Here is a 57,067-nt window from a genome sequence, read left to right on the forward strand (position 1 = left end):
CTCTCCTGGCCGAAGGAGTGAGTACACCCGCACAGGCCCTTCGCCGGATGAGTATTGCGGACCTTTCCCTCAAACTGAGCCAAGGGGTTAGCGACGCGCCCGCTTTGATCCTTTACGGAGCGTTGGCAGATGGGTGACGAAGTCCCGCTTCATCTCGCACAATTATCCATGGGGGAGGCGCGCGGCGCCATGCCAAAGCCACCGTAAAAGAGTGACCCAAGCGCGGCGTGGCAAATCCATACTTCAAAATGCCGCATCCAGACTTGCCCACCTTGGGAATCAATGTAAACGTGAGGTGACGATGGTGGCCCCGAAAGGGGTCTGAAAAGGGAACCGGGTGTAAATCCCGGACTGCCCCCGCAACTGTGACCGGTGAGCGGCCCGGCGAAAACCACTGGCGCAACATGCGTCGGGAAGGTCCGGCCCCGCAGCGACCCGGCAGTCAGGAGACCTGCCATCGCCAAAACGAAACGCGCCGGAACACCGGCCATGAATGCTGCCGGGGTGGTGGCGAGGAGACAAAAAGATGCATATCGAACCGGGTGTCGTGGACGGCGCAAAGATGGTGCTGGCCTACGGGACTGCAGCTGCAACAGCGGGCTACACATTGAAACTTGCGGCAGACGACCTGAAGTCCCATGCCCTTCCGTCACTTGTGGTGCGCAGTGTATTGGCCACCGTCGGCGGTTTCATCTTCTTCGAAATCCTGCCCCATTTTGCCGTGGGCATATCCGAAGTGCACTTTATCCTCGGCACCACGCTGTTCCTGCTGCTCGGCCCCGCCGCTGCAGCCCTTGGGCTTGCGGCTGGCCTTTTGATCCAAGGGACTGTTTTCGCGCCTTCGGACATGCCGATGTTCTTTGTGAACGTCACCACGCTTCTGTTCCCGCTCTTTGCCATTCACGCACTGGCCAAACGGATTGTGCCGGATGCCACAGCCTACGTCGATTTGAGCTATGCCCAAGTCCTTAAAATGTCAGCCATTTATCAAGGTGGTGTTGTGGCATGGGTCGCGTTCTGGGCGATCTACGGTCAGGGTGTTGGCGCCGAAAATATGCAATCCGTGCTGACATTCGGAGCAGCGTACATGCTGGTTATCCTGATCGAACCACTGGCTGACCTCGCCGTTCTGGGCGCCGCAAAGACCATCCGGGACCGCAAGACCGGCCCACTGTTCACGCAACGCCTGTTCAACGCAGCCTGAACGCGCACCTGAAACGAACCAAAGGGCTGCGCCATCCGCGCGGCCCTTTTTCGTGAGTGAGAACCATGATCGAGCTACACCTGATTGGCATCGGCACCGGCAATCCGGATCACCTGACGGGTGAGGCCCGCCGCGCCATAGCACAGGCTGATCTGTTTCTGGTGCCGCACAAACCGGGCAAATCCGATCTTGCCGATCTGCGCACCAGCGTCATCGACAGCGTGCGCGATGACGCCGTGGTTGCCCTGTTTGATATGCCGGTCCGCGATGACACGCTGCCCTATCTGACCCGTGTGGACGCGTGGCACAACGAGATCGCGCAGGTCTGGGCCAACGCAATGGCTACCCATCCTGACTCCAAGGGCGTTGCCCTCCTGGTGTGGGGTGATCCATCTTTATATGACAGCACGCTGCGCATCGCCGCCCGGCTCGATCCCGCACCAAAGCTGCACGTGGTGGCAGGGATCACGTCTGTTCAGGCGCTCACTGCGGCACACGCCATCCCTCTCAATACGCTCAACGCGCCTGTCACGATCTCGACAGGCAGACGCCTGCGAGATCACGGCTGGCCAGCGGACTGCGAAACACTGATCGTAATGTTGGACGGCGATTGCACGTTTCAGACCTTGGACGGCACATCCTTTGACATCTGGTGGGGCGCGTACCTTGGCATGCCAGAACAAATCCTTGCCCACGGACGGCTTGGCGATGTCAGTGCGCATATCATCGCCAAACGTGCAGAAGCGCGTTCCGCCCATGGCTGGATCATGGACACCTACCTGCTCCGCCGACGCGCCTAAAAATTAGGCAAGACGCCAAGCCACTGGTCGCACTGCGAACGTGGGGCTGGCCCTATGACACACAGAATGCTCTTATCCGGGCATCTGCTGGCGGACTGACCCTCGAATGACTGCACATATGACCCTGCCTACTCACGTGCCCGCGCAACCGCGGGCCATTGGGTCAGTGCGGCTGTCGACCAAAACACATGCGGGCCATTCGGTGCTGGATGGACTTTATCAAAAAGGGGCGGCCAAAGCCGTCTTTCCGCGCGCGAATGTCGGCCTTACAGCGGTACTCTTGAACACATCCGGAGGCGTCACAGGCGGTGATCGGTTTTGCTACGAAGCCGAGGCTGGCCCGGGCACTCACCTGACCCTTACCACCCAAGCCTGCGAACGGGCTTATCGCGCACAGGATGGGGAAACCGGGCGGGTCAGCACCACATTGCGAGTCGCGGATGGGGCGAGCCTTTGGTGGCTTCCGCAGGAAACGCTTGTCTTTGACGGTTGCGCACTGGAACGACGGCTTGCGTGCGATATCGTAGGGACAGGTCGAGCCTTGATCGTCGAGCCGATTTGTCTTGGCCGCCTTGCAATGGGCGAGGCGCAGGTGCACGGCCACATCTCAGACCGGATCAGCATCACGCGCGACGGTGCGCCGCTTGTCGAAGATGCCTGGTGCCTGAGCGGTGATATCACAGCGCAAATGGCGCAAAGCCCCACGGGTGGTGGGGCGGCGGCAATGGTCTCTCTTACATACATTGCACCCGACGCCGAAGCACGGCTGGACCCGGTTCGCGCCCATCTTCCAACGACCGGCGGGGCAAGCCTGCTGGCTGATGATGCGCTTGTGCTCCGTCTTCTCGCGTCTTCGGGATACGCCTTGCGCGCCTCACTTCTGCCTATTCTTGACCAACTGACGGGCGGTGAAATGCCGCTCTGCTGGAGACTATAAAACATGCAACTCACCCCGCGTGAAAAAGACAAACTGCTCATATCCATGGCCGCCGAAGTGGCGCGCAAGCGCCTTGCGCGCGGCGTGAAGCTTAACCACCCGGAGGCGATTGCACTGATCACCGACGCCGTGGTTGAGGGCGCGCGCGACGGCCATTCGGTCGCGCATATGATGGAAGCGGGCGCGCAGGTCATAACCCGCGATCAATGCATGGCAGGCGTGCCCGAGATGATCCACGACGTGCAGGTCGAAGCCACCTTTCCCGACGGGACCAAGCTTGTCACCGTCCACAACCCCATTCGCTAGGAGGATGCGCTCATGATCCCCGGAGAAGTCTTTCCCGCCGATGGCAGCATCGAACTCAACAGTAGCTCGGAGGCAATAACGTTGCATGTGGCCAACACCGGCGACCGGCCTGTGCAAGTCGGGTCGCACTACCACTTTGGAGAGGCCAACGCCGCGTTGGATTTCGATCGTGATGCCGCACGTGGTATGCGTCTGGACATTGCCGCCGGAACGGCGGTGCGGTTCGAGCCGGGACAGGAACGTGATGTACAGCTGATCCCGCTGGGCGGAGGACGAATAGTATACGGGTTTAATCAACAGGTGATGGGCGATCTTTGAGCAGGGCAAACTTTTTGAAAGGAACAGATGATGTGTGACGTATGTGTGATGAACGCGGTCAAAGACCGGATGCTGTCGCGACGCGACTTCTTCAAGACCACTGCCGCCGTCGGTGCCGCAGCCACGGTTGGTATAGCCGCAGCCCCCGCTGCTATGGCCGCCGGACACGGCGGCGTGGTCGACATGACCCACAAGCTCAGCCCTGACTTTCCTACGTTCTTCGGAGTGCCTGGCATCTCGATGGAACAGCAGTTCAACTTTGCCGAACATGGGTTCAACTTGATGAACCTGACGATCAACGAGCACACGGCCACCCATATTGATGCACCCCTGCACTTTTCGGCGGACGGGACATCGGTTGATGAAGTCCCTGTGTCGGACCTCGTCATTCCTTTGTGTGTGATCGACATCGCAGCCAAGGCGGCAGAGAACCCAGATGCGCAAGTGACACCGGATGACCTGAAGGCGTGGATCGCCGCCAATGGCGATATCCCGGACAAAGCCTGCATTGCGATGCACTCAGGCTGGGCGGCAAAATCGGGCGATGCGGCGGCCTATGTCGGCAACGACGCAGATAACGTCAAACACTTCCCTGGCTTCCACATCGAAGCGACACAGATGCTGCTAGAGGAGACCACCGCCGCGGCGATAGCCGTCGACACACTATCGCTGGATCATGGTCCCTCTCCCGATTTCGTGACGCACTACGCTTGGTTACCAGCGGGTCGCTACGGGATTGAGAACCTTGCTGGCTTGGAGAATGTGCCAGCCGCAGGGGCCACGCTGGTTGTGGGCGCGCCCAACCATGTGGGTGGCACCGGCGGCCCTGCGCGCATCTTTGCGATGGTGTGACGTTGGCGAACTTAAAAATGATTGAGGTGATCCAAAATTGACCCCGGAAACTCCAATCCCAAAAGCACGCCCACAAGACAGGTGGGCGTGCGGCCATCCACTGCGGATCAGTTTCTGCGTCGAGGCCTCCCTTTGCCCAGGTCTTCGTCCCCCGCTTCGTAACAAATCCAAACGGCTGAAAGTGCACGCGCACTTTGAAGTCGAAAATCTCTAAAAACCGAGCGTTTTTAATCGCGTAACATCAAGGATTTAGAATGCCCACATCCATCTCCCGCCGCGACTATGCTGCCATGTTCGGCCCCACTGTGGGCGACAAAGTGCGCCTTGCGGACACCGACCTGATCATTGAGGTCGAACGCGACCTAACGGCCGAAGGTGCAGGCGCAGCTTCGACCGGGGGCAGCGGTGACAACGCCATGCTCTATGGCGAAGAGGTCAAGTTTGGTGGCGGCAAAGTCATCCGGGACGGCATGGGGCAATCCCAAGTCACCCGCGCTGAAGGCGCAGTTGACACCGTTATCACCAACGCGCTGATCGTGGACCATACCGGCGTCTTCAAGGCCGATGTTGGCCTAAAGGACGGGCGCATCGCAGGCATCGGCAAGGCAGGAAACCCGGACACTCAGCCGGGCGTGAACATCATCATCGGTCCAGGCACCGAGGCCATCGCGGGCGAAGGCAAGATCTTGACCGCTGGCGGGTTTGATTCACACATCCACTTCATTTGCCCTCAGCAGATCGAGGACGCCCTGCATTCCGGCCTCACCACGATGCTCGGCGGCGGCACAGGCCCCGCGCACGGCACGCTGGCAACGACCGTGACACCCGGACCCTGGCATTTAGGGCGTATGTTGCAGGCAGCTGATGCGTTCCCGATGAACCTCGCCTTTGCAGGCAAGGGCAATGCGTCCCTCCCTGCTGCTTTGGAAGAACAGATCAAAGGCGGCGCGTGCTCGCTGAAACTGCACGAAGACTGGGGCACCACCCCTGCGGCGATCGACTGCTGCCTGTCTGTCGCTGACGCCATGGACGTGCAAGTTATGATCCACACTGACACGCTGAACGAAAGCGGCTTTGTTGAAAATACAGTCGCAGCAATGAAGGGCCGCACCATTCACGCTTTCCACACCGAAGGTGCAGGTGGTGGACACGCGCCCGACATTATCAAAATTTGTGGTGAAGAGCATGTACTCCCCTCTTCCACCAACCCCACACGCCCCTTCACCGTGAACACCCTCGAAGAACACCTCGACATGCTGATGGTCTGTCACCACCTCGACAAATCGATCCCGGAGGACGTGGCCTTTGCCGAAAGCCGGATCCGGCGCGAGACCATTGCCGCCGAAGACATCCTGCACGACATGGGCGCGTTTTCGATCATCGCAAGCGACAGTCAGGCCATGGGTCGCGTCGGCGAGGTGCTGATCCGCACATGGCAAACAGCAGACAAGATGAAGAAACAGCGCGGACGCCTGCCCGAAGAAACCGGCGAGAACGACAATTTCCGCGTGCGCCGCTACATCGCCAAGTACACGATCAACCCCGCGATTGCGCATGGGATCAGCCACGAGATTGGGTCCATCGAAGTCGGAAAGCGGGCCGATCTGTGCCTTTGGAACACCGCATTCTTTGGTGTGAAGCCTGAGATGGTCCTACTTGGTGGCACCATCGCCTGCGCGCAGATGGGCGACCCCAACGCGTCTATCCCGACGCCGCAACCGGTCTACACCCGGCCCATGTTTGGCGCTTATGGGCGCAGCGTAGAACGCTCGGCGGTAACGTTTGTCTCGGCTGCGGCCCAAGCCGAAGGAATCGGGGCAAGCTTGGGTTTGCACAAGGACACCGTCGCGGTGCAGAACACCCGCCAGATCGGCAAGAAAGACCTCAAGCTGAACGATGCCACGCCACATGTGGAGGTGCATCCGGAGACATACGAAGTGCGCGCGGACGGTGAGCTTCTGACTTGCGAGCCCGCCGAAGTGCTGCCAATGGCGCAGCGGTATTTCTTGTTCTAGGCCCCCGCATGACGCCCAAACCAAGCTGCTCCCGACCGCCCCCAGGGCGGGGGCTACACAAATACACGCGGCCGGGGACCGCCCTTTGAACCGAATGACAATGTTGACCGCCCAAACCTACCACGCGCACACCCACGATGCGCCCATTGACCACGTAGAACTCACCTACGAGGACCGCTTTTTGCGGCGCAAGGTGCTGACACTGTCCTCCGGTTCACAACTTCTTGTGGACTTGGCCCACACGACTTCGCTGGATCATGGCGGTACCTTGATCACCACGGATGGGGGCGAAGTCCGTATCGATGCGGCACCTGAACCGCTGCTCGAAGTGACCGGAGAGGCCCTCCACCGCATCGCGTGGCACATCGGCAACCGCCACACCCCCTGCCAGATCGAAGCCACCCGCCTGCTGATCCAGCGCGATCACGTGATGGCCGATATGCTGAGCAAGATCGGGGCCACAACGCGCGATGTCGTTGAACCTTTCACCCCGGAAGGCGGCGCTTATGGGCATGGCCGCACGCACGGGCACGATCACAGTCATTCGCACACATGAGCGATCCGGCCCTCACCCTGATGCAGTGGCTGTCCCCCGCGTTTCCGGTTGGGGCATTCGCCTATAGCCATGGGCTGGAACAGGCCGTTGCGGACGGGCAGGTTACAGATGATGCCAGCTTGCAGAACTGGATTGCGGTTCTGATCTCGGAAGGCTCAGGCAAGGCAGATGCGGTGCTGCTGTCCGCGGCCTACCAATCAGACGCACCAGAACAAATCGACGCCACCGCCCGCGCCTTTGCCGCCAGCGCAGAACGATTGAAGGAGAGCGATTTGCAGGGCGCCGCCTTTTGCGACACCGCACGCGCGGTCTGGAATATCACTATCAGTGGTTTCACCTATCCCGTCGCGGTTGGCGCGGCGGCCAGCGCGATGGCTGTGCCGCTGGCCCAGACCATCCCGCTCTATCTGCACGCCTTTGCATCCAACCTTGTCGCCGCCGCGCAACGGCTCATGCCACTGGGCCAAACGGCTGGGCAAAGGGTGCTGGCAAATCTCGCCCCGATCATTGCGGCCACAGCCAGCAACGCACAGAAGGCGTCGGTTGACGATCTGTCGGCCACCAGCTTTGCTGCCGACATCGCCGCGATGCGCCATGAAACGCTGACACATAGGATCTTTCGCACATGACCCAACTCAATGGCCCCCTGCGGATCGGAATCGGCGGTCCCGTGGGCGCAGGTAAAACGACGCTCACGGCTGCGTTGGCAACCGCGCTCAAGGGACAGCACTCCATTGGAGTGATCACCAACGACATCTACACACAGGAAGACGCCGAGGAACTGATGCGACGCCAAATTCTGCCACAAGACCGGATCATTGGTGTGGAAACCGGGGGCTGTCCGCATACAGCGATCCGCGAAGATGCCTCGATCAACCTGGCGGCTGTGGCTCAGATGCAGGCGAGTCACCCAGACGTCGAAGCCATCCTGATCGAAAGCGGCGGTGACAACCTGAGTGCAACATTCTCACCAGAACTGGCAGACATCACACTTTATGTGATCGATGTCGCCGCAGGCGAAGAGATCCCGCGCAAGGGCGGACCTGCGATCACGCGATCCGATTTGCTGATCATCAACAAAACAGACCTTGCGCCCCATGTGGGTGCCTCGCTTGAGGTGATGGAGCGGGATGCCACGCGGATGCGGGCCGGGCGCCCCTTTGTCTTTGCCGCTCTCAGACATGGACAAGGGGTGGACGAGATCATCACTCAAATCCGCGCCTTGTCCGGTCTGGGCATGACCACAGTCTGACAAGACGCAGAAACGGCCGGAGTGTGTTGGTACAAACACTCCGACCGCTTCGCACCAAAGGTCACTCGTTACTTGCCTCCGGCTGTGGCGATCAGCCGACGACGACCTTGAAACGTTTGAAGGTCTTGAACAGGCTTTCGATGGTTTCGGTATTCAAAAAGCTGCCGGGGGCCGCGCTCTTCTGCAGAAGCTTGAAAATCGCCTTTGCAGTTGTTTTGTCGCCGGACATCCACGAATTGACCATGTCTTCGATGCGATTGCGCACTTTCGCATCCGGCTTTTCAAACCCGCACAATTTCAGCTTTGTGATATCAACTTTGAAGGCACCCGTTACGGTCAAACCCTTCTTGGTTTTAACCGCGTCAATGAACTCGGCAGGTGAGGCCGTCAGTTTGCTGCTACGGATCGCCACCTTGGCACAGGCGACGGCACCGCTCTTGTCGCCCTTGATCATACACACCATGACTCCGCGCAAGGCGGACATGTCGCTCACGTTCAGGCGGATAGAGATGTCATCGGCACTGCCGAACTTCTTTTCTGCGGCCGCGAGCAAACGTGTTGTGTGATGGCTTTTGAAGGCCGGACAGCTTTTGACATCAAAGAAATCGGACATGATTTCCTGTTCGATAAAGTTGCGGCAGTTCGCCTCAACGAGGTCCGCAATGCCTTGCCAAAGGCGCGGTTCGTGGTCGTTGCTTTGGATCAGATCTGTCGCCATTGCTTTGATGTGGTTGGGCAGATCGATACGGTTGGATGCGTTGGGGGCAATGTAGTCCGTGTAGACGACCGCCCGCTTGGGTGGATTGATCAGAAACTTGATCCGGTTTTTGACCTCATTTGATGAGTAGGTCTGCAGCATCATGCGGCTCAACTCACGATCGCCAAAAGCTCGGCCACGGTCGAAGGGTAGGTCAGTCCGTCAATTTTCTGGGGCATCTTTTCATCTCCATTTTCAGGGCGCGGCGTGCGCTGGGGTTACGGAAAGAAAACACGGAGGTCCCACGGATTATTCATTTTCAATTTAAACTTTTTTCTCAGCTGCTGGTTCTGGTCACTTCTTGCGCCGATACAGCGCGTGAAAAAAAGGCGCACCGAAGTGCGCCTTGCTTTGTCGCGAATTGTAAGGCGGAAGTGTCCTCCGCAACGTGTTTTTTAGAACTCGACGACCGCCCGGATCGATTTGCCCTCGTGCATCAGGTCAAAGCCGTGGTTGATCTCATCCAGTGACAATTTGTGTGTGATCATCGGATCGATCTCGATCTTGCCGTCCATGTACCAGTCCACGATTTTGGGCACATCAGTGCGCCCCTTGGCGCCGCCAAAGGCCGTGCCGCGCCAGACGCGTCCGGTGACCAGCTGGAATGGACGGGTCGAGATTTCCGCGCCCGCCGGGGCGACCCCGATGATGATGCTTTCGCCCCAACCCTTGTGGGCGCACTCAAGTGCGTCGCGCATCACCTTGGTGTTGCCTGTGGCGTCAAAGGAATAATCCGCACCGCCCTTGGTCAGTTCCACAAGGTATCCCACCAAATCGCCGTCCACCGCTGTGGGATTGACGAAGTCGGTCATACCAAAATACTTGCCGACCTCGGCCTTGTCGTCGTTCAGGTCCACACCGACAATCTGGTCCGCACCGGCAAGGCGCAGGCCCTGGATCACGTTCAACCCGATGCCGCCCAGACCAAAAACCACGCAGCGTGCGCCGATCTCGACTTTGGCGGTATTGATCACCGCTCCGATGCCCGTGGTCACGCCGCAGCCGATATAGCAAATCTTGTCGAATGGCGCGTCCTTGCGCACCTTGGCCAGGGCGATTTCGGGCACGACGGTGTGGTTGGCGAAGGTGGAACAGCCCATGTAGTGGTGGATCGGTGTACCATCAAGCATCGAAAAACGTGTGGTGCCGTCCGGCAGCAGACCCTGCCCTTGGGTGATCCGGATTTTCTGGCACAGGTTGGTTTTGCCAGAGAGACAGTATTCGCATTCGCGGCATTCCGGCGTGTAAAGCGGGATGACATGATCACCAACCTCAAGAGTGGTAACCCCCTCGCCCACCTCCAGAACGACGCCTGCTCCTTCGTGACCCAGAATAGCCGGAAATATCCCTTCTGGGTCATCACCGGATCGGGTGAATTCATCCGTATGGCACAGGCCGGTGGCCTTGATCTCTATCAGCACTTCGCCTTTGCGGGGGCCATCCAGGTTGACCTCCATGATCTCAAGAGGCTTGCCGGCTTCGACGGCGACTGCGGCGCGGGTTTTCATCATGGTCCAAATCTCCTCACGTATTTGCGCCCACAAGGCCCGCCAAACACCGTTCTGTCAATGGCGCGAGTGTAGGCAGGAAAGGCAGATCGGCCCTTCGGGGAGGATTTTTTAGAAACAGAGAAGTGAGACCTGTCCGGTGCGTTCTCGTCAGGACGTCGGTTTTTTGTGCAGGATGGCCGACAGAACGCGCATAAGTTCTGCCTGCGGGTCATCCGCGGCCCCGTCGCTGCGCCACGCCACGTGGTGATCCGGGCGGATCAACACGCAACCCGCATCCGTCACTTCCCGCGCCCGCGCCCAGTCCCCGGTGTGATCCACAAGCGACTGGCGCGGTCCGATCACGTGGGCCGCCATCTTGATCCCAAGTGCGTCGGCAACGGCGACAGCGGCATCTGCCCATTCCATACCACTTAGCCCGGTCAGCAAGGCAAACCCGCCCTTGGTCAGATCTAGTGTCGAGTGTTTCGCTCCGTGCACATCATAAAGCCAGACATGCGGGATGCGCGCGCCGGGCCAAGTGGTCGGTTGGTAGTGCAATTCTTGGTCCTCTGCGAAGGCGGGTTCGACTGTCCCGTCGCTGACCACAGCGTCCGAGCGATAGCGCTGGTTCATCTCGACCCCGTGCGCGTCGAACTCGTACTTCTTGAAGGCAATGGCCTCGCGCAATGCGGCGCGCTGTTTCTCGGCATCTGGCGTACTGTCGCAGCGTTTTTCCATATTCGCCTGCATAACATCCGGGTCCGTATGTCCAATCAGGCCAAGCGCTTCGAAGATCGGGCCAAATTCGCCGATGGACTGGTTGGCGCGCGTCACGATTTGCTTGGCGATCGGCGCGCGTTCGACGTTGTAGGTGTCGAGCAGGCCCGCACCCGCCTGCCCCTTCAGCACGGCTGCGATTTTCCAAGCCAGATTGAACGCATCCTGGATCGACGTGTTCGACCCCAGGCCGTTGCTGGGCGGGTGGCGGTGCGCCGCATCCCCCATGATGAACACCCGCCCCTTGGACATTTCGGTGGCGTAGGCGTCATTGACCGTCCAATAGCTAATCGACTGCATCTCGATCTCAAGCTCCGAGTCACCCACCAGATCACGGATGATCTTCTTGGCCTCTTCATCGGTCAATTCGGGGCGCTCACCATCGATGTCATAGCCCCAGATCGCCATCCATTCATTCCAGGGGCGGATCATGCGCACAACGCCCATGCCGATGCCGCCCACGTTGGATCCCGGCTGCATAACCCAATAAAGGACCGACGGGCGGTGCGCGACATGTGCAGTCAGGTCCGCTTTGAACAGAAGGTTAATTGAGCCTGCGACACCCATTTTGCCTTCAATTGGGACACCAATGTGTTCGGCAACCAGTGAGTTGCCGCCATCGGCCCCCACGAGGTATTTCGAACGCACGGTAAAGGTCTTGCCCGTCAACCGGTCGAGGATCGTTGTCGTCACACCTTCGGCGTCAGCTTCATGGGTTTGGTACTCGCAGGACATTCGCGCCTGTGTGCCCCGCGCGCAGGCCGTCTTGAACAGGAGTGGTTCCATGAACGTTTGCGGCAGATCGTTCATTTTGCTTGGCGAACTCAACTGATGCTCGGCACGGCTGTTAGGATGGGTGCCCCATGTCTGGATACGCCCCAGTTCCTCGCCTGTCAGGCTTTCGCAGAACACATTGGTGCCCATGAGATCCTGTTCGGTTGCATGCATGTAGGCCTCAGCTTCGACCTCGGGGCCAAGATCCCGCAACACTTCCATGGTGCGTTGGTTCGTAATGTGCGCGCGGGGGCTGTTGGCCAGCCAACGATAGCGGTTCACAGCCATGTTCTCGATCCCATATGAGGACAGTAGTGCTGCGCAAGCCGAACCCGCGGGTCCGGTGCCAATGATCAGCACATCGGTGGTCATATCTGCCATGGTGCGTTACCCTCCCAAGGATATTCCTTCATGCGGCGGCACACCCTCCCAAGCGGCCAGCCTCGGTATTTGACATCACTTTGAACAATTTGGGGAGAGAAAAGTAAGACACCTCAATGACTTTGTTGCCACCCGTCGTCACTCCGTTCTGTTTATGGCAAAACAGCCCAAGCCATCACCAGATAGGTCCATTGGTGCAAAGCCTGATCCACACCAAAAGCACGCCAGTATCCGGCCTGATCCGGGCCATGGCCTGAGCGATCCGACCACACGCCCTTGGCCCAATCGATATGAAAATGCACAGCCCATTCGATCGCTGAAACGGTCAGAGCCAGCCCAAAAGGCACTCCCATAAGGACGAATGCGATCAGCGACCCAGCACCGTGAATGCCCGCGTGGTAAAAGCGCCCAACGTGCATGTATCGACCTCGGTCGCGCAACATAAGAGCGGTTTGCAGGTAGAAATCCGCAAACAGATGCTTGGCCTGCAGCAAGAACAGCAGCCCTAATACAAAATAAACAGGATCACTCAAGGACGCACCTTTACGGATTTCACTGCCCCCTATCCTAGGATGGCAATCCGCTCTGGGCAATCCACCTCGCGCATGTGTTCAATATCGTGCCACAAAGCATTGATTTAAGGACCCGCGCGCGCTTAGATTAGATGCAGGCGCAGGGCGTCAATATTGCGCAAGGTCAAAGCTATCGAATCCTCCATTTTTGCCTTTATCTGGAAGTATTCCAAACGCGATCAGCTGATCTTATTGATGGTCACGCTGTCCCTTTTTCCTTTGCTCTATCTCACGTTGGAGCTGCCCAAGCAGATCATCAATGATGCGATCGGGTCGGGTTCTTCGACGATCACAGCCTTCGGCATGGAGTTTTCTCAGATCAACTACCTGTTGGTACTCTGTGGCGGGTTTTTGCTGGCAGTTACCGCCCATGGGCTGATGAAAATGCGGATTAACACCATGAAGGGCGTGTTGGCAGAACGGTTGCTACGTCGCTTTCGCTATACGCTGATCGCCCGCATACTGCGCTTTCCCCAACCTTACTTTGAGCGCACGAGCCAAGGTGAGTTGGTCAGTATGGTCACCGCCGAGAGCGAACCTATGGGCGGACTGATGGGGGATGCCGTGGCACAGCCTGTCTTGCAGGCGGGCCAGATGCTGACCATTCTTGGCTTTCTGTTCCTGCAATCAGTAGCTTTTGGCCTTGCGGCCTGCGCGCTGATCCCTTTGCAGGCTTGGCTGATCCCGAAACTACAGCGCCAAATCAACCTTCTGAACAAGAAACGGGTGATACAGGTCCGCGCATTGGCGGCAGAGATTGGTGAAGGGGCAGTCGGCGCCTCGACTCTACGCGTGAACGGCGGCTGGCGCTATCGGATGGCAATGATCGGCGATCGGCTCGGGCGACTGTTTGAGATCCGGTTCCAGATCTACCAGAAGAAATTCTTCATGAAGTTCCTCAATAACTTCATCACGCAACTCACCCCATTCTTTTTCTTTTCCATCGGCGGTTACCTCGTCATTCAGGGGCAGGTCACCATTGGGGCGTTGGTCGCCGCTTTGGCCGCCTACAAAGACCTGTCTTCTCCTTGGAAAGAGCTGCTGGCCTACTACAACCAGTCTGCCGACATGTCCCTGCGCTGGGAAACGATCACAGAACGCTTTGCCCCCGACGACATGGTGGATGAGGCCTTGTTTTATGGCCCCGCTCCTGAGGCCCCGCGCCTAACGGGTGACATCGTTTTGGATCAGGTGACCGTGCGGGACGGCGACGGCAACCCGGTGCTAGAGGACATATCGATCACGCTGCCCGCCAGGGGCCTGATTGGCGTCAGCGCAGAGAACGACGAAGACCGACGCGCGCTTGCAGAGGTGCTGACGCGAGAAACTTTGCCCACCAGTGGCACGGTCACGCTGTCCGGGCAAAACATCACGGCCTTGCATCAAGCTACTATTTCAAAACGGATCGGCCACGCCAGTTCACGGCCCATCCTGTTTCAGGGCAGCTATGGGCAGAACGTGATGATGCCAATGCGCGCGGCGCCACTGGAGCCGGGAGATGACACAGAATTCGCCCGCGAGGCTGTGCGCGCAGGCAACTCCCCCGACATGCTCAAGGCTCATTGGGTCGACCCGACCCTTGCCGGGGTCGACGACAGAGATCAGTTGCGCGCTTGGTGGTATACTTTGATCGATGGATCGGGCAGTGGCGAGGTACTGACACGGCGCACGTTGGATCAGGCATGTGACGCCGAAAAACACCAGGCTCTGACGACCGCCCTGATCGACTTGCGCCCCAAAGTCGCGGCAGCGATTGAGGATGCGGGTCTGTCAAACTTTGTTCACCGGTTTGACAGAGAGGCGTATAACCCCGCGCTCCCAATTGCGGAAAACCTGCTTTTTGCCACTCCATGCGAGACGATCACACCCGAAATTATCGAAGCAAAGCTCGAATTCCTGCGCCTGCTCCACGCACTCGAACTGGCCGGCAATCTCGAACAACTGGCCCGTAACATCATCGAAATGCTGCGTCAGATCTTTGGCGCCAATGGTACCGACCACCCCCTGTTTCGCAAGGTCGGGCTGGACGTCGAGGTCTATGAGGCCGCCCTTGATCTTGTGAACCGCAAACCGCCCGGATCAGAGATCACGGATGGTGACTTGGCGCTGCTGCTTAGCGTGCCCTCGGCGGTGACCGCTGAACAGGTTGGCCAATCCTTTCCTGAAGAGATCAAAGGCCGCATTCTGGCCATGCGCGCCCAGCACGGGGACACGCTGCGAGAGCAGATGGATGACCTTTTTGTCCCGATCGACGAAGGGTCATATGTCTTTGGGCTGACCGTTCTGGAAAATGTGTTGTTTGGCAAAGTGGCCGAAGGGGCCGGGACAAGGGGCGAAGAGTTGCGGCGCATCGTGGTTCAGGTCCTCGCGGACGAAGGCATCAGTCCGCTGGTGCTTGAACTGGTATTTGACGTGCCGATCGCCCTCGGCGGGGCCAACCTTCCGGCTCTTTTCGCCGAACCGCTGTCGATTAGCCGCGCCACGATCAAACGGCCTGATCTGTTGATCCTCGACAAGGTGATGTCCAGCTATGACCCCGAAACGCGCGAGGCGCTGATTGCCAATTTGCGTAAACTGCTTCCAGAGTCGATCATCGTCTTCCTAGATGACGCCTTTGAGGACGAAGGCGTTTTTGATCTGCAATTTGAAGTACAGCAAGGGCGTCTCGTCGGTGCCGAAGGGGCTAGGGTCGAGGCCGACAGCGAAGTGGGCGCAGACCTCGCGCGCAAGTTGGAAGCTCTGAGCCGCACACCCCTTTTTGCAGGACTGAAACGCAAACAGCTGCGACTGTTGGCGTTCGGGGCGCGCTGGTACAAGGCCATCCCCGGTGAATACGTGTTCCGCAAACACGACGATCCCACCGACGGCGCCTATATGATTATCGAAGGGGAAGCGGACCTGCTTCTGCCGCGCCCAGGTGGCGAGGATCAACTGATCGCCACGGTCGGAGCCGGAGCGCTGGTGGGAGAACTGGGCCTGATCCGGCGCGAACCCCGTGCGCTAGACATGCGCGCCCGTACCCCACTGTCCTGCCTGCGCATCAGCGAAGAAGATTTCATGGCCGTTGTCGAAAACGATGCTGCCACTGCCTTCCGCTTGCTGCAGGTGGTGGCGGGTTATATCAAAACGTGACCGCCAGAACACAACACAGCACAGATCTTGTCCAAAATAACGTGTTAAACGCTGGTGCCCGAGGCGCACATTTGGCATTCATTGACCAAAGCCGCCCAAGATAATGCGGTGAGGTGTTGTTTTATGATCGGAACCATCCGACGTGCTCTTGTTTGCGTTGTTATCGCAACTTGTGCGGCATCCACTGCGGTCGCGCTTGAAGTGACAATCAACGCTCCGGAAGAAGTGGCCGATGACTTGCGGATCGGCTCGCTTGCCGCATCCCTTGTGGACGGTACAGACACGGGCGAGCCTGCCAGCGGCATTGAAGTGCTTAGTGCGGCGCAGGCCGACTATAGCCGGTTGATCGGCGTTCTCTATGAGAAAGGGTATTTTGCCCCCACGATCAGCATTCAGGTGGATGGCCGCGAGGTGTCGTCACTGTCTGCCGTGGCCGCGCCACCCACCATCCCACGCGTTGTGATTACGGTTGACCCAGGCTCTCAGTTCACCTTTGGCAATGTCTCGATTACGCCCCAGGCCCCGACGTCTGAACCTGTGCCCGGACTGATGCCGGGAGATACAGCACGGATCTCTACACTGCGCGCTGGAACAGCTGCTCAGATTGAAGGCTGGCGGCATGCCGGCCACGCGAAAGCCGCTGTGTCCGATCAGAAGATTACGGCGCGCCACCCAGAAAAGACGTTGAGTGCGGCGGTCACGCTTGATCCAGGCCCGCGCCTGCGGTTTGGGAAATTGATCATCGAAAGCGAAAGCGCGGTGCGCGAAGAGCGCATTCGCGAAATAATGGGCTGGGAAAGCGGTGAGGTTTTTGACCCGGAACACATCGACGATGTCCGAGACCGGATGCGCCGCACCGGAACTTTTGCTGCGGTCACGCTGACCGAGGCCGAAGAACCCAATCCCGATGGCACCTTGGATGTCACAGCGACCATCTCGGACCAACTGCCGCGGCGCTACAGTTTCGGGGCCGAATTCAGCACGCTGGATGGCGTCAGCGTCAGTGCACTTTGGCTTCATCGCAACATTTTTGGCGGCGCTGAACGCTTGCAAATCGACGGCGAGATCTCGGGGGCTGGAGGACAAACAGGCGGCGAGGACTACCGCCTGACGGCTCTTCTTTCGCGCCCTGCAACGTTCCGTACAGATCTTGAAGCTTATGCCTTGGCCGAGATCGAGCAAGTTGACGATCCGAACCTATTCTCGCGCTCCGCTCGCCTCGAAGTCGGCGGAGTTTATTTCGCCAGCGACCAAAGACAATACACATATGGCATCGGCTTTCGCCGTTCACTGACCCGGGATGATCTGGGAGAGCGCAACTATACCATCTTCACCGTTCCACTGAGCGCCACCTTTGATCATCGCGATGACTCATTGAATGCTACGTCAGGATACTACGCCAAAGTTGGACTGACCCCGTTCTTCGATATCAGCGGAACGGAGAACGGCATTGTCACTACTCTTGATTTGCGCACCTACCGGAAAGTCGGCGAAAAGGTCACTCTTGCAGTCCGGGGCGTTTTAGGCTCCGTCGCTGGGCCCGACATCACATTGGCGCCTGCCGACTTCCTATTCTTCTCTGGTGGATCAGACTCGGTTCGCGGACAGGAGTACAAGTCGCTCGGGGTCGAACTCAGCCCCGGGGTCATTATCGGCGGTAAATCCTATGTGGGTCTGTCAGGTGAGATCCGTGTCCAAACAGGTGCCAATCTCTCCGTTGTCGGCTTTTATGACGCCGGATATGTGGGCGAGGAATCATTTTACGACGGGTCTGGCGAATGGCACACTGGCTACGGGGCGGGCGTCCGTTACAACACTCCGATTGGCCCCATCCGATTTGATCTAGCGGTACCGGGAACAGGACCCGGCGACAACTCAGGGGTCGAAGTCTACATCGGGATTGGACAGGCCTTTTGATGCGTTACCTTCTGATCCTCGTTGCCTGTCTGCTCTGGCCCTTTGCCGCAATCGCGCAAGAGGCTGACGATGACGAAGACCGCGGTTTCATCGCCGGGCTACTTGAAAGCGCGTTGGGCAGTGACGGACGCACGGTACGGATTGTCGGCTTTGCCGGAGCGTTGTCCAGCACCGCAAGCATCGAGCAGATCACCATCGCTGATGATGAAGGGATCTGGCTGACGATCGACGATGTCGCACTCACATGGACCCGCAGTGCTTTACTGCGCGGTATCATCGACGTGCAGGAGCTGCGCGCCGCACGCATTCAGTTGCCCCGTACACCCGTTGCACAGCCGGGGGTGGAAGTTCCGGATGCAGAAGCCACGCCCTTTGCTCTGCCCGACTTACCGGCCTCTATCCTGCTGGAGAAACTGGACATCGGTGCCGTGGAACTTGGTGCCCCTGTGTTGGGCGAAGCGGCCACACTGTCTCTCAGCGGTAGTGCCACACTTGCGGATGGTGCGGGGGATGTCTCTTTGCGCGCGCAACGCTCGGACGGACCGCGCAGCACAATCAGCATTGATGCCTCCTATGCCAACGAGACCCGCGAACTGGCGCTTGATCTTGAGGTCACAGAGGACGCGAATGGGATTTTGTCTGGGCTGATGAACCTGCCCGGTCGCCCCAGCGTTGATTTGAACATCGACGGAAGCGGTGCGTTGAGTGACTTCACCGGCACACTGGATTTGCGCACCGATGACACTCCACGGCTTGCCGGAACACTGGCCCTGCAAAGCGAAGAAGACGGGCCAATGGACTTTGACGTGGACCTTGGCGGCGATGTCACGGCCCTTTTCCTGCCGGAATACGCCGCCTTCTTTGGCCCCGAAGTCTCTTTGAGTGCACAGGGCAATCAGGACAGCGACGGCGCGCTCACGCTCAGCCAGTTCGATCTGCAAGCCCGCGCGCTGGAACTGAGCGGTCAGGTTGCGCTGAACAGCGATCGCTGGCCCATTCTGCTGGATGTCAAAGGGCAAATTTCAGATCCCAGCGGCACACCGGTCCTGCTGCCCGGAGCAAGCGGAGCGGAAACACGCATCAACAGCGCTGACTTGGCCGTTACCTTTGATACCAGCGACAGCGACGCGCTGACTGCACAAGTCTCCATCGCCGGGCTGGACCGGGCGGAACTGACCGCCGAAGAACTCACGCTTGATCTGGACGGCACCCTGTCGGGTGACGTTGATGCCATCGGGTCGCTCGCTACCCGAATAGATCTGGCCGCATCCGGCCTCGGATTTATCGACCCCGCGCTGGCGCAGGCTATTGGCACAATCGTGCGCGGTGGGTTGGATGTGCAATATGCCGATGACGCGCCTTTGCAACTAACCAACCTGTCCTTGACCGGCGCGGCCTGGCAAGCGAGCGGGTCTACAACCGTGAAAAGGCTGAGCGAAGATTTTTCCACCGCTTTTGATCTGAAACTGGACACCCCTGACTTGTCGGCCTTTGCCACGCTCGCAGGTGTCGAACTGACCGGCGCCGGGCAGATCGGTGTGACGGGCAACGCAGCTTTGGGCGGTTTTTTTGACGTCGTGATTACTGGCACCACCCAAGACCTCGCGCTTGGCATCCCACAGGCCGACGCCGTGCTGGCAGGTCAAACTGCCGTCGACCTCGCCGCACGCCGCGATTCAACCGGGACGTTTCTAGACCGTCTGACACTAAACAACCCCGCACTATCTGCCGACGTATCTGCTAATTTGCAGTCCGGTGCCTCTGAGGCCCGCTATGCTTTCCGCCTCGACGATGCGGGGCGGGTTGTGGATACTCTCGAAGGTCCACTCAGCGTCGAAGGCAACGCGCGCCAGACAGGCGAAGTCTGGGATGTTGGGGCGACGCTGGCCGGGCCACTGGATGCATCAGCCACGTTGGATGCGCGGATTGAGGGCGCGCAGATCGATATCGACCTCGACGCGGGCGTGCCCGACCTGAAACCACTTGTGCCGCAACTGGAAGGTGGGGCGCAGTTCGCTGCCAGCGCGCAACAGCGCAACGGGGCGTGGGACTTTGACACCGAAATAGACGGACCATTTGACAGCGCAGTGACCGCCTCCGGGCGTTTTGCTGATGGCATTCTCAATGCGAACTATTCGGGCTTCCTACCTTCGCTTGATCCTTTTGCACCCGGCATTCCTGGCGCACTGAAAATGAACGGTGAGATACAGCAGGTAGCAGACGGCTACGAGTTCGCCACGGATCTGTCTGGCCCGTATGATGCTACCGTCAATGCAACAGGCGCACTGCTTGCCGGAATCCTGAACGCCAAATACTCTGCCAACGTGCCGGACGTATCTACACTCGCGCCCGGCGTCACCGGCGCGCTCGACGTGACCGGGGAAGTGCAGCAAGTACCTACTGGGTGGGAATTCGTAACGGACCTTTCCGGCCCCTATGACGCTCAGGTCAATGCGACGGGAGCACTCCTGTCCGGCATACTCAGCGCAGACTATGCAGCTCGTCTGCCAGATGTGTCTGCGCTTGCCCCGGGTATCAATGGCGCTGCGACGCTGGATGGAAACGTGCAGCAGCAAGATGACGGGTGGGCTTTTGCCACAGACCTGACGGGACCATTTGAAAGCACAGGCAAAGTTAGCGGCACCTACAAATCAGAGCAACTGGCGACCGACTTTGAACTGGCAATGCCTAATGTGGCCCCTCTTGCTCCCGGTATTTCGGGACCACTGAACGTGGCAGGCACCGTGGCACAGGTCGATCAGGGCTGGACCGTTGAAACTGAGATAGACGGCCCATACTCCAGTATCGCGAACATTGATGGCACCTACAGTGCCGATGGGGCAGCGGCACGCTATGAGGTTCAGGTGCCAGATGTGGGCGCGCTGTTGTCGGGATTCTCCGGAGCCGCCGCTCTTTCCGGAACGGCCACGCAGGTCGCGAGCGGTTTTGACGTCGATGCCACTCTTGAAGGACCCGGAGGCACCACCGCGCAGGTTCAAGGGCTGGTTGGGAGTTCTGGGGAACTCGAACTGGATGCCAAAGGACAGGCGCAGTTGGGGTTGGTGAATACCTTCATTGCGCCCCGCTCTGTTTCGGGGACTGTTGACTTTGACCTTACTGTTGACGGCCCTCCAGCGCCCTCGTCCGTGCGTGGGCGGATCAGCACTGCCGGAACACAATTTGCCGACCCCAGCCTGCCATTCTCCTTTTCGGACATCACCGCCGCTGTGGACCTGACGGGCGAACAAGCAAACCTCGGGGTAACCGCGCAGGTGAGAGAAGGCGGTTCTATTGGTGTGAACGGACCGATCACTTTGAGTGGGGCATTCCCAGCGCAACTGGAAGTCGGGCTGAACAATATCGTTGTTACGGACAACGTGAACTACACCAGCCTCGTTAATGGTGGCATATCCGTCAACGGTCCGCTTTTGGGCGGGGCAGAGATTGCGGGAACAATCGACGTGGGTGAAACGACGGTGCGCGTCCCAAACAGCACCGTGTCGACTCTCGGCTCAATCCCGGACATCACACATATCGGCGAGACCCGGCCCCAAATGCGTACACGGGAGCGAGCCGGTCTGGTGGCTCAGGAAAGCGACAATGCTAGTGGCGGTGGCAGCCCCGTTGCATACCCGCTTGATATCACGATCAATTTGCCTTCGAAGGTCTTCGTACGTGGGCGCGGGATCAACGCGGAACTCGGGGGCGACTTAAAGATCTCCGGCAGCACCGCAGACGTGATCTCAATCGGGCAGATCGATTTGATCAGAGGCCGGATCGATATTCTCAACAGGCGGTTTGATCTGACTGAGGGACGTGTGGAACTGGAGGGGCGGTTCGAACCGTTTTTGCGTCTGGTGGCAGAAACTACCACCGAAACCGGGACCGCCAGTATCATTGTCGAAGGCCCGCTGGAAGACATCGAAGTATCATTTGAATCCAACCCCGAAGCGCCACAGGATCAGGTTCTGGCGCAGGTCATTTTCGGGCGTGACATCTCGCAACTTTCTGCCTTTCAAGCGCTGCAACTGGCCAGTGCGGTTGCTACCCTGGCCGGAGTGGGCGGCGAAGGACTTGTGTCACAACTGCGCGGGTCTATTGGTCTGGATGATCTGGACATCACGACGGATGAAGATGGCAGTTCCGCCTTGCGGGCGGGCAAGTACCTTTCAGACAACGTTTATACGGACGTGACAGTTGGAGGACAGGATGGAGCCGAACTGTCCATCAACGTTGATCTAAGCGACAGCCTGACAGTGCGCGGTAGCGTGGGATCAGACAGTAACACAAGCCTTGGGCTCTTCATTCAAAAGGATTATTGAGCGCACGCTTTGACAGTGTGCCCCAATCTCCTTAATGTAGTTTTTGTATCCAAGCGGATACAAAAAGTGAGAACCTGCCATGACCACTCCCGATATGAGCCAGGGCGAAATTGCCTACGCCAAACTGCTTGCCGCCATTCGCAACGGAGAGTTCTCTCCCGGTGATCGGTTGCGAGAAACAGATGTTGCCAGCCGGCTAAATCTATCCCGAACACCAGTTCGCGAAGCTCTGCGCAGACTAGAGGCAGAGGGCATTGTCGAGCATCGCCCGCGCCTTGGAGCCATCATTCGCCAGCTGAGCCATGGTGAACTGGTAGAACTCTATGAGATGCGCAGCGTTCTGGAACGCACAGCCGCCGAGATGGCGGCCAAGCATGCGGGCCCTGCAGAGATTGCAGCGCTCCGGGACCTCAACAAGACACTTGCCTCCAGCGACCCAGCAGAGGCCGCCGCGCTCAATCAGGACTTCCATCGAGGCATTTACCTTGCCACACGCAACAGGTTCCTTTTGGACGCTGCCCGAGCACTCAACAACGCACTGATGTTACTCGGGCCAACCACGCTTGACGACCCCGCGCGGATTGCCGAGGTCAGCACGCAACATTCTGCGATCCTCGATGCTATCGCCGCCGGTGACGTCATCGGCGCGGGCGAGGCGGCGGCAACCCATTTGCAAACGTCGCTGGTCCACCGCCTCAAGGTTCTGGCCCGGTGAGAAGCACGGCGCTGACCTTTGCTATTGCTGCGGTCGGAGTCGCGGTATTTCACGCCGCCGCCCTGCCCCTCCCATGGTTGCTTGGGCCGATTGCGGCCTGCCTGATTGCTGCGCTATCGGGCGTCAAGATGAACGGGATCAAACCGCTCAACGAGGGCATGCGGACTATTCTCGGCCTCGCGGTCGGGGCCACGTTCACACCACTCGTGCTGGCCTCAATGGTGCAGATGTGGCCAACGCTAATGTTGATCCCGGTCATGGTATTACTAATTGGCCTGATCGGGGTGCCCTATTTCCAGCGTCTCTGGGGCTATGACTTTGCAACCAGTTACTACTCGACCATGCCCGGCGGTCTTCAGGACATGCTGGTGTTTGGGGAGGAGGCCGGAGGCAACCCACGCGCGCTGTCGCTGATCCACGCCACACGAGTGCTGGTGATCGTGGTGGCGTTGCCGTTTATCCTGCAAGGTCTGTGGGACGCAGACCTCAGCAACCCGCCTGGCGCGCCTGCCAAAAGCGTGCCACTGGATCAGTTGTTGTTAATGATTGCCTGTGCGCTGGTTGGCTGGCAAGGCGCCAAGCGGATCGGCATGTTCGGGGCCTCTATCCTCGGGCCTTTAATCGTGGCTGCAATCTGCGCAATCACAGGCCTTTTGCACCACCGCCCACCGGTCGAGGCGATCTGGGCCGCACAGTTCTTTATCGGGATGGGCGTCGGGATGAAGTACACAGGTATCACCATGCAAGAAGTGCGTCGTGACCTGACGGCGGGTCTGGGCTTTTGCGGCATCCTGATCGTGCTGACCCTCATCTTTGTCGAAGGAATATACCTGATGGATCTGGCCGGGGGGATGGACGCCCTGCTGGCCTTTGCCCCAGGCGGTCAGGCAGAGCTCACGATCCTTGCGCTGATCGTTGGGGCCGATGTGGCCTTTGTGATCGCACACCACGTGTTGCGGATATTCGTGGTGATCCTCGGCGCACCGCTCTTTGCACGGCTTTTCAAAGGGCCTCGGGATTGATCACATTTATGGGTGCGCCATTCGCATACGCATTGACCTGATCAAAGATGTCCGAAAACTGCAGTTCAAACTCATCCTCGGTGACAAAGCCGATATGCGGTGTCGCGAGCACGTTAGGGTGCGTAGCCAGGATATTGGTCGTATCCGTCATCGGTTCGTTGTCATAGACGTCCACCGCGGCGTGGATGCGATCACGCGCGATCTCAGCCTCAAGCACACCCGGCGCAATCAACCCGGAGCGCGATGTATTGATCAGCAGCGCGCGCGGTCGCATTGCTGCCAAGTCCTGTGCAGTGACCAGCCCTCGCGTCTCTGGCTTCAAACGCACATGAAGACTAACAATGTCGGACGTTGCGAAAAAGGCCTCGCGGCTTTCCGGGACAGTCTCGCCATCTGCTATGGCGCGCGCGCGGCCCGCTTCGGATCCCCACCATTGCACATTCATTCCCAAAGCCTTGGCATAGACCGCGACGGCGCCAGCGATCCGACCATAGCCGTACAGGCCTAAGGTGCGTCCGCGCAACGTCCGCCCCACTTCCACCTGCCACTGCCCGGCCTTCAACGAGGCCACTTGCTGAGGGATTTGGCGATAATGGGCCAACATCAAGGTCAGGGTCATTTCAGCAGCGGCGTAAGACGGCGCACCTGCATGCATATTTGAACACAGTAAAACACCGTTCGCGGAACAGGCTGGCACATCAACATGGGGATAAAAACTACGCTGACTGATCAGTTTGAGCGCGTCGAGCCGGCAGAGCAGATCCGCACCGATCTTGCTCCGTTCCCGGAACAGGACGAGGCATTCTGCATCCCGTACACGCTCGGCCAGTTTTGCCGGATCCGGTTCGTGATCTGTCCAAACCGTCACATCGTGGGCAGCCAGTTTGGCGAAACAAGGCAAAGTGCGCAGCGTGTCGAACCAGTCATCCAGAATATGAACTTTCAACGGCTTTCCATCCGATCCGCAGGAGTGGGCATGCGAGGCGTAGGCACAAAGACGGATGCATCCAATTGAGACAGGGCATCCGCAATACGTACCCTTTCGGCCAGCAGGTGATTGAACTGCGCGTCACAGCCTGAGATGGGCGTTGGGTAGGCGCTGATCTCAGCAGCCAGCAGGCGTTGCGCTGTGGCCAATTCGGCCCGCGCAACAGTCAAACAGTCGGTGTAGCTGTCTTGCATGTCTGATGTCCTTTGCTCAATTGTATACCAAGGTATACCAATTTGAGATCATATTCAATCCTGCATGATCCGTCGCGCGATATCCGCCATCAGCATGGCCTCTTGCTCTTCGCTCATATCCAGATCGTGCTTGCCATCAATCTCGAGGAAAGCGTGACCGTGCACAAACATGTGCAGCATGTAGGAACGACGTTCGATCTCCTGATCCGGGTACCCTTCGGCCAAGAAGGCACGCACCTCTCGCTTTACCACGTCAAAACACGCATCCCCGTGCGTCTGCAATTCGGGATCTTCGTCGTGATCCTTTGTCAGGCCGAACATCAGGCGGAACACACCCGGTTCGGTGCGGGCAAAGTTGGCATAACACAGACCCAGCGCCATGATCGGGGCCAGAGGATTACCAGTGGCAGCCTTTGCGGCGGCATCCATCTGGTCCCGCATGCGGTCGATTCCCGCCAATGCGACGGCGCGCACGATCTCTCCACGGTCCGAAAAATGCTTGTAAGGTGCCGCAGAACTGACGCCCGCACGGCGCGCCGCCTCGGATATAGAAAACCCATCCGCGCCCTTCTCTTCGACAAGAATACGAACAGTTTCAATAAGATGCGCACGTAAATCACCGTGGTGATACTGCGTTCGGGGGAAAGTCTCCACGTCCTGCTCCAACTTTTTTTGCCTGATGCCCTTGTCAAAGTAAGTAGCTATTACATATGCCTAAGAACAGCAAGTAAGTGCCACTCACTTCGAGTCAAGGAATGACACCATGACCCAAAGACGCCCCGAGGATACACGCAAAACGCCCCTTTGGAAGCGGGCGTTGCGCGGATTTGCAACGCTCACAGGAACGGCGTCGGTGATCGCCATCGCTGCTGGCTCGGTCTGGTTAGCCAGCGCGACTCTTGCCACCCGGGCCTCTGCTGTTGACGCGCCGCCGCCCGCACCGACCACCTCTGTCGAAGCATTGCGCATCTCACCTACAGACCAAATGAAAGTGACCCGCCAGTTCTATGGTCAGATCGAAGCCACCCAAACAGTCTCCCTCGGGTTCGAGCAGGGCGGTCGCCTCAACGTCCTGACAGTGGAAGAAGGCGACCGCGTCGAGGCCGGAGATGTTATAGCGAAACTCGACACGCGCATCCTGATGACCGAAAGGTCGCGGTTGGTGGCGTCCCGTGACAGGCTCGAGGCACAAGCCGAACTCTCCCGCCGCACGGCCCGGCGCCAGACTGAATTGCGCAATCGCGGGTTTGCTTCAGATCAGGCCGTGGACAACGTGGCCCTTGCCCTCACAGCGATTGAGGCCCAAATGGCCGAAGTTGACGCGGCCATTACCCAGGTCGAAGTGCGGCTTAGCCAGACCGAACTCACCGCACCTTTTGATGGCACAATCGGCGCGCGCCACGTCGATCCAGGCGCCATCATGTCTGTGGGCGCCCGAGTCCTGGACATCAGGCAAGCGGCCGCACCAATGTTCCGAGTGGGCATTGATCCCAAACTTGCCAGCACCCTCGCCGATCATCCCGCAACCATAACCCTCGAAGGCACAGAATATGCCGCACGTTTCATTGGGTTCCGGCCCGACCTGGACGCCCAGACACGAACCCGGACCGCCTTGTTCGAAGTGAAGACTGACGCGCCTGTCTACCTCGCCGCTGGCACACTCAGTGTGCAGACCGAGCTGACGCAGTCGGGCTATGCCGTGCCATTGTCCGCCCTTCAGGACGGTGTGCGGGGCCTTTGGACCGTTCTGTTGCTCGAACCAGAAACAGACGGTTTTGCCACAGCACGCGCAGCAGCCGTCGAAGTGCTGCAAATCGAAGGCGATACCGCTTATGTGCGAGGGACGCTGACCGGTGATGCCCTGATCGTCCCCCATGGCACACATCGCCTTGTTCCCGGCGACCGGGTGCAACTGGCCGAGGCGGACTAATGGAAACCCTCACCTTCCGCCAACCCCGCATTGTCACACTTGCACTGTTGGTCATCATAGCGGCAGGCCTTGCATCACTGCTGGCCATCGGACGTCAGGAAGACCCGACAATCACCAACCTCTTTGGCACCGTCACAACCCAGATCCCCGGCGCAGACCCCGCCCGCGTCGAGGCACTGGTCACACAACCAATCGAAGACGTGCTGCGTGAGGTGGCCGAAGTGGACGTGATCGAAAGCACGTCAGCCACCGGCATCTCGATCATCTCTGTCGAACTGGGAGTCACCGTTGCTGACACTCGGATCGAGGAGGTCTGGGCAGAAATCCGCGATGACCTTGTCGCCCTTTCCGCCACCCTTCCAACGGACGCATTCGAGCCAGAATTTGACACCGAAGGCGGCAGCGCCTTTGCCGCCATCGCGGCTTTGTCAGCAGAGTCAGGCGTGCCCACGACGATCCTTGGGCGCTACGCCCGCGATCTCGCCCAACACCTGCGCAACATCCCCGGCACCGAACTGGTAGAGCTGTTCGGTGCGCCAAAAGACGAGGTGCTGATCACGCTGGACCCCACCGCCTCAGCCGCTCTTGGACTGACCGCAAGCGACATCAGCCGCGCCATTGCCAGCGGGGACGCCAAGGGGCCGGCAGGACGCGTACGCCCGGCGGGTTCTGACCTGCTGGTGTCCGTTGCAGGCGAAGTGGAATCACTCGACCGCCTGGGCGACATCGTGATCCGCCGCTCTGATGCCGGAGCGGTCACCTACCTTTCTCAGGTGGCCGAGATCACGCGCGGGCCGCGCCTGCCTCACTTCGAATTGGCCATCTACAACGGCAAGTCTGCTGTATTGGTGGCCGCCAAGTTGGAGTCCGGCCTGCAAGTCGATGTCTGGTCCGGCTTTGTCCGGGACGAAATCGATGCATACCAAGCGCAGATGCCCGTTGGCACCCAATTGGACCTCACCTTTGACCAAAGCCGCTATACTGCGGATCGTCTGACAGAAGTCGGCATCAACATGGCCATCGGTGTCAGCCTTGTTGTCGGCGTCTTGCTGCTGACCCTCGGGTTGCGGTCGGCAATGATCGTAGCGCTGATCCTGCCAGTTGTGACGCTTGCGACGCTGTTCACCATGAACTTCATCGGTCTGGCTATTCACCAGATGTCTGTCACAGGCCTGATCGTGGCTCTTGGACTGCTCGTCGATGCGGGCATCGTGATGACGGACGAAGTGGGCCAACGCTTGCAGAAGGGCATGAGCCGGATGCAGGCGGCCGGAGGTTCGGTCAAGCGACTGTTTGCACCGTTGCTGGCGTCCACAGTGACCACCGCGTTGTCCTTCACGCCTCTGATCCTGCTGCCCGGGCCTGCAGGTGATTTCGTGGGCTCAATTGCGATCGCGGTCGTGATCATGCTGGGCTGGTCTTTTGTGATCGCTGTCACGCTAACCCCCGCCATCGCAGGACACCTGTTGCCCGCCAACGGCACACGAGGTGGGATCAAGGGCGGAACGCTGGGTCGCGCGTTTGAGGCCAGCTTGCGCTGGTCTGTCAACAATCCGCTGCGCTCCGTCGCTCTGGCACTGGTGCTCCCAATCACCGGTTTTGCGGCTATGCCTACACTCACGGCGCAATTCTTCCCCGGCGTAGATCGCGACCAGTTCACCATCGAAGTCGATCTCGCACCCGGTACTGGAATCGACGACACGCAAGCAGTTGTTGATCGGCTCAACCAGAAACTGACAGCCGTGGACACCATCGAACAGGTGATGTGGGTTGTGGGTCGTTCCGCCCCGGCATTTTACTACAACGTCGTCGGCGCACGCGAGAATGCGCCGGGCCATGCGCACGCACTGATCACGACTGCCTCACCCGAGGCGACAGAGGTGATCTTGCGGGATTTGCAACGCACCCTTGCCCCGGTCGCCCCTGAGGCCGACATTCTGGTGCGCGGCCTGGTGCAAGGCCCACCGGTGAATGCACCGGTTGAACTCCGCTTTGTCGGCACTGACCTTACCGAGCTGCGCAGCCTTGGAAACGAAGCGCGGCGGGTCCTTTCGGGAGTCGATTCAGTACTGGTCAGCCGCTCCACCATTGGGGCCGGAGCGCCCAAGGCGACGATCACGGTCGATGAAGCACAAGCCCAAGTGCTTGGCCTCGATCTGACGCAGATTTCCAGGCAGTTGCAGGCAGGTCTCGAAGGGATCACTGGCGGGTCAATGGTTGAAGGGGATGAGGAGCTTCCCATACGTGTGCGTCTTGGCGATGCGACCCGTGGTTCAGTACAAGCGATCCGTGACTTGCCAATACTGCGCCCGGACGCGCAGGCCCTCGCCGCGCAAGGCCGTTGGCCCGCCCTGCCCCTCTCTGCCATTTCAGACGTCACGATCGAACCTGCCGCAAGCACCATCACCCGGCGCAACGGCGAGCGCGCCAATACCGTGCAGGCGTTCATCCTGCGTGATGTTCTACCCGAAGCAGCGCTCGTCGAAGTGCAAGCCGCATTGGACGCGGCTGGGTTCACCGTGCCCCAAGGTGTGCGCCTTGAGTTGGGCGGGGACAGTGATGCGAGGGCAGACACCTTGTCGGACCTGTTGGCCTCGTTGGGTCTGATCGTGACCCTCTCTATCGCGGCCATTGCGCTGACCTTTAACTCCTTCCGACTCACCGCCGTGGTGCTTGTGGTGTCCGGCCTCAGTGCGGGTCTCAGTCTTCTGGCGCTTGCCGTGTTCCAGTACCCATTTGGGATCAACGCAATCATTGGCGTGATTGGCTCAATCGGTGTTTCGATCAATGCAGCGATTATCATCCTGTCCGGCCTTGCCCAGGAAGAAAATGCCGCGGCCGGGGATCGCGACGCCATGGTCAATGTGGTCATGGGATCAAGCCGCCATATCGTCTCTACGACGATCACCACATTCGGGGGTTTCTTGCCGCTGATCCTCGCCGGCGGCGGCTTCTGGCCCCCATTTGCTATGTCGGTGGCGGGCGGCGTCCTTCTGTCCACTGTGGTGAGTTTTTACTTTACTCCACCCCTTTTTGCTCTGATCCACCGACGGTCCAAACCCAAAGAATTGGACGAAATCGGAGATACACCACGCGAGCCGCCCTTTGTCCTTTATTCGCCTTACCAAAAGGCCGCAGAATAGCAAAAAAGTCGCCCGTTTCGTTGGCAACCAACAGAGCCTAGACGTCCTTCGCACCAAACTGACTTGCCAAGTGCGGCGAAGTCGCGAACACTCTGCCCCATAACATGAAATGGGGAGACTAATATGAAACTGACAACAATCCTGTCTGCAGCGGCGCTGTTGTCCAGCACCGCGCTGGTCAGCGCGGAGACGCTGAAATGGGCTCGCGCCGGGGATGCGCTGACACTTGATCCGCACGCCCAGAACGAAGGGCCCACCAGCACGTTGGCCCACCAGATCATGGAGCCACTGATCATCCGGGATCACACGGGCGCCATCGAAGCGGCTCTTGCCACCCAATGGGGGCCTTCAGCAGACGATCCGAATATCTGGGTGTTTCAATTGCGTGAAGGCGTGACCTTCCACGACGGTGCAGCCTTTGATTCCGAAGACGTTGTGTTTTCGATGAACCGCGCGATGACGCCTGACAGCGACTACAAAGAACTGCTAGCATCAGTCAAAGAAGTTCGCGCAGCCGGCCCATACACGGTTGAGATTGTGACAGACGGCCCGAACCCGATCATGCCAAACAACCTCACCAACCTGTTCATCATGGACAAGGACTGGGCCGAAGCCAATGGCGCCACCAAAGTGCAGGACTATGAAGGTGGCGAGGACACATACGCTGCCAAGAACGCCAACGGCACCGGTCCTTACAAACTGATCAGTCGCGAACCAGACGTCAAAACCGTGCTTGAGGCCTTTGAAGGGTATTGGGGTGCAGGTGAATTTCCACTGGATGTAACGGCCATCGAATATACGCCGATCCAAAACCCGGCCACACGCGTTGCCGCGTTGCTGTCAGGTGAGGTCGATTTCATTCAGGACGTCCCCGTCCAAGACCTTGAGCGGGTCGCGGGTACCGACGGGCTGGACGTGCGCACGGCACCGCAGAACCGCGTCATCTTCTTTGGGATGAACGTCGGCGATGCGGACCTCGCAAACGACAACGTCGAAGGCGCCAACCCGCTGGCAGACGTGCGCGTGCGCAAAGCCATGTCGATGGCCATCAATCGCGATGCGATCAAGCAGGTCGTGATGCGCGGCCAGTCTGATCCCGCAGGCATGATTGCACCTCCTTTCGTGAACGGTTGGGATGAGGCGATGGATTCTTCGTCAACAACCGACTTGGAGGCCGCCAAGGCGCTGATGGCCGAGGCTGGGTATGGCGATGGGTTCAGCATCCAACTGGATTGCCCCAATGACCGCTACATCAATGATGAGGCGATCTGTCAGGCGTCTGTCGGCATGCTTGCGCAAATCGGGGTGACGGTAAATCTTGATGCCAAGCCCAAAGCGCAGCACTTCCCACTGCTCAGCAATCTGGAAACAGATTTCTACATGCTGGGCTGGGGCGTTCCGACCTACGACTCCGAGTACATCTTCAACTTCCTCGTCCACGGGCGAGACGACAAATACGGGTCGTGGAACGCTACGCGTTACACCAACGATGACCTGAACGCCAAGATCGTGAGCCTTGCCTCAAACACAGACCTTGAGGCACGCAATGCCGATATCGCGGCCATCTGGGAAGTCGTGCAGGACGAAGTTCTCTACATCCCACTTCACCACCAGGTGCTAAACTGGGGCATGAAGTCGAATGTCGGCACAATCGTGGATCCCGGCGATGCTCCCAAGATGAAGTATCTTGAGCTGAATTAAGTTTACGAAATCACTTGAGAAAGGCGGTGCCATGGGTGCCGCCTTTCTTTTTAGGAGGTACTTTTTTGCGACTCCTCTCACATCTGCGCCAACCACTTTCATCGCAAACCCAAGTCTGATGTCGCAGTGTTACCCGGAAACGATCTACCCAGCAGTTCCTGGATCGGATGGGCCGGGGAATGGCCCAAGACAACTTGCGCGATGAGACACCTGAAAGACATGGTTATATAGCTGGGCGACCCACTGCTTACCTTCCATGGTTTGCTCTAAATGCGTCAGGGCCGGGCCGATCAAAGGTTGCACCTGATGCCAAAAGAACTTGGGAAACTGCTCCATCAAATCCATAGGTGTCTCATATCCAAGTTTTTCGGCAAAACCCGTTTCAGAAAATTCGTAGTAGAGACCGCCGATCTTGCGATGATAAAACGGATCCGCGATCTGGCCAATTAGATCGGCGGCACGCACCAATGCCGGTTCGCCTTGCGTATCCGCGTACGCCGGATCATCGGGGACAGGGAACCGGGTGTACTCAATGGCTTGCGCTATTCTCTCTTCGTCGACAATCTTAGATTCGGCGAACCGTTGGCGCGCATACAGCTTTCCGCGGTCGACGTGATACGGCGCAAGAAATGCATCGGACGATCCGCGGGGTGGACAAATCTTGTCTCCGGCCTCGTTGATGACAACTTCGGTGTCCGTATCACCGTCGCAAATGTCACGTGAGTATCCGATGTCATGCACCAAAAGCGCCACTATAAAATGAAGCCAGTCTTCTGGTTGAACGGCGCGGGTCACCAACTGACCCCGAATGATTTGCTGGCCAACAAGGGTCACCATCATCGTGTGCTCTGCATTGTGATAAAGTGCGTCCGAATTTCCCAACCGCTCAAGAAGCATCCGGGCACTGCCGCTTATAAAGGCCGCGTATTCAGCTTTTCGGCCTGAGAAATACTGTAGATAAGTCTGAGCGAGATGATCTCCGAACTCTGCGGCAACTACGGCAGTGGGATTAAACATCGTCAATTCGCTTTTTGGGGCAATTTTCCCAAAGGTATTTCATTTGCCGGTTCATGTCAGCTATGTCCTCGAAAAGGGATGTCACTGCATCCCAACCGTTTAGCAACTAGATCGGCATTTGCGCCGCACCCTCAGCGCAAATCGCTCGGTTTTCCGAATACGCTAAATAAAGGGAACACCAAGGATTTGACATCAGCGCCGATACGAAAGTTGTAGGCCAACTTGACGAGTGAGGGGTGCAAAAACGCAGGTAGTCGAATGAGTGCCAAACGCTTGCCAAACACCGTCGCGCAAAGACTGACATTACGCTCGTTAGTCGAGCACACCGTCCCCGTCTACATCTGCCGCGTCGAAGTCCTTAAGCACTTGCTCACGATACTCGGGTTTCGAAATCGATCCATTGCCGTTTTCATCTGCGTTGTCGAAAATGTCTCGCGACATGAACCCTTCGACTTCGTCAAACTCAAGGCGGCTATCTCCGTTCGCGTCCATTGGCTCAAAGAAAAGATCCATTTGCTGGAGTATTTCTTCACGGGTAACTTGCACATCGTCGTCGGCATCCAGAAACCCCAGAGCGGATGTGGGCATGGTTTGCGCAAGTGCAGTCAATGGTAATGCAGCAATAAAGCCGATGGAAATCAGACAAATTTTCATAACGTTACCCCCCGCAGTTCAAAGAATTTGAGGCTGCCACAGCACCTGTAAACGCCCCAGCCCCGGTCATGATCGAGTTCCCACTGCCGCCACCAAAGCGATTGCCAATAGCACCACCAATCACCGCGCCGGTGAAGGTGCCGCCAACGCAAGCGACCTCATGCTGTGACGCCGGAGCGCACGCCCCGAGTGTGATCACCAACGGCAAAGCCATTGCCAGACTGATTTTCCGTATCATTTTCTTGCCCCTCCACATGAGCATTCAAGCCAACTTCAACGCGACAGGTTGACTGCTGCCCAATCGTCGCACCAACAAAACTGGGCCGCAATGATTCTGATCAATTTCCAATCGGCGCTGGCTCAATGCGGCCCTTCGCTGCGGGCCACCGAAAAATGCGCGGCTCGGCGTCCTTCAAAAGCTAGCGTTTCAATCCGCACCGCCGCCAGTTTCAACCGTTTCGCCGGCCCCTTCCCTTTTTGCGCGCACTCCGGTCTAGTACTCCCAATCGGATTTTTACTCACGACAGGAAAGGACAACTATGTTCCGCTACATCCTACCCGTTGCGCTCGGCCTCAGCGCCGCGCCCACTCTCGCAGAAGAGTTCAAATGGGCCGAAACCACAGACCCGCAAACCATGGACCCGCATGCTGTCAACTCGGCCCCCGTGCTGGGGTTCCTCAACAACGTCTATGAAGGCCTCGTACGGCGCGGCAAGGACATGTCCATCGAACCTGCCCTTGCCACGTCCTGGGAACCCATCGGCGATGGTGCGGGCTGGCGGTTCATGCTGCGTGAAGGTGTTACGTTCCATGGTGGCGAAACCTTCGATGCGGACGACGTGGTCTTTTCCTACCAGCGCGCCAGTGATGAGGCCTCCGATACCCGCAGCTGGTTCGCGCCTGTCTCGGACGTTGTGAAGGTTGACCAGTACACAGTCGACATCATGACCACGGCCCCAAACCCGATCTTTCCAGATTCCATTGCCAACTGGATGATCATGGATTCCGGCTGGGCTGAGGCCAATGGCACCATGCTTCCAGACAAGGAAAACGGCAACTACGCCACACTCAACACCAATGGCACAGGGGCGTTCTCTGTCACCGCGCGCGAGCCCGGTCTGCGCACCGTTCTCGAACCCTTCGCAGGCTGGTGGGATGAGGCAGAGCACAACATCACACGCGCAGAACTCACGCCGATCCAGAACCCTGCAACAGCTGTGGCAGCGCTGCTGTCCGGTGACGTCGATCTGATCAATCCCGTGCCTATTCAGGATGCCGCTCGGCTGAGCGCGGATTCTTCCGTGCAGGTTATTCAGGGGATCGAAGCACGCGTGATCATGCTCGGCTTTCCACATGAAGCCGACGCGCTGAAGTATTCGGCAGAGACAACAGATGCCAATCCTTTTGCGGATGCCCGCGTACGCAAGGCTGTCGCCCATGCCGTTAACGTGCCAGCGATCCTGCAGACCATCATGCGTGGCAGCGCGGAACCGGCCAGCCAGTTGGTGAGCCCAGCGATGCGCGGCTATTCCGCAGCCCTCGCAGAGCGGCCCGCCTTTGATCCTGATATGGCCCGCAGCTTGCTGGAAGAAGCGGGATATGGAGGCGGTTTCTCCTTCGGCCTCAAGTGCCCCAACGATCGCTATCTGAATGACGAGGCTGTCTGTCAGGCGGTTACCGGGATGCTAGCGCAAGTTGGGATCACCGCAGTTCTGGATGCGATGCCAGTCCAAAATTACTGGCCGGAACTGCGCGCTGATAACTACGACATGTACCTGCTCGGATGGTCGCCCGGCACCTTTGATGCCGAGCACCCCGTCCGCTTCCTCGCCTTCACCCCCAACGAGGAAAAGAAACTGGGTTCGTGGAATTTCGGCGGCTTTTCAAACGCGCGCGTCGATGAACTGCTGCCTATGATCCAGTCAGAAATTGACGATACCAAGCGTCAGGCCATGCTCGATGAGACGGCCAAAATCCTGCAGGACGAGGTGGCTTACGTGCCGATGTATGTCCAGCCTCTGGTCTGGGGCGCGGGGGCAGATATCGCCCTCACGCAGCGTCCCGACAACTTCTTCATCCTGCGGTGGGTCACTGTGAACTGAGGCCCGCGTCTCCGCGTGGGACAGCACTCGCCTGAAGCAAAATCAATGGGTTACAGAGGCGAATTTACGAAGTGTTAGGAAGCAGGGGGGCTATTGGCGCCCCTTTTTTCGTCTGGGGAGGGTCGTTAACTGCCCCTCATCCGCATAACCATTTACGCCCGCGATACGGTCCGGCCCAGCGGCCATGCAGCCTCCGGCACCACTTTCTCAAGGATGAGTGTCAGGGGCGTACAAATTCGCGCGTGGGTGTGGTATGGCCCGCCCCATGCGAAAGGGCTGGAGGCGGTGCGATGACGGGCGACTACGTTTCGACCAACAAGGATATCTGGAATGCTGACGCGCCCAATTGGGCGGAGTTTGCACATCGTCAATGGACACTCGAAACACCCGAATGGGGCACGTGGAACAACTCCGAAGACGGGATCAATATGCTCCCCGCCGACATGGCGCAGGTAGACGCAATCGAGCTGGGCTCCGGGACGGGATATGTGGCATACTGGATGCTTCGGCGTGGGGCGCGGGTGACAGCCATTGATATCTCTGCCGAACAACTGGCCACAGCGCGCGACCTCGCCGCGCAGCATGACGCAGACATCACTTTCATCGAAGGCAACGCTGAAGAGACGGGCCTGCCGGATGCGTCCTTTGACTTTGTCATATCGGAATACGGTGCCTCGATCTGGTGCAAGCCCGAGACGTGGTTGCGCGAGGCGTGGCGGTTGCTGCGTCCCGGCGGGCGGTTGGTGTTCCTTGGCAATCATCCCTTGTCACTGATCTGCTCGCCTTTGGACGGATCCCCAGCCCAACGCGCGCTGCACCGCCCCTACAAGGACATGTGGGGGGCGGACTGGACCGAAGTGGAATACGAACCGACAGGTGTTTGTTTCAACCTGACCATGGCCGGTTGGATGGATCTGTTTGCGCAGATCGAGTTTGCCGTCACGCGGTATCAGGAAGTTTATGCTCCGGACCACGCAATGGGAGAACGCGCTGCAATCCCCGCGGACTGGGCCAAAGAGTATCCGGTTGAGCAGGTCTGGCATTTGAGCAAACCCGCCTGAGCCTTGCGGCGGCGCTCTGCGGCGAACCCAGTTCAAATGTAGACGAAGTAAAGCGGACTCAGACTGCGTATACAGCCAATGGATCGCCAAGGGCATCAAGATCCGGTTCGACCCCGAGACCGGGCGTGTCGCTGGCATAGAGTTTACCCTCCCGCACATTTGGACCGCCGATGCCTGTGGAGCGCGTGTTGTAGTTGTGCAGATCCGTCGAGTTGATCAGATAATCCTTTGGGGTCGAGGCGGCAAAGTGTGCAACCGCGGAGGCTGAAATTTCGCCGCCCCATGTATCCTCACTGACCACCGGAATGCGGTTTTCGATCAGGAAATCGCGAACTCGCCGCGCTTTGACCAACCCGCCGAGGTTGGAGATTTTGAGACAACAGATTTCAGCCCCACGGTCCTGTACGATGCGCTGTGCCACTTCCATGCCCGTTACGCATTCATCCAGCTTCATCGGTTGTGCGACGTGCGGGCGCACCCGCTGGCATTCTTCATAAGTTCGGCAGGGTTGTTCAAAGATGTAGTCGAGATCGCGGGTAGCGTTGGCCACTCGGATCGCGTTGTCCACCCGCCAACCCTGATTGGCATCCGCCATCGCCTTTTCGCCCGGCGCCAGCAAAGGGACAGTCGCTCGAATGCGGTCGATATCCTGTTCCCAGTTGGCACCAACCTTGATCTGGAACTGTCGATAGCCTGCGGCGCGGTGGCGGTCGAGTTTTGCAATCGTTTCCTCTTTGGACCGCTGGGGGGCGACCCGGTACATGGGTGCCCCATCCGTCAGCTTGCCGCCCAGAAGCATCCAAACCGGCAGATTGCAGGATTTGCCAAGGATGTCATAGCAGGCCGCGATGATCGGGGCCTTGGCATAGCCATGTCCCAGGATCGTTTGATCCATCTCCCAGTCGATGGCTTCGACCTGCCGGGGATCTTTGCCGATGAGCACAGGCGCGAGGATTTTTGCCGCGGCTGCGACTCCTTCGGAATGGGCGACCATGTAGTTTTCGCCGCATGGTGTGAATTCGCCGCAGCCTGTCAGACCACACGCGGTGCCAATCACCACGACACTGGCCCGCGCCGTCGTGATCGCATTTCCCGCTCCCCACTGATACGCGCCGTCCACATAAGGCAGGTCGGTTTGAAAAACCTCGATCCGGTTGATTTCCATATGCTCCCCCAAAGTCCTGTGCGCGCCCCTTGCTTCGACCGTAGTGAACCAGGCAAGCCGGGATCGCCTGTGAGCGGCAGCCGTGTCGCTTCTGGGCATGCGCGATCCTGCACGCGAAACAGGCCTGTCTGGAAGATTGGCGCAAGGCTGGCGCCGCTTTTCGCTTGACCATCACGGCGCGGCATTAGCATCCTTGCGCAATGCTCGCCTATATCATCCAACGCGTTGTTCAGTCCGCCCTTGTCCTGCTGGTCGTGGGGCTGGTTGCCTTTTCGATGTTCCGGTTTGTGGGCGATCCAGTGGACAACATGCTGGGGCAGGAACGCACGCAAGCGGATATTGAGCGACTGCGCGAGGTCCTTGGCCTCGATCAGCCCTTTGTGGTGCAGTATTACAAGTTTCTGAGCAATGCAGCGCAAGGCAATTTTGGCGTGTCCTACCGGCAAGGGCGCCCTGTCGCAGAGATATTGATGGAGCGCGCGCCCGCAACGTTGGAATTGGCCGCAGTCAGCGGTTTTCTGGCGATTTCCATCGGGATTGCGTTGGGTGTGTTTACTGCCATTCGCCGCAACGGGGTGGGTGCGAACCTGATCATGTCGGTGTCCCTTATTGGGGTGTCTTTACCGACGTTTTTGATCGGAATTCTATTGATTTACCTATTCTCAGTGGAGCTGGGCTGGCTGCCCAGTTTCGGCAGAGGAGACACCGTGATGATCGGTGGCTGGTCCACCGGGTTCCTGACCCAGAGCGGCTTGCAGGCCTTGATTTTGCCGTCGATCACGTTGGGCCTTTACCAGATGACTTTGATCATGCGCCTTGTACGGTCTGAGATGCTGGAGGTCTTGAGACAGGATTACATCCGCTTTGCCCGCGCCCGTGGTTTGCGCGAACGCGCGGTGAACTTTCGCCACGCCTTGAAGAATACTCTGGTGCCCGTGATCACAGTTACAGGGTTGCAGTTGGGGTCGATCATCGCCTTTGCCATCATCACCGAGACGGTGTTTCAGTGGCCCGGCGTTGGACTGTTGTTTATCAACGCAATCCAATTCGTGGATATTCCGGTGATGGCTGCCTACCTCATGCTAATTTCGGTAATGTTTGTGGGGATCAACCTGATCGTGGACCTGCTCTATTTCGCTATTGATCCCCGCCTGCGCGTGGATCGGACGGGGGCGCACTGAAATGGTTGATGCCCCCCTTCCCGAGGTCACCGAGAAAGACCCGTCGCGCCTAAGCCTCGCACTGCGCTCGGACTTTTTCTATGCGTTCAAACGTTCACCTGTGGCAGTGGTCAGCTTTGCACTGGTCGCTTTGCTGGTTCTGTCAGCGGTATTTGCGCCTCTGATCGCGCCTTACAACCCGTTTGATCCGGCCTCACTAAACCTCATGAACGGGTTTTCAGCGCCCATGACCCCCAATGCGTTCACGGGCGAGACATTTTGGCTGGGCACCGATGATCAGGGCCGCGATGTGTTTTCCACGATCCTTTATGGGATGCGGATCTCACTGTTTGTAGGAGCGGCGGCAGTTGCTTTCGCCATGGTGCTGGGTATCACGCTGGGACTGTTGGCAGGTTATGTCGGTGGGTGGACCGAAACCATCATCATGCGCGTGGCGGATGTTCAGTTGACCTTTCCTGCGATCCTTGTGGCGATGCTGATCTTTGGCGTCGCCAAGGGCGTGACCCCGGTGGAATACCGCGATCAGATGGCGATCTGGGTGTTGATCATTGCCATTGGCCTGTCTGATTGGGTGCAGTTTGCCCGCGTGGTGCGAGGCGCGACGCTGGTCGAAAAGAACAAAGAATATGTCGCAGCAGCCAAGCTGATTGGCCGTTCAGGGCCTGCGATCATGGTGCGCCACATCCTGCCCAATGTGCTGTCGCCCGTGTTGGTCATTGCCACGATTTCGCTGGCCTTGGCGATCATTGCCGAGGCCACTTTGTCGTTCCTTGGGGTCGGGGCACCGCCCACACAACCCTCGCTGGGCACCCTGATCCGCATCGGGCAAGGCTTTTTGTTCTCGGGCGAGTGGTGGATTTTGCTGTTCCCTTCCGTCACGCTGCTGGTGTTGGCGCTTAGCGTCAATTTGCTGGGAGACTGGCTGCGCGATGCGCTGAACCCGAGGCTGAGATGACACGGGCCTTGTGCGCCGCTGTCGCGATGAGCCTGTTTGCCACCAGCCTCTTGGCACAGGAGCGTGACACATCCGATCTTGCCCGCGAATTGATTGCGGCCCCGCCTTTTCAAACCAAGATCGACCAAATTGTCTTTCTCTCAAAGCACCGGGCGCTGCTGCCATTTACAGGATCAGACCTGAGGCCCGACCAGATTGAACTCATCCGCAGCATCTCGGTCAATGAATGGTCCGAGGCGCGCGGCGAGGTGGTCGATCTTTATGTTGAAGCCTTTGCAAAAACCTATTCCGAGGACGCGCTGAAGAAGCTGATCGCCTTTTACGCAGATGAGGAATTGCAAAACGCCCTTGCCATGCAAGCGAGCGCCGAGACGCGGGCAACGGACACTCTGATCTCGCTCACACCCCTCGTCGAGGCGCGGATCAAATCGCGGATGACCAAAGAATTGAGTGACTGACCCGGCCGCCGATCATCCAAGGCACGCGGGGCAGTCGTCGCTTAGATGCGGGTGACCGCATCATCGAGCATGGCCAGTGTTCCACCGTCAGGCGCTGTTGTGCACCACAAGGCACCGGTGGCCATCTAGGTCACGTCGCGGTCTGGTGTGTGTACCGTAACAAGGCCCTGATCGACAGAGACGTTGTGCAAAGAGATGATGGAGAGGAACAATCCGAACGCTTCGGCAGTCAGGCACATGGGAAGGGATTCTTTCAAAAGGGGTTCAAGTCCTTTGGCGTCCTCCCGCACCGGTCGTGAGTCTGAGCGTATTGTGCACTTGCAGCATCTCGATGCGGCATTTGTTAAGGCCGGTGCATACCAGGCAGATATGCCTGTATTTTTGGCCCACGCCCCCATTTGGCCCGCAAATTAGGCAACTGCGGCGCCCTCACACCGGGACTTGGGCGACATATGCGGAAATTTGCGCGAACACCCGATTTGCTGTAGCGTCCCAAGTCCGGATTGCAGGCGCGGGCCACCCGCGCCGTCCCATCAACGGACAGGAGGCAAGTATGGAAGCAATCAAAGTCGCAGAGTATGCACAGGCGCTTTATGCCGCCCACGGCGACAAGGCCGAGGTCGAGGCCGCGCGCAGAGCAAATGAAGCGCTGGATGCCAAAAAGTTGGACGAGGCCGAAAACTGGCAGGCGGTCAGGGCGTCAATTCGTCGGCTGCGGGGGCCGAACCAAAGCTGACGGCGCAAAAGGCACAAGAGCTGCATGAAATGGGCACTGGATCGGTTTGCCCCGGACCGGTTGCAGTTTCGCTTGCCATGTTGCTTGCCATCGGGTGGCGAAGTTCCCATAAATGATGTGACCTAACCACTGGATCACTGTGTCTGCCCCCACCCTTTCCATTCGCGATCTGACGGTCGATATTCCCACCCGCCACGGTGTCCTGCGCCCTGTAAGCGGAGTGTCTTATGACATCGCGCCCGGAGAGATCCTTGGGGTTGTCGGTGAATCTGGTGCTGGCAAGTCTATGGCCGGGAATGCCGTGATCGGGCTGCTTAGCCCCCCTGCGCATATTTCGGCTGGTGAAATTCACCTCAATGGCACCCGGATTGATCCGCTGAAAGGCGAGGCGATGCGCCGATTGCGTGGCAAAGAGATTGGGATGGTCTTTCAAGACCCTCTGACGTCTCTTAACCCACTTTTGAAAATCGGCGATCAATTGAGCGAGACGATGCTGGCGCATCTGGACATTTCGCAGTCCGAGGCCCGCACGCGCGCGATTGCCGCGTTGGACGAAGTGGGTATTCCGGGCGCGGCCCAACGTGTCGACAGCTATCCGCACGAGTTTTCCGGCGGTATGCGACAACGGGTGGTGATTGCGCTGGCCTTGTGTGCCGAACCATCCCTGATCATCGCGGACGAGCCAACGACTGCGCTGGATGTTTCTGTTCAGGCGCAGATCATTGCGCTGCTCAAACGCTTGTGTCGCGAGCGGGCCACCGCAGTAATGTTGATCACTCATGATATGGGCGTGATTGCCGAGGCCTGTGATCGTGTCGCAGTGATGTATGCGGGGAAGCTGGCCGAGCTTGGCCCTGTGCGCGAGGTGTTAAGCGCGCCGCTGCACCCTTACACGGACGGTTTGATGGGTTCGACTCCGCTGGCGTCGCGCGGGAAGGACCGTTTGCATCAGATTCCCGGTGCGATGCCGCGTCTGGACAGTCTGCCGACGGGCTGTGCGTTTCATCCGCGCTGTCCGCGCGCATCCGATCAATGCCGAGTTGATCCGGGCCCTGCCATTGAGGATGGCGCGGGTCGGGCGGCCTGTTTCTTTCCCATCAATCGGGAGGCCGTCGCCTGATGTCTTTGGTCAGTGTGCGCAACCTCACCCGTATTTTTGATGTGTCCAAGCCGTGGCTGAACCGTGTGATCGAGCGTCGCCCCCGCGCCCTGCTGACCGCAGTTTCGGATTTAAGTTTCGAGATCGAAGAACGCACCGTTTACGCCCTTGTTGGAGAGAGCGGATCGGGCAAGTCAACCATCGGAAAGATGCTGGTGGGTTTGTTAGGCCCCTCCGATGGGGTGGTGGACATTCGCGGTGTTGATCTGTCGCGTGAGACCGACGCCGAAAAGGTCGACGCTGTGCGTGCGGACATTCAGATGATCTTTCAGGACCCGTTTGCGTCCCTAAACCCGCGCTGGCGTGTACGTGATATCATTGTGGAGCCGGTGGCGGCGCGTGGCGGCGAGACAGCGGGGCTGGCGGAGCGCTTGCTTGAGCAGGTGGGGCTGAGCGCGCGTGATGCGGGCAAGTTTCCCCATGAGTTTTCCGGCGGTCAGCGCCAGCGTATTTGCATTGCCCGTGCTTTGGCCTCTGAACCCAAGCTGATTGTGTGTGACGAACCGACTTCGGCCCTTGATGTGTCCGTTCAGGCGCAGGTGTTGAACCTGATGAGTGACCTAAAGGACGAGTTTGGCCTGACCTATTTGTTTATCAGCCACGATCTGACGGTTGTGCAGCATATGGCGGATCGGATTGGGGTTTTGTATTTGGGTCGTTTGGTTGAGGAAGCGGCCCCGTCAGAATTGTTTGAGGACCCCAAGCACCCCTACACGCAGATGCTTTTGGCCGCGGCCCCCAAGCTGGATGGGTTCGGGCGCGAAGTCGCCCCACCCACGGGCGAGATCCCTGACCCGATCAACCCGCCGCCCGGCTGTGCGTATAATCCCCGTTGCCCTTTGGCCCAAGCGCTGTGTCGCGAAGAACGCCCCGTGTTGCGCAATGTCGGCGGGGCGCGGGTGGCCTGTCATATGGTGGACTGAGCCGAGTCGGTCTCTGCTCAGTCCTTGCGCGACCGCAGTTCAACAATGTTGGCCCCGTGTGCCCCCTCCACATTGCCAAACAGCGCGCGCAGATCCAGTGTGCTCTCCACTTCGATCTTGTCGAAGTGCGAAATTAGCCACCGATCCGCGTGTTCACGTCCCAGATCGCGCAGGTGCTCTAGGAACGCCCATTCGGAGTTCACCTTGGAGGACGCATCCAGTTCCAGCATGTCATCGCACCCGTCGATCATGTGCATGTTCATGGTACGGTATTCGTCGTTCGACAGGGCCCCGTCGTCGATCAGGCGGTGGATCAGATCGATGGTGCGCAAGTCCCGCAACAGCGAAGCGTTGAAGGTGATTTCATTCAGCCGGTTCTGGATGTCGCGCGCCTGTTTCGGGGTGCCGGAGCGCAAGAGCGGATTGATTTGCACGATCACGATGTCGTCCGAGGGCGAGTCGTCGATAAACGGAAACAACACCGGGTTGCCCATATAGCCGCCGTCCCAATAGGGCACCCCGTCGATTTCGACCGCTTTGAACATCGTGGGGAGACAGGCCGAGGCCATAACCACGTCCAACGTCACTTCGTTCCGTTTGAAAACCCGCGCGCGGCCCGTTTCCACGTTGGTTGCCGAGATATACAGCCCCATGTCGGTGCAATTGGCGACCTTGTTAAAGTCGATGAACTCTTCCACCAGATCGCGCAGCGGGTTGAGATCATAGGGCGAGGCCATGCGGCTGAGCGCATCCATCATGATGTAGCCCGGGGATGTGTCCAGCGACCATGACCCGAACAGAACATCCAAGGGCGAGCGTTTGATGGGGCTGGCCTGACCGGCAATGCTGACGGCGTGCCAGAATTCTTCCAGTGCCTTGCGCGCACCTGCCGCCCCGTCGTCATACATGCCTTGGGTGGCGACCACGGCGTTCATGGCCCCGGCAGAGGTGCCGCTGATCCCTTCGATCCAAAGACGGTCTTCTTCGAACATCCGGTCCAGCACACCCCATGTAAACGCGCCGTGCGACCCGCCGCCTTGCAGGGCAAGGTTGATCGACTTTTCGTGGCGTTTGGCGCGGCCGTTTTCCTTGGACATGGGCTTGGGCCCCTCCGGATTGGTGTGCGCGACGTAGGGCGCGCTTACTGCGCCCCACTTATTGCGCGCTTACTGCGCGACCCACCCGCCGTCGACGGGCAAGGACGCACCGGTGATAGAGGCCGCAGCTTCGCCCGACAGGAACACGCAGAGCGCGCCCAACTGTTCCACGGTCACAAATTCCTTGGTCGGTTGGGCCTTGAGCATAACGTCGTTCTTGACCTCTTCCTCGGTGATGCCGCGCGCTTTGGCAGTGTCGGCCACCTGACCTTCGACCAGCGGTGTCAGCACGTAACCGGGGCAGACGGCGTTCACTGTCACGCCGTGCTCTGCGGCCTCAAGCGCAACCGTCTTGGTCAGGCCCACCACGCCGTGCTTGGCCGTCACATAGGCCGATTTGAAAGGCGAGGCGACAAGGCCGTGGGCTGAAGCGATGTTGATGATCCGCCCGAACCCGCGTTCTTTCATGCCCGGCAGTGCCGCGCGGATGGTATGAAAGGCCGAAGACATGTTGATCGCGATAATGGCGTCCCATTTTTCCAGCGGAAAATCCTCGACCGGGCTGACGAACTGGATGCCTGCGTTGTTCACCAGAATGTCGACGGCCCCGAACCGCTCTTGGGTCTGCAAAACGAGGTGTTCAATCTCTTCGGGTTTGGTCATGTCCGCGCCGTGATAGCCAACTTCGCCGTCGCTGATTTCTTCAAGGCGGGCGCGTGTTTCTTCGATCTGTGCGGCGTCGCCGAACCCATTGAGCATGATGTTGAACCCTTGGGCCGCAAAGGCTTCGGCAATGCCAAGGCCGATGCCGCTGGTCGATCCGGTGATGATGGCGGTGCGTGTCATGGGGTGCCCTCTCTTGGTCATGCTGCAGTGCGGAAACTCTTACCTACACCTAGCGGCCAATCGCGACAGGCACAATTCAACTTTCGTTTTGGCGCGGACCAGCGCGCCTCAGAGCGTGATGTCGCGCACCGGGCCTGTGTCCAGCCGGTGGATGTGATCGGCCATCGCCTGCGGGAAGTACGTGCGCACCAGCGGGTCGTGGCCGGGAATGATCAGGTTGGGTGCGCTGGCAAGCCGGTTCAACGTGTCAAAGCCGTCCAGCATGTCCTGAAGGTCTACAACGATGGGAAACGGTTTTCGCGCCATGAAATTTTCGTAGAAATGAGAGGCATCCGAGGCCAGCACCATCCATCCCGCCTGCGTGCGCACCCGCACTGCCTGAAGCCCGCGTGAGTGCCCGCCAATGCAGTGCAGCGTGATACCGTCGGCCACCTCGGCCTCTCCGTCGTGAAAGATCACCTGCCCGGAATAAAGCCGTTTGACCGCCTCACACACGTGGCCCGCCGTGAATGGCATGCGCAGCGTGTCATGGCACATGCACGGACCCGTCGCATAGTCCATTTCGGCCGCTTGCATGTGAAGGCGCGCGTTGGGAAACAGATGTAGCCCGCCTGCGTGATCGTAATGCAGATGGGTGACGATGATTTCGGTGATGTCCTGCGGTGTCAGATCAAAGGGTTTGAGAGCCTCGACCGGGTCCAGCCTGATGGGGCGACCACGTGCGGTGGCTTCCTCAATATCATAACCGGTATCCACAAGGATGTTGCGCCCCTGCCCCCGGATCAACCACATGTAATAGTCGATGGCGTGCGGCGCGTCGTGATTGTCATCAAAGATAAAGCTGTCCGCCCGCGTGCGCCCGCCTCGGTCGCCGTATTTAATGGCGTAGATTTCCCAAGCGCTCATCTGTCGACACGCTCGAACGTGCGCAGGGTTTTGTTGGCCACAAGGTCAGCAACTTTGGGACCTGTCGCCTTATAGTGCGGCATTTGTTGATGCGCCTCGAAGGCGGCAAGGTCGTCGTAGAGTTCGTAGAGAAAGACGGTATTCGGCTCTCCCGCATCGGTGCACACGTCAAACTGGCGGCAGCCCGGTTCGTCAGCCACGGAACTGCGTGCGTTGAACAGGATGGCGTCCATAAACGCCTCCATCTGTCCTTCTTTGATGTCGAAAACGACGGTGACTGCATATGGCATGGCCTGCCCTCCCTTTGGCATTGTTTTGATGCACGTACATCAATGGATTTACAAACGCATACTTTAATGTATACGTTATTGCAATCCTCTGACGACTCAGTTGTCAGTCTAAGCACAATGAAAGGCCGACCCCCATGAAATCAACGTTTCAAATTGCAGTATTTCAGGGCGATGGGATCGGGCCCGAGATCATGGCGCCGACGGTGGAGCTGCTGTCTGGATTGGCCACTGCGGGTGGGTATGGTTTGAATTTCGCCGATGCTCCTGCGGGGGCGGCCCACTACCGGGACACAGGCGAAAGCTTTCCTGTCGCCTCGATGGAGGCGGCGCGGTCGGCGGATGCCATTTTGCTGTCGGCGATGGGGTTGCCGGATGTGCGATACCCGGATGGAACTGAAATTTCCCCACAGATTGATTTGCGCAAGGCCCTGACCCTGTTTGCAGGTGTGCGCCCCATCACCATCCGCCCCGGTCAGCCCACCCCGCTGGCCACCGACAAGCCTGTCGATTTCGTCCTGATCCGCGAAAGCACCGAAGGTTTGTTTTACACCCAAGGGCGCGGAGAGGTGGAACGCGACGAAGCCCGCGAGACGTTGCGCATCACTCGTGCCATTTGCGAGCCACTTTTTAAGTTCGCCTTTGATCTGGCCGCGTCGCGCAAGGCAGCGGGCCGTGGGCCGGGCAAGGTTACTTGCGTGGACAAGGCCAACGTGTTCCGCGCCTTTGCGTTTTTCCGCGAGATGTTTGATGCAGAGGCCGCCAAGCACCCCGGTTTGGAGGCCGATCACGCCTATGTGGACGCCACCGCCCTGTGGATGGTTGAACGCCCGTGGTCCTTTGATGTGATGGTGACCGAGAACATGTTTGGCGACATTCTGTCGGACCTTGGGGCCGGATTGATGGGGGGCCTTGGCCTTGCGCCATCGGCAGATATAGGCGCGGATCATGCGGTGTTTCAGCCCTGCCATGGGTCAGCCCCCGACATTGCAGGCCAAGGGGTGGCCAACCCCATGGCGATGATCCTGTCGGCGGCGATGATGTTGGAATGGCTGGGCGGGCGCCACGGCGTCCCCGCGATGACAGCCGATGGGGCGCGGTTGCGGGATGCGGTGGACAAGGTTGTCGCCGAGGCGCGCGTTTTGACCCGCGATCTGGGTGGAACTGCGGGCACGGCTGACGTCGCTGCCGCTGTGAAGGAGGCGCTGGCATGACTGTTCGGGTGGCTTGTGTCGGGGCGGGCTATTTCAGTCAGTTTCACTATGACGCGTGGGCCCGGATTGATGGGGCCACAGTTGTGGGCGCATGCGATCTGGACCTTGCCCGCGCGAAAGCCACCGGCGCGCCTGCCTTTGATGATCTGGACCAGATGTTGACCGGGACAGCTCCCGACCTGCTCGACATCATCTTGCCGCCCCCGGCACATGCCGAAATGATCCGCGCCGCCCTTGCGGCTGGCATCAAGTGGATCATCTGTCAAAAACCCTTCTGCCTTAATCTGGACGAGGCCCGCGTGATCACGGGCGAGGCCCGCGCTGCCGGTGCGCATCTGGTTGTGCACGAGAATTTTCGCTTTCAGCCGTGGTATCGCACGATGAAGGCCGCGTTGGAGGCAGGCACAATAGGCGAGGTTCAAAACGCCACCTTTCGCCTGCGCCCCGGCGATGGACAAGGGCCTGACGCCTACCTTGATCGCCAGCCCTATTTCCAGACCATGCCCCGCTTTCTCATCCATGAGACTGGCGTGCACTGGGTGGACACGTTCCGCTATCTGTTTGGGCCCGTCACCCATGTCTATGCCGATTTGCGCACCCTGAATCCGGCGATTGCGGGCGAGGATGCAGGGTTTGTGATCTTCGATCATGCCTCAGGTGTGCGGGCGTTGTTTGACGGGAACCGGCATCTGGACCACGTGGCCAACAACCTGCGCTGCACCATGGGTGAGGCGTGGATCGAAGGGACCGAGGGGACGCTGACCCTGTATGGCGACGGGATGGTCACCCGGCGTCCGTTTGGAAAACCCGACCCGGATATCTTGCTGATCGAGCCGAAGACCCCAGTTGGATTTGGTGGCGATTGCGTGCACGCGTTGCAAGCCCATGTGATCGCCGCCATGAATGGCGCGCCACTGGAAAATGAAGCAGGCGATTACCTGACTGTGCTGGCCATCAAAGACGCGATTTATGCCTCTGCCGAAGCGGGTCAAAAGCGCGCCGTTCAGGGGACCACCTGATGGGAGCTATGTCGAATGTGGACCGGGCGCTGAGTGCGCTGCGCGAGATGATCTTTTCCGGCCAGCTTGCCCCCGGGTCAGACCATCTGGAAACCGAACTGGCTGCTCACTTGGGCATGTCCCGCACGCCGGTGCGTGAAGCGGCACTGATGTTGCAGGCACAGGGGTTAGTGGACGTGCGCCCGCGGCGCGGCATCCGTGTGCGACCGGTATCTGCACAGGACATGCGCGACATCTACGACATTCTGACGGAGCTTGAGAGCCTCGCCGCGGCGCGGGCCGCAGACGCGGGCTATTCAACGTCAGATCTAGCCACCCTTGATAAATCCATTGCAGACATGGACGCCGCCCTTGAGGCCGATGACTTGCGGGCATGGGCGCAGGCCGATGACCGGTTTCACCGCGAATTAGTCCGCCTTGGGGGCAATGCCCGACTGGCGATGATCGTCGCCGTGATGCGCGATCAGGTGCGCCGCGCCCGCGCCACCACGCTATTCATGCGCCCCAAACCGTCAAAGTCCAACACTGACCACCATACGGTCTATCAGGCGATTGCGGCACAGGACGCGGCCCGCGCGCATGACATTCACCACGCCCACCGCCGTGCAGCCTGTAAAATGTTGGTGGATCTATTGGAGAAGCATCAGTTTCATGGGTTGTAAGGGGGCTCGGCAGAGCCTTGAGCTAGTCGTCCCATTCGACATCGAACTTGGTAACAACATCCCGCACTTGCGCGTCACTCAGCCCGTGGGGCGACAGCCCACGCGTCATAAGCGCCAGGCGGGCGGTGTCTTCCAGTTCTTCAATGGCATTGCACGCAGCCTCAACGTCTTTTCCGGCAACGACAGGCCCGTGGTTGGCCAGCATCACAGCAGTGCGTTTGCCCGCCAGCCCGCGCACTGCGGCCCCCATCGCCGGATCACCGGGCAGAAAGAAGGGTAGCAAGGTCACTTTCCCCAGCTTCATGATCCCATAAGGGGTGAGCGGCGGAAGAAAGTTGTCGGCATCCGCACCCGGCAACATCGACAGCGCGACCGAGTGGCACGCATGCAGATGTACCACCGCGCCCGCCGCACTCCGCGTATCATAAAACGCGGTGTGTAAAGGCATTTCCTTGGTCGGTTGATCACCACTTATATGAGTGCCCTTCGCATCGAACAGGCTAAGCCCGGCCGGATCAAGCCGCCCAAAGCTGGTGCCTGTGGGAGAGACGAGCAGGCCTCCGTCAGAGGTGCGTGCCGAGATGTTGCCCGTGCTGCCGTGGGTCAGCCCGCGATCAAAGAGGGACTTGGCCAGCGTGCAAATCTGTTCGCGCAGGGCGCTGTCGACACTCATGACCCGGCCAGCACAGCGTTGGCCTTTTCAAAGAAATCTGGCGCGCCGAAATTCCCCGATTTTAACGCCACGACCAAATCTGGCGCCGCGCGCAAGGCGGGCACGCCGGGGTCGATTTCGGGGCCGATGTCGAGGGTATCGAGGTTCAGCCCTTCGACAATCGCGCCGGAGGTTTCGCCGCCTGCCGTGATGATCCGCGTGGCCCCTTTGGCCCGCACGGCGCGGGCGACATCTGCAAAGAACGCTTCGAGTGCAGTGGCGGACCGTTCACGCCCGTATGTATTTTGGACGGCGCGCACCTGATCGGGATCGGCCGAACTGTAGGCCAAGGGAATGCCATCTTGGGCCATGAGCCAATCGGCCAGAGCGTCCGGGGTTACCGCTCCCTCAATCACGTCGCGCGCCACAATTTCGCGCGCAGGATGGCGGGCGGCGTGATGGACGACTTGGGCCCGTGTCGCGGCGGAACAGGACCCCGACAGCGCCACCGCGCGCCCCGCCTGCCCGTCCCATGGCACAGCGCCGGGCGTGCAGCCAAAGTTCGCAGGCAGGCCAAGGGCCACACCAGACCCCCCGGTGATCAGCGGCAGGTCACGCGCCGCTGCACCGATGGCGCGCAAATCTTCATCGCGGATCGCATCAACAACAATCAGGCGGTGCCCTGCCGCGTGTTGATCAGCCAACGCCGCTGCAATCGCGCCTTGCCCACCAAAGACCGGCCCCGGACCAACATGGCCCACGCTGTGCTGGGTTTGAGGTGTCAGCCAGCGGCGCAGGTCCGAATCCGTCATCGGTGTAAGCGGATGGTTTTGCATCCCACTTTCACTCAGCAGGGTGTCATTGACGAACAGATGGCCCTGAAAAACGGAACGTCCGGTGCCCGGAAAGGCCGGACAAACAATGACTTGATGCGCTTCAAGCGCGTCGGCCAGAGCATCCGCAACCGGGCCGATATTGCCTTCGGGCGTGGAATCAAAGGTCGAGCAATACTTGAAAAAGAACTGCGTGCAGCCTTGCGCCTTGAGCCATTCCAAGGCCTCAAGCGACATCGCCACCGCATCCGCCACCGGGATCGACCGGGATTTGAGAGCAACCACGCCCGCCTCAACGCTTGGGTCCGCAGGACCGTTCGGCACGCCGGTATATTGCGTTGCGCGCATACCGCCTTTGGCCAATGTGTTGGCCAGATCGCTTGATCCGGTGAAATCGTCACCGATGCACCCTAGTTTCATACTGTTTTGTCCGTCTGTTTAGCCCGCACCCGAAGAAACACTGCGACGGCCCGCGGCGCAAGGCCACCACGAGAATTTCGAGATTTCACAAAAGATCACGCGGATTGGTCACATCCGCACCGGCCAGATGCAGCATATGCCATGCCAAGACCAGATTGCTGGACAGCACCGGCACGCCAAGATCGCGCTGCAACGACCCAATAACATCCAGCGTGCGCAGGTTCGTGCAGGACAGGAACACCGCCTGCACATCCGCGCCATCCATGACCTTTTGGGTGGCCGCGATGATTGAAGCATCGTCGATCTGCGTGACCGCCTCTTCGTTGGCCTCGTCAAAGCTGATGAAATGGGGTGTTTCGATCTGGGCGCTGCGCAACACGTCCCGCAATCGGTCGGACACGGAGGCCACATAGGGTGAGACGATGGCGATGCGGTCGAGACCAAGGTGTTCGCAGGCTGCGATCAGGGCGGACACTGGTTCCGTCACGTGGTGTGCCGGGGTACCCGCGCGGACCCGCTCGGCTATAACTTCAGCCCCAATCTGTGCGGTTCCCGAAGTGCAGCCATAGCCCACCACGTCAAAGCTGTGTCCGCGTGGGAAAAGGGCGGCGGCTCCGCTGAGTGCGTTTTCCATCTGTGCAAGTGTTTCAGGAGAGACGTCAGTGGCCGAAGGGACGCGAGAGACCAGCAGGCTGATATCGGCGGGCATCAGGCGGCGGAAATCATCTTCGATCGTCCGGTCCGATTGGAGTGTGATCAGACCCAGTTTGTTCCGCGTTTCGGGTCGTTTTGTGTAAGGTGCTGTCATGCTCAGATCACCGGGATGTCGCGAGGGGCGGGTGTCGACAGATAGCGGGCGCCGTTTTCTGTGATCACGATGTTTTCCTCGTGCACCAGTGTCTTGCCCGTTGCGGTCATCAGCCCCGGCTCTAGCGTCAGCACCATGCCCGGTTCAAGCACGGTGTGATCGTCCGGGATCAGCGAAGGCCATTCCGTCAATTGCATTCCCAGCCCGTGCCCATAACGCCCGGCGTCAGACCCACCTGACCCACCGGTGAGCACCTTGTCCATGGCGTGAAACAGCTCCGCAGCCGTCGCCCCGGGGCGCGCGATGGCAAATCCCGCGTCGCTGGCCTCTAGCAGTCGGGCATAGGCGTCTTGGGTCGCGCCACTGGGCTGCCCTACGGACCAGTTGCGGTCAAAATCACTGAAATAGCCGTCGCGCACGACGCCTGTGTCCAACATCAGCACATCACCCTTGTCCAATGGGGCGTTGGTTGCGGGTGCAATGATGTCGCCGTACCCGCCCGGCCCGGCCGCACCGGCAAGGTAGGACACCCAGTCGGCCCCTTCCTCAAGGCATAGCATCTGAAAGGCGCGAAAAACCTGGGCAAGCGGAACACCGGCGCGCGCAATCTCGGGAACACGGGCAAAGGCGCGGTCTGCGATGCCACATGCGGCGGTGATTTTTTGCACCTCTGCTTGGGATTTGACGAGCCGGAGGCGGCGCAGGATTCCTGCGTCATCTGTGAAACTGCATGCATCCATGCGCTGGCGTAGGTCCACCCAGCTGTCCTGTGGCAAACGCAGGTGCGTCTCTGGACCTGACGGTATGCCAATGCGCCCGCCCTTGGGCACAACGTCACCCAAGGCGTCGATCAGCAATCCAATCCCGTCATCGCTGTAATCCGGGCTGCGCCACGTGCGGATGTCCTGCACCCAGGTCTGGCCCATCAACGGCGCACCGATCGACGGGATCACCGCAATGGGCGCGCCTGTGGCTGGCAGTATCACAAACCAAGGTCGCGTCGGGCTTTCCCAGAACCGTGTGAGGTAGCCGGTAAAGTAGCGCACCTCCGGTTCTGTGGTCAGCAACAGTGCGTCGAGGTTTGCGGCCTCCATATGATTTTGGGCACGCGCGACGCGAGCCTGAAACTCGGGCGTCTCAAAGCCGATCATGCATCACTCTGTTCGGACAGGATCACCAAAACGCGTGCATCTGCGTCCAGCCCCAATGTGCCGTTTGCGGCCAGCACTCCTGCGATCCCGGCGGCACCCGACGGCGTGCTTTCAAAGCCAAAGCGAGCAGCGAACGCTGCGCCCGCGTCCCCTTCCGCCTCAGAGATGGCCATGAAATCATCGGCGTCCCGCGCGAGCCCTTTGAGGGCGATCAGCGAAGCCACCTTGCAATCAAGCCGCCCCATTGCGGACACATGGCCAGTCGTTTCGACCAGCTTTCCAGCCTTGATGGACTCAATAAGGCAAGGTGCGGCCTCGGGCTCGACCACGATGATCCGGGTCGCGTCGCCCCAGTGCACCCGCGCGATAGCTGCGCAGGCCCCGGCAAGGCCGCCAACACCGGCTTGCAAAAAAAGATGGGTCGGAGGGGCGTCGATCTGCTCGAAAATTTCGGCCATCAAGGCAAGGTAGCCCTCCATCAAACGGTGCGGGCGCACGGTGTATCCGGGCCAAGAACTGTCCGACAAGAGCACAGCGCCTCTGTCTGCCGCGGCTTGCATTGCGGCGTCCATGCTGGCCTCGTAGTCAGCCCCGGCGCGCACGACCTCAGCGCCTACGCTGCGCAACCTGTCCGCAAAGCTCTCGGGTACAGTGTCGGCCAGATAGATAATCGACTGCGCCCCAAAGGCTGCGGCCCCCGCGGCGACTGACAATCCGTGGTTGCCGGCGCTGGCTGTGACATAAGTGTTGCCTCGCGCCTGGCCCTGCGCCGCATCGCAAGCGATGACGTAGGCCGCGCCAAGTGCTTTGAAACTGCCCAAACCCATACGGGACCGTTCGTCTTTGATCAGCACCTCGGCCACCCCAGCGGCATCCGCCAGTTCCGGGGCTGTGCTCAGTGGGGTTACATTGGCATGTGGACAGCGCGCCAGCAGTGCGCGCGGGGCCTCAGCGTCGACGCTTGGGTATGGCACGTCCGTCAGGATTGGATCGGATAGCGCTGCGCCGCAATATGAGTTTGAGAGACTGCGCATCGTTTAGAACACAATCTGCGCTTTGATCGCCTGACTGCGATCGGCAGCCATCTCAAAGGCCGCGTTCGCGTCGTCTAGGGCAAAGCTGTGGGTCACAAGCGGGGTCACGTCGATCTGTCCTCCTTGCATCATGGCGATGGCTGTTGCGAATTCCTCGTGAAAACGGAAAGACCCGCGAAAACTGATTTCTTTGGCCGTCATGGCCTGTACTGGCAAGGTCATATCACCACCCAACCCCAGTTGCACGAGTACCGCGCGCGGGCGCAGAGCCGGAATGGCCGCAACCAGCGCAGGCGCGGCCCCACTGCATTCAAAGTGAACGTCAAAATGGCCTTTGTCCGCGTGATACTCTGCTAACCCATCTGGCGTTTCTGCCATGTTGATCGTGCGGGTTGCCCCCACTTTTTCGGCCATGGACAGGGTAAAAGGGGCAATATCGGTCGCCACAATCTCAACTGCGCCCGCCGCGCGCGCCACCAGAACACAGAGTTGGCCGATAGGTCCGCAGCCCGTGACCAAAACCCGCTTGCCCATCAAATCGCCCGCCTGTTTTGCAGCGTGAAGGCACACTGCCAAAGGTTCGCCCACGGCCGCTTCTGCCGCGCTTAACCCGTCAGCGGGCACGCATTGTGCTGCGTCAGCGACGATGTACTGACGGAACGCGCCCTGAATGTGGGGGAACGGCATCGCAGAGCCATAAAAGCGCATGTTAAGGCAGTGTTGTGGCGTGCCCTCGTGGCAATAGCTGCAGGCATGACACGGACGGGACGGCGAGATTGCGACCAGTTGCCCAGGCACGAGACCAGTAACGCCCGCGCCCAACGTCTCGACATGCCCGGACACCTCGTGTCCGAGGATCATCGGTTCGCGCAGACGTACGGCGCCGAAGCCGCCATGCTGGTAATAGTGCAGGTCCGAACCGCAAATCCCACCCGCAGCCATTTTGACCAGTACCTGCCCGGGGCCGACCAGCGGCACCTCGCGCTCTTCTACCCGCAAGTCTTTCGCGGCGTGGACAACGATGGCTTTCATTGGCGGGGTTCTCCTGATCTGTCTTGCGCGCAGCATGCGCAGTATGCAAGCAGGGTACAAGCACTGGTTGACCCCTTTCCTTACCCTAACTATGTTACCGGTAACAGCTCAAAAAACAAAGGCCTTCGCACCATGTCCACTGCACTTTTCTCGCTCGCTGGCACGCGCGCTCTGATCACAGGTTCGTCCCAGGGGATCGGCCTTGCGCTGGCTGCGGGCATGGGGGCGGCAGGGGCCGAAATTGTGCTGAACGGACGGGACACAGCCAAGCTGGACGCCGCCGCGTCGGCCCTGAGTGCACAGGGCATCACAACCCATACAGTGGCGTTTGATGCAACTGACCATGAAGGCGTGCGGGCGGCCGTGGATGGGTTCGAGGACACCACAGGCCCGATCGACATCCTGATCAACAATGCGGGCATGCAGCACCGCACCCCTCTGGAGGATTTCCCGGCAGATGCGTTTGAGCGGTTGTTGCAGACCAATGTGGCATCAGTCTTTCATGTTGGTCAGGCCTGTGCGCGGCACATGATCAAGCGCGGCGCGGGCAAGATCATCAACATCGCGTCGGTTCAGACTGCACTGGCCCGCCCCGGCATCGCGCCCTACACCGCAACCAAGGGGGCTGTGGCTAACCTTACCAAGGGCATGGCCACCGACTGGGCCCGGTTGGGCCTGAACTGCAACGCGATTGCGCCGGGGTATTTTGATACCCCGCTGAACGCGGCCCTCGTGGCCGATCCCGAGTTCTCTGCATGGCTCGAAAAGCGCACGCCCGCTGGGCGCTGGGGTCAAGTGGATGAACTGGTGGGTGCAGCTGTGTTTCTGTCTTCGGCAGCTTCAACCTTTGTGAACGGGCACACACTTTATGTAGACGGCGGGATTACCGCGTCGCTGTAATCCGTGCCCCAGTGGGTCGTGCAATTTTAGTTGGCCCGGCGACAAAACTTTGCCACACTGCGTGCCCATGCAGCATCCGGACACACGCGACACGCAGTTGTATGAGTTGGAACGCAGGCTGGCCGATGACATTGGGCAAGTTGCGCGCAGCCTTGATGTGCCACCACACATCCGTGATCCCGAGGATTTGCGCCGCGCATGGCGCAAAACCAGCGCCTCGCACAGCACACTTCGGACCCTGATCAAAGACATTCTGCGTGACACCTCGGATCAGGACAAACTGCCCGTAGCCCGCCGACGCGCATTACGCGACTTGAAATCCAACGCCCGCGCCATCCGGCGTCAATTGCTGGACTGGGCCCGCGTGAGCCTCATCATCGAACACCAACACGCGCGCCCTGAAACCGACCTCGTGCAGGTGTCCGAGTTGATCCATGGCCCGCAGGATGTTCTGGATCATGTGACTGCTTTGTTCATGCATGCCTTGCACAAAATCGCAAACCCGTCCGAACACACCCAAAGCGCCAGCGCTGAAAAAGATGGGCTGTACCGCGATATCCCGCTGCCAATGAGCCAGTTTTCATCGCTGATAGGAGCTGCCTATCGGTTGTGTCTGGCGCAACGAAAAACGCACCCTTTGCGGTTTCTGGATGTGGGCAGCGGCGGGGGCACCAAAGTGTTGGCGGCCACCACCTGTTTCGATGTTTGTCATGGATTGGAATACGAGGCCCACACGTTTG

The 57,067-nt window shown here is 59.2% G+C and carries 54 protein-coding genes and 1 riboswitch (2 of these 55 cut by a window edge); of the genes, 32 read left to right on the plus strand and 22 right to left on the minus strand.

The genetic code is table 11. The annotated features are described in order from the left end of the window. The 11 genes from cobA to ureG form a co-directional block, all read left to right on the plus strand. Positions 1-137, plus strand: partial view of a uroporphyrinogen-III C-methyltransferase gene (gene cobA, locus ABJD00_RS00810; RefSeq protein WP_413830152.1) — the final stretch only. The gene continues 583 nt to the left of window position 1, outside the view; only the last 137 of its 720 coding nucleotides appear in the window; the start codon falls outside the window, past its left edge; its stop codon occupies positions 135-137. Between the two features lie 148 nt (positions 138-285). Next, a riboswitch (cobalamin riboswitch) is annotated at positions 286-474 on the plus strand. A gap of 52 nt (positions 475-526) precedes the next feature. Then, positions 527-1,204, plus strand: coding sequence for an energy-coupling factor ABC transporter permease (locus ABJD00_RS00815; protein ID WP_413830154.1), 678 nt, complete (start codon positions 527-529; stop codon positions 1,202-1,204). Between the two features lie 65 nt (positions 1,205-1,269). After that, positions 1,270-2,004, plus strand: coding sequence for a precorrin-6A synthase (deacetylating) (cobF, locus tag ABJD00_RS00820; RefSeq protein WP_413830156.1), 735 nt, complete (start codon positions 1,270-1,272; stop codon positions 2,002-2,004). A gap of 118 nt (positions 2,005-2,122) precedes the next feature. Beyond that, complete coding sequence (locus tag ABJD00_RS00825; protein WP_413830158.1) at positions 2,123-2,941, plus strand: urease accessory protein UreD; 819 nt, start codon at positions 2,123-2,125, stop codon at positions 2,939-2,941. A gap of 3 nt (positions 2,942-2,944) precedes the next feature. Continuing rightward, positions 2,945-3,247, plus strand: a complete 303-nt coding sequence (locus ABJD00_RS00830) for an urease subunit gamma (protein WP_108835456.1) — start codon at positions 2,945-2,947, stop codon at positions 3,245-3,247. Between the two features lie 12 nt (positions 3,248-3,259). Then, positions 3,260-3,565, plus strand: coding sequence for an urease subunit beta (locus ABJD00_RS00835; protein ID WP_413830160.1), 306 nt, complete (start codon positions 3,260-3,262; stop codon positions 3,563-3,565). Positions 3,566-3,595: 30 nt separating this feature from the next. Further along, on the plus strand, positions 3,596-4,417 hold the full coding sequence (locus ABJD00_RS00840; protein WP_413830162.1) for a cyclase family protein: 822 nt from the start codon (positions 3,596-3,598) through the stop codon (positions 4,415-4,417). A 254-nt stretch (positions 4,418-4,671) separates the two neighbouring features. Beyond that, positions 4,672-6,432, plus strand: a complete 1,761-nt coding sequence (gene ureC / locus ABJD00_RS00845; protein ID WP_413830164.1) for an urease subunit alpha — start codon at positions 4,672-4,674, stop codon at positions 6,430-6,432. 94 nt (positions 6,433-6,526) lie between these two features. Then, on the plus strand, positions 6,527-6,988 hold the full coding sequence (gene ureE / locus ABJD00_RS00850) for an urease accessory protein UreE (protein WP_413830373.1): 462 nt from the start codon (positions 6,527-6,529) through the stop codon (positions 6,986-6,988). Next, positions 6,985-7,617, plus strand: coding sequence for an urease accessory protein UreF (locus ABJD00_RS00855; protein WP_413830166.1), 633 nt, complete (start codon positions 6,985-6,987; stop codon positions 7,615-7,617). Before ureE ends, ABJD00_RS00855 begins: the two co-directional genes overlap by 4 nt. Further along, entirely contained in the window at positions 7,614-8,240 is a 627-nt protein-coding gene (gene ureG, locus ABJD00_RS00860; RefSeq protein ID WP_413830168.1) for an urease accessory protein UreG, read from the plus strand. The genes ABJD00_RS00855 and ureG overlap by 4 nt, the downstream gene beginning before the upstream one ends. Before the next feature lie 91 nt (positions 8,241-8,331). Here the strand turns inward: ureG and ABJD00_RS00865 are convergent, their stop codons facing one another. From ABJD00_RS00865 to ABJD00_RS00880, 4 genes are all read right to left on the minus strand, one after another. Next, complete coding sequence (locus tag ABJD00_RS00865; RefSeq protein WP_413830170.1) at positions 8,332-9,102, minus strand: hypothetical protein; 771 nt, start codon at positions 9,100-9,102, stop codon at positions 8,332-8,334. A 290-nt stretch (positions 9,103-9,392) separates the two neighbouring features. Next, positions 9,393-10,505, minus strand: coding sequence for an S-(hydroxymethyl)glutathione dehydrogenase/class III alcohol dehydrogenase (locus tag ABJD00_RS00870; protein ID WP_413830375.1), 1,113 nt, complete (start codon positions 10,503-10,505; stop codon positions 9,393-9,395). Positions 10,506-10,655: 150 nt separating this feature from the next. Beyond that, positions 10,656-12,419: an FAD-dependent oxidoreductase gene (locus ABJD00_RS00875; RefSeq protein WP_413830172.1), complete on the minus strand. Its 1,764-nt coding sequence runs from the start codon at positions 12,417-12,419 to the stop codon at positions 10,656-10,658. 152 nt (positions 12,420-12,571) lie between these two features. After that, complete coding sequence (locus ABJD00_RS00880) at positions 12,572-12,952, minus strand: DUF3307 domain-containing protein (RefSeq protein ID WP_413830174.1); 381 nt, start codon at positions 12,950-12,952, stop codon at positions 12,572-12,574. 234 nt (positions 12,953-13,186) lie between these two features. Here ABJD00_RS00880 and ABJD00_RS00885 point away from each other — a divergent pair, with 234 nt between their 5' ends. The 5 genes from ABJD00_RS00885 to ABJD00_RS00905 all read left to right on the plus strand — a co-directional run bounded on the left by ABJD00_RS00885 (position 13,187) and on the right by ABJD00_RS00905 (position 24,099). Then, the gene (locus ABJD00_RS00885) at positions 13,187-16,123 is read left to right on the plus strand and encodes an ABC transporter transmembrane domain-containing protein (protein ID WP_413830377.1); all 2,937 of its coding nucleotides are present in this window, start codon (positions 13,187-13,189) and stop codon (positions 16,121-16,123) included. A gap of 123 nt (positions 16,124-16,246) precedes the next feature. Next, on the plus strand, positions 16,247-18,040 hold the full coding sequence (locus ABJD00_RS00890) for an autotransporter assembly complex protein TamA (protein WP_413830176.1): 1,794 nt from the start codon (positions 16,247-16,249) through the stop codon (positions 18,038-18,040). Next, entirely contained in the window at positions 18,040-22,362 is a 4,323-nt protein-coding gene (locus tag ABJD00_RS00895) for a translocation/assembly module TamB domain-containing protein (RefSeq protein ID WP_413830178.1), read from the plus strand. The genes ABJD00_RS00890 and ABJD00_RS00895 overlap by 1 nt, the downstream gene beginning before the upstream one ends. 79 nt (positions 22,363-22,441) lie before the next feature. Next, a complete protein-coding gene (locus ABJD00_RS00900) occupies positions 22,442-23,077 on the plus strand; it encodes a GntR family transcriptional regulator (RefSeq protein WP_413830180.1) in 636 nt (211 codons plus the stop codon). Next, on the plus strand, positions 23,074-24,099 hold the full coding sequence (locus ABJD00_RS00905) for an AbrB family transcriptional regulator (RefSeq protein ID WP_413830182.1): 1,026 nt from the start codon (positions 23,074-23,076) through the stop codon (positions 24,097-24,099). Before ABJD00_RS00900 ends, ABJD00_RS00905 begins: the two co-directional genes overlap by 4 nt. Here ABJD00_RS00905 and ABJD00_RS00910 read toward each other — a convergent pair. The 3 genes from ABJD00_RS00910 to ABJD00_RS00920 are packed head-to-tail and all read right to left on the minus strand — an operon-like array spanning position 24,080 to position 25,935. Then, complete coding sequence (locus ABJD00_RS00910; protein ID WP_413830184.1) at positions 24,080-25,045, minus strand: D-2-hydroxyacid dehydrogenase family protein; 966 nt, start codon at positions 25,043-25,045, stop codon at positions 24,080-24,082. The two genes, ABJD00_RS00905 and ABJD00_RS00910, sit on opposite strands and share 20 nt — an antisense overlap. Then, the gene (locus ABJD00_RS00915; RefSeq protein WP_413830186.1) at positions 25,042-25,281 is read right to left on the minus strand and encodes a hypothetical protein; all 240 of its coding nucleotides are present in this window, start codon (positions 25,279-25,281) and stop codon (positions 25,042-25,044) included. Before ABJD00_RS00915 ends, ABJD00_RS00910 begins: the two co-directional genes overlap by 4 nt. A 54-nt stretch (positions 25,282-25,335) precedes the next feature. Beyond that, positions 25,336-25,935, minus strand: a complete 600-nt coding sequence (locus ABJD00_RS00920) for a TetR/AcrR family transcriptional regulator (RefSeq protein ID WP_413830188.1) — start codon at positions 25,933-25,935, stop codon at positions 25,336-25,338. 109 nt (positions 25,936-26,044) lie between these two features. Between ABJD00_RS00920 and ABJD00_RS00925 the strand changes: the two genes are divergently transcribed. From ABJD00_RS00925 to ABJD00_RS00935, 3 genes are all read left to right on the plus strand, one after another. Further along, entirely contained in the window at positions 26,045-27,211 is a 1,167-nt protein-coding gene (locus tag ABJD00_RS00925) for an efflux RND transporter periplasmic adaptor subunit (protein ID WP_413830190.1), read from the plus strand. Further along, positions 27,211-30,354, plus strand: a complete 3,144-nt coding sequence (locus tag ABJD00_RS00930; RefSeq protein WP_413830192.1) for an efflux RND transporter permease subunit — start codon at positions 27,211-27,213, stop codon at positions 30,352-30,354. Before ABJD00_RS00925 ends, ABJD00_RS00930 begins: the two co-directional genes overlap by 1 nt. Before the next feature lie 123 nt (positions 30,355-30,477). After that, a complete protein-coding gene (locus ABJD00_RS00935; RefSeq protein WP_413830194.1) occupies positions 30,478-32,055 on the plus strand; it encodes an ABC transporter substrate-binding protein in 1,578 nt (525 codons plus the stop codon). Between the two features lie 144 nt (positions 32,056-32,199). Here ABJD00_RS00935 and ABJD00_RS00940 read toward each other — a convergent pair whose 3' ends face one another. The 3 genes from ABJD00_RS00940 to ABJD00_RS00950 form a co-directional block, all read right to left on the minus strand. After that, on the minus strand, positions 32,200-33,072 hold the full coding sequence (locus ABJD00_RS00940) for a hypothetical protein (RefSeq protein WP_413830196.1): 873 nt from the start codon (positions 33,070-33,072) through the stop codon (positions 32,200-32,202). A 312-nt stretch (positions 33,073-33,384) separates the two neighbouring features. After that, the gene (locus ABJD00_RS00945; RefSeq protein WP_413830198.1) at positions 33,385-33,726 is read right to left on the minus strand and encodes a hypothetical protein; all 342 of its coding nucleotides are present in this window, start codon (positions 33,724-33,726) and stop codon (positions 33,385-33,387) included. A gap of 4 nt (positions 33,727-33,730) precedes the next feature. Continuing rightward, positions 33,731-33,964: a hypothetical protein gene (locus ABJD00_RS00950; RefSeq protein ID WP_413830200.1), complete on the minus strand. Its 234-nt coding sequence runs from the start codon at positions 33,962-33,964 to the stop codon at positions 33,731-33,733. Positions 33,965-34,265: 301 nt separating this feature from the next. Here ABJD00_RS00950 and ABJD00_RS00955 point away from each other — a divergent pair, with 301 nt between their 5' ends. Both ABJD00_RS00955 and ABJD00_RS00960 read left to right on the plus strand, forming a co-directional pair. Next, the gene (locus ABJD00_RS00955; protein WP_413830202.1) at positions 34,266-35,828 is read left to right on the plus strand and encodes an ABC transporter substrate-binding protein; all 1,563 of its coding nucleotides are present in this window, start codon (positions 34,266-34,268) and stop codon (positions 35,826-35,828) included. A gap of 290 nt (positions 35,829-36,118) precedes the next feature. Further along, complete coding sequence (locus ABJD00_RS00960) at positions 36,119-36,889, plus strand: class I SAM-dependent methyltransferase (RefSeq protein WP_413830204.1); 771 nt, start codon at positions 36,119-36,121, stop codon at positions 36,887-36,889. Positions 36,890-36,947: 58 nt separating this feature from the next. Here the strand turns inward: ABJD00_RS00960 and ABJD00_RS00965 are convergent, their stop codons facing one another. Beyond that, complete coding sequence (locus ABJD00_RS00965) at positions 36,948-38,153, minus strand: mandelate racemase/muconate lactonizing enzyme family protein (protein ID WP_413830206.1); 1,206 nt, start codon at positions 38,151-38,153, stop codon at positions 36,948-36,950. Positions 38,154-38,254: 101 nt separating this feature from the next. Here ABJD00_RS00965 and ABJD00_RS00970 point away from each other — a divergent pair, with 101 nt between their 5' ends. The 3 genes from ABJD00_RS00970 to ABJD00_RS00980 are packed head-to-tail and all read left to right on the plus strand — an operon-like array spanning position 38,255 to position 40,648. After that, positions 38,255-39,235, plus strand: a complete 981-nt coding sequence (locus ABJD00_RS00970) for an ABC transporter permease (protein ID WP_413830208.1) — start codon at positions 38,255-38,257, stop codon at positions 39,233-39,235. A 1-nt stretch (position 39,236) separates the two neighbouring features. After that, positions 39,237-40,190, plus strand: a complete 954-nt coding sequence (locus tag ABJD00_RS00975) for an ABC transporter permease (RefSeq protein WP_413830210.1) — start codon at positions 39,237-39,239, stop codon at positions 40,188-40,190. Beyond that, the gene (locus ABJD00_RS00980; RefSeq protein WP_413830212.1) at positions 40,187-40,648 is read left to right on the plus strand and encodes a hypothetical protein; all 462 of its coding nucleotides are present in this window, start codon (positions 40,187-40,189) and stop codon (positions 40,646-40,648) included. The genes ABJD00_RS00975 and ABJD00_RS00980 overlap by 4 nt, the downstream gene beginning before the upstream one ends. Positions 40,649-40,773: 125 nt before the next feature. Here ABJD00_RS00980 and ABJD00_RS00985 read toward each other — a convergent pair whose 3' ends face one another. Then, positions 40,774-40,905 carry a hypothetical protein gene (locus ABJD00_RS00985; RefSeq protein ID WP_413853625.1) on the minus strand — a complete coding sequence of 44 codons (132 nt, stop codon included), beginning with the start codon at positions 40,903-40,905 and terminating at the stop codon, positions 40,774-40,776. Positions 40,906-41,201: 296 nt separating this feature from the next. Here ABJD00_RS00985 and ABJD00_RS00990 point away from each other — a divergent pair, with 296 nt between their 5' ends. From ABJD00_RS00990 to ABJD00_RS01000, 3 genes are all read left to right on the plus strand, one after another. Then, complete coding sequence (locus ABJD00_RS00990) at positions 41,202-41,384, plus strand: hypothetical protein (RefSeq protein ID WP_413830214.1); 183 nt, start codon at positions 41,202-41,204, stop codon at positions 41,382-41,384. A 139-nt stretch (positions 41,385-41,523) separates the two neighbouring features. After that, complete coding sequence (locus ABJD00_RS00995; RefSeq protein ID WP_413830216.1) at positions 41,524-42,504, plus strand: ABC transporter ATP-binding protein; 981 nt, start codon at positions 41,524-41,526, stop codon at positions 42,502-42,504. Beyond that, complete coding sequence (locus tag ABJD00_RS01000) at positions 42,504-43,466, plus strand: ABC transporter ATP-binding protein (protein ID WP_413830218.1); 963 nt, start codon at positions 42,504-42,506, stop codon at positions 43,464-43,466. The genes ABJD00_RS00995 and ABJD00_RS01000 overlap by 1 nt, the downstream gene beginning before the upstream one ends. A 17-nt stretch (positions 43,467-43,483) precedes the next feature. On the opposite strand, the gene ABJD00_RS01005 is transcribed toward ABJD00_RS01000, so the two are convergent. From ABJD00_RS01005 to ABJD00_RS01020, 4 genes are all read right to left on the minus strand, one after another. Next, positions 43,484-44,563, minus strand: coding sequence for a patatin-like phospholipase family protein (locus ABJD00_RS01005; protein WP_413830220.1), 1,080 nt, complete (start codon positions 44,561-44,563; stop codon positions 43,484-43,486). 69 nt (positions 44,564-44,632) lie between these two features. Beyond that, positions 44,633-45,409, minus strand: coding sequence for a 3-hydroxybutyrate dehydrogenase (locus ABJD00_RS01010; RefSeq protein WP_413830222.1), 777 nt, complete (start codon positions 45,407-45,409; stop codon positions 44,633-44,635). 108 nt (positions 45,410-45,517) lie between these two features. Further along, a complete protein-coding gene (locus ABJD00_RS01015) occupies positions 45,518-46,315 on the minus strand; it encodes an N-acyl homoserine lactonase family protein (RefSeq protein ID WP_413830224.1) in 798 nt (265 codons plus the stop codon). Next, positions 46,312-46,605 carry a putative quinol monooxygenase gene (locus ABJD00_RS01020; protein WP_413830226.1) on the minus strand — a complete coding sequence of 98 codons (294 nt, stop codon included), beginning with the start codon at positions 46,603-46,605 and terminating at the stop codon, positions 46,312-46,314. The genes ABJD00_RS01015 and ABJD00_RS01020 overlap by 4 nt, the downstream gene beginning before the upstream one ends. A gap of 134 nt (positions 46,606-46,739) precedes the next feature. On the opposite strand from ABJD00_RS01020, the gene ABJD00_RS01025 reads away from it, so the two are divergent. The 3 genes from ABJD00_RS01025 to ABJD00_RS01035 are packed head-to-tail and all read left to right on the plus strand — an operon-like array spanning position 46,740 to position 49,497. Then, positions 46,740-47,816 carry an isocitrate/isopropylmalate dehydrogenase family protein gene (locus tag ABJD00_RS01025; protein ID WP_413830228.1) on the plus strand — a complete coding sequence of 359 codons (1,077 nt, stop codon included), beginning with the start codon at positions 46,740-46,742 and terminating at the stop codon, positions 47,814-47,816. Continuing rightward, positions 47,813-48,835: a Gfo/Idh/MocA family protein gene (locus ABJD00_RS01030; RefSeq protein WP_413830230.1), complete on the plus strand. Its 1,023-nt coding sequence runs from the start codon at positions 47,813-47,815 to the stop codon at positions 48,833-48,835. Before ABJD00_RS01025 ends, ABJD00_RS01030 begins: the two co-directional genes overlap by 4 nt. After that, positions 48,835-49,497 carry a GntR family transcriptional regulator gene (locus tag ABJD00_RS01035; RefSeq protein WP_413830232.1) on the plus strand — a complete coding sequence of 221 codons (663 nt, stop codon included), beginning with the start codon at positions 48,835-48,837 and terminating at the stop codon, positions 49,495-49,497. The genes ABJD00_RS01030 and ABJD00_RS01035 overlap by 1 nt, the downstream gene beginning before the upstream one ends. A gap of 22 nt (positions 49,498-49,519) precedes the next feature. Here ABJD00_RS01035 and ABJD00_RS01040 read toward each other — a convergent pair whose 3' ends face one another. The 6 genes from ABJD00_RS01040 to ABJD00_RS01065 form a co-directional block, all read right to left on the minus strand. After that, positions 49,520-50,170: an aldolase gene (locus ABJD00_RS01040; protein WP_413830234.1), complete on the minus strand. Its 651-nt coding sequence runs from the start codon at positions 50,168-50,170 to the stop codon at positions 49,520-49,522. Continuing rightward, the gene (otnK, locus tag ABJD00_RS01045; protein WP_413830236.1) at positions 50,167-51,402 is read right to left on the minus strand and encodes a 3-oxo-tetronate kinase; all 1,236 of its coding nucleotides are present in this window, start codon (positions 51,400-51,402) and stop codon (positions 50,167-50,169) included. The genes ABJD00_RS01040 and otnK overlap by 4 nt, the downstream gene beginning before the upstream one ends. 85 nt (positions 51,403-51,487) lie before the next feature. Continuing rightward, the gene (locus ABJD00_RS01050) at positions 51,488-52,210 is read right to left on the minus strand and encodes an aspartate/glutamate racemase family protein (protein WP_413830238.1); all 723 of its coding nucleotides are present in this window, start codon (positions 52,208-52,210) and stop codon (positions 51,488-51,490) included. A 2-nt stretch (positions 52,211-52,212) separates the two neighbouring features. Next, on the minus strand, positions 52,213-53,361 hold the full coding sequence (locus ABJD00_RS01055; RefSeq protein WP_413830240.1) for a M24 family metallopeptidase: 1,149 nt from the start codon (positions 53,359-53,361) through the stop codon (positions 52,213-52,215). Further along, the gene (locus ABJD00_RS01060; RefSeq protein ID WP_413830242.1) at positions 53,358-54,395 is read right to left on the minus strand and encodes a pyridoxal-phosphate dependent enzyme; all 1,038 of its coding nucleotides are present in this window, start codon (positions 54,393-54,395) and stop codon (positions 53,358-53,360) included. The genes ABJD00_RS01055 and ABJD00_RS01060 overlap by 4 nt, the downstream gene beginning before the upstream one ends. 3 nt (positions 54,396-54,398) lie before the next feature. Beyond that, positions 54,399-55,427 carry an L-idonate 5-dehydrogenase gene (locus ABJD00_RS01065; protein ID WP_413830244.1) on the minus strand — a complete coding sequence of 343 codons (1,029 nt, stop codon included), beginning with the start codon at positions 55,425-55,427 and terminating at the stop codon, positions 54,399-54,401. Between the two features lie 132 nt (positions 55,428-55,559). Here ABJD00_RS01065 and ABJD00_RS01070 point away from each other — a divergent pair, with 132 nt between their 5' ends. Both ABJD00_RS01070 and ABJD00_RS01075 read left to right on the plus strand, forming a co-directional pair. Next, entirely contained in the window at positions 55,560-56,327 is a 768-nt protein-coding gene (locus tag ABJD00_RS01070) for an SDR family oxidoreductase (protein WP_413830246.1), read from the plus strand. Between the two features lie 67 nt (positions 56,328-56,394). After that, on the plus strand, positions 56,395-57,067 hold the 5' portion of the coding sequence (locus tag ABJD00_RS01075) for a class I SAM-dependent methyltransferase (protein ID WP_413830248.1). It continues 416 nt past the right edge of the window; 673 of the gene's 1,089 nt are visible here — the first part of the coding sequence; it begins with the start codon at positions 56,395-56,397; the stop codon falls past the right edge of the window.

Origin of the sequence: Tateyamaria sp. (assembly GCF_039945315.1) — a bacterium.
Lineage (GTDB): Bacteria > Pseudomonadota > Alphaproteobacteria > Rhodobacterales > Rhodobacteraceae > Tateyamaria.

Coding starts and splice junctions, on each gene's coding strand:
- ABJD00_RS00815 (WP_413830154.1), top strand. CDS start 527: ATGCATATCGAACCGGGTGTCGTGGACGGCGCAAAGATGGTGCTGGCC.
- cobF (WP_413830156.1), top strand. CDS start 1,270: ATGATCGAGCTACACCTGATTGGCATCGGCACCGGCAATCCGGATCAC.
- ABJD00_RS00825 (WP_413830158.1), top strand. CDS start 2,123: ATGACCCTGCCTACTCACGTGCCCGCGCAACCGCGGGCCATTGGGTCA.
- ABJD00_RS00830 (WP_108835456.1), top strand. CDS start 2,945: ATGCAACTCACCCCGCGTGAAAAAGACAAACTGCTCATATCCATGGCC.
- ABJD00_RS00835 (WP_413830160.1), top strand. CDS start 3,260: ATGATCCCCGGAGAAGTCTTTCCCGCCGATGGCAGCATCGAACTCAAC.
- ABJD00_RS00840 (WP_413830162.1), top strand. CDS start 3,596: ATGTGTGACGTATGTGTGATGAACGCGGTCAAAGACCGGATGCTGTCG.
- ureC (WP_413830164.1), top strand. CDS start 4,672: ATGCCCACATCCATCTCCCGCCGCGACTATGCTGCCATGTTCGGCCCC.
- ureE (WP_413830373.1), top strand. CDS start 6,527: ATGACAATGTTGACCGCCCAAACCTACCACGCGCACACCCACGATGCG.
- ABJD00_RS00855 (WP_413830166.1), top strand. CDS start 6,985: ATGAGCGATCCGGCCCTCACCCTGATGCAGTGGCTGTCCCCCGCGTTT.
- ureG (WP_413830168.1), top strand. CDS start 7,614: ATGACCCAACTCAATGGCCCCCTGCGGATCGGAATCGGCGGTCCCGTG.
- ABJD00_RS00865 (WP_413830170.1), bottom strand. CDS start 9,102: ATGATGCTGCAGACCTACTCATCAAATGAGGTCAAAAACCGGATCAAG.
- ABJD00_RS00870 (WP_413830375.1), bottom strand. CDS start 10,505: ATGAAAACCCGCGCCGCAGTCGCCGTCGAAGCCGGCAAGCCTCTTGAG.
- ABJD00_RS00875 (WP_413830172.1), bottom strand. CDS start 12,419: ATGGCAGATATGACCACCGATGTGCTGATCATTGGCACCGGACCCGCG.
- ABJD00_RS00885 (WP_413830377.1), top strand. CDS start 13,187: ATGGTCACGCTGTCCCTTTTTCCTTTGCTCTATCTCACGTTGGAGCTG.
- ABJD00_RS00890 (WP_413830176.1), top strand. CDS start 16,247: ATGATCGGAACCATCCGACGTGCTCTTGTTTGCGTTGTTATCGCAACT.
- ABJD00_RS00895 (WP_413830178.1), top strand. CDS start 18,040: ATGCGTTACCTTCTGATCCTCGTTGCCTGTCTGCTCTGGCCCTTTGCC.
- ABJD00_RS00900 (WP_413830180.1), top strand. CDS start 22,442: ATGACCACTCCCGATATGAGCCAGGGCGAAATTGCCTACGCCAAACTG.
- ABJD00_RS00915 (WP_413830186.1), bottom strand. CDS start 25,281: ATGCAAGACAGCTACACCGACTGTTTGACTGTTGCGCGGGCCGAATTG.
- ABJD00_RS00925 (WP_413830190.1), top strand. CDS start 26,045: ATGACCCAAAGACGCCCCGAGGATACACGCAAAACGCCCCTTTGGAAG.
- ABJD00_RS00930 (WP_413830192.1), top strand. CDS start 27,211: ATGGAAACCCTCACCTTCCGCCAACCCCGCATTGTCACACTTGCACTG.
- ABJD00_RS00935 (WP_413830194.1), top strand. CDS start 30,478: ATGAAACTGACAACAATCCTGTCTGCAGCGGCGCTGTTGTCCAGCACC.
- ABJD00_RS00940 (WP_413830196.1), bottom strand. CDS start 33,072: ATGTTTAATCCCACTGCCGTAGTTGCCGCAGAGTTCGGAGATCATCTC.
- ABJD00_RS00945 (WP_413830198.1), bottom strand. CDS start 33,726: ATGAAAATTTGTCTGATTTCCATCGGCTTTATTGCTGCATTACCATTG.
- ABJD00_RS00950 (WP_413830200.1), bottom strand. CDS start 33,964: ATGATACGGAAAATCAGTCTGGCAATGGCTTTGCCGTTGGTGATCACA.
- ABJD00_RS00955 (WP_413830202.1), top strand. CDS start 34,266: ATGTTCCGCTACATCCTACCCGTTGCGCTCGGCCTCAGCGCCGCGCCC.
- ABJD00_RS00960 (WP_413830204.1), top strand. CDS start 36,119: ATGACGGGCGACTACGTTTCGACCAACAAGGATATCTGGAATGCTGAC.
- ABJD00_RS00965 (WP_413830206.1), bottom strand. CDS start 38,153: ATGCCCAGAAGCGACACGGCTGCCGCTCACAGGCGATCCCGGCTTGCC.
- ABJD00_RS00970 (WP_413830208.1), top strand. CDS start 38,255: ATGCTCGCCTATATCATCCAACGCGTTGTTCAGTCCGCCCTTGTCCTG.
- ABJD00_RS00975 (WP_413830210.1), top strand. CDS start 39,237: ATGGTTGATGCCCCCCTTCCCGAGGTCACCGAGAAAGACCCGTCGCGC.
- ABJD00_RS00980 (WP_413830212.1), top strand. CDS start 40,187: ATGACACGGGCCTTGTGCGCCGCTGTCGCGATGAGCCTGTTTGCCACC.
- ABJD00_RS00990 (WP_413830214.1), top strand. CDS start 41,202: ATGGAAGCAATCAAAGTCGCAGAGTATGCACAGGCGCTTTATGCCGCC.
- ABJD00_RS01000 (WP_413830218.1), top strand. CDS start 42,504: ATGTCTTTGGTCAGTGTGCGCAACCTCACCCGTATTTTTGATGTGTCC.
- ABJD00_RS01005 (WP_413830220.1), bottom strand. CDS start 44,563: ATGTCCAAGGAAAACGGCCGCGCCAAACGCCACGAAAAGTCGATCAAC.
- ABJD00_RS01010 (WP_413830222.1), bottom strand. CDS start 45,409: ATGACACGCACCGCCATCATCACCGGATCGACCAGCGGCATCGGCCTT.
- ABJD00_RS01015 (WP_413830224.1), bottom strand. CDS start 46,315: ATGAGCGCTTGGGAAATCTACGCCATTAAATACGGCGACCGAGGCGGG.
- ABJD00_RS01020 (WP_413830226.1), bottom strand. CDS start 46,605: ATGCCATATGCAGTCACCGTCGTTTTCGACATCAAAGAAGGACAGATG.
- ABJD00_RS01025 (WP_413830228.1), top strand. CDS start 46,740: ATGAAATCAACGTTTCAAATTGCAGTATTTCAGGGCGATGGGATCGGG.
- ABJD00_RS01030 (WP_413830230.1), top strand. CDS start 47,813: ATGACTGTTCGGGTGGCTTGTGTCGGGGCGGGCTATTTCAGTCAGTTT.
- ABJD00_RS01035 (WP_413830232.1), top strand. CDS start 48,835: ATGGGAGCTATGTCGAATGTGGACCGGGCGCTGAGTGCGCTGCGCGAG.
- ABJD00_RS01040 (WP_413830234.1), bottom strand. CDS start 50,170: ATGAGTGTCGACAGCGCCCTGCGCGAACAGATTTGCACGCTGGCCAAG.
- otnK (WP_413830236.1), bottom strand. CDS start 51,402: ATGAAACTAGGGTGCATCGGTGACGATTTCACCGGATCAAGCGATCTG.
- ABJD00_RS01050 (WP_413830238.1), bottom strand. CDS start 52,210: ATGACAGCACCTTACACAAAACGACCCGAAACGCGGAACAAACTGGGT.
- ABJD00_RS01055 (WP_413830240.1), bottom strand. CDS start 53,361: ATGATCGGCTTTGAGACGCCCGAGTTTCAGGCTCGCGTCGCGCGTGCC.
- ABJD00_RS01060 (WP_413830242.1), bottom strand. CDS start 54,395: ATGCGCAGTCTCTCAAACTCATATTGCGGCGCAGCGCTATCCGATCCA.
- ABJD00_RS01065 (WP_413830244.1), bottom strand. CDS start 55,427: ATGAAAGCCATCGTTGTCCACGCCGCGAAAGACTTGCGGGTAGAAGAG.
- ABJD00_RS01070 (WP_413830246.1), top strand. CDS start 55,560: ATGTCCACTGCACTTTTCTCGCTCGCTGGCACGCGCGCTCTGATCACA.